The organism is Ectopseudomonas chengduensis, assembly GCF_900102635.1.
In the GTDB taxonomy this organism is placed as follows: Bacteria; Pseudomonadota; Gammaproteobacteria; order Pseudomonadales; family Pseudomonadaceae; genus Aquipseudomonas; species Aquipseudomonas chengduensis.
In genome coordinates, this window is record NZ_FMZQ01000006.1 from 53666 (window position 1) to 108929 (window position 55264).

The following is a 55264-nucleotide window of genomic DNA, read 5'->3' on the forward strand; positions in this document are numbered from 1 at the left end:
AGGCGCGCTTCATGAAACTGCAGGTGCCAATCGGACGAGCCGCTGGCCGCCAGGAAAGAGTCGCGGTCGTAGGTTTTGCTGCTGAACAGGCAGATACGCATGGCAGGTCCTCAGGCACTTTGTGCCGCTGCTTCGGTCAGGCGCTCGATCGCTGCGTCCAGTTCGTCCAGGGCGCGCTGGGCCTCGGGGTCGTCCTGTTTGAGCAGCGTCTCGCTGCGTTGGCAGGCCATACGCAGTTGCGGCACTCCGCAGTAGCGCGTGGCACCGTGCAGGCGATGCACCCGCTCGATCAGCGCTGTGCGTTCGCCAGCATCGCGAGCCTGGCGGATGGCCTGGCGGTCACCGGGCAGACCGGCCAGCAGCATGCTCAGCATATCCGCCGCCAGATCGGCTTTGCCCGCGGCCAGGCGCAGTCCTTCTTCGGCGTCGAGTACCTTGGGCTGCGACTGCGGCGCAGCAGCCGGGACCACCCTGTTGTTCGGCTGGTTGCGCAGATTCAGCCCCGTCCACTTCAGCACCACCTGGGCCAGTTGGCGCTCGTTGATCGGCTTGGTCAGGTAGTCGTCCATGCCGCTCTGCAGCAGGGCGCGCTTCTCGTTGGCCAGGGCGTGGGCGGTGAGGGCGATGATCGGCGTGGCGCTGCGGCCCTGTTCGCTTTCCCACTGGCGAATCGCTTCGGTGGCTTCGCGGCCATCCATGCCGGGCATCTGCACGTCCATGAACACCAGGTCGAAGCTACCGTGCTGTACCGCTTCTATAGCCGCGTAGCCGCTGTCCACGGCGGTGACCTGAGCGCCGAGGTCATCGAGCAGGGTTTGCACCAGCAGCAGGTTGGCCGGGTTGTCGTCCGTGCAGAGGATTTGCGGCCGGCGCGTGTTGCCGATGGTGACCGACTCGCTGGCCGGGCGTTGCGGGCTGACCATCTCCACCAGCGCCTTGTACAGTTTGCGTGTGCAGGCTGGTTTGGCCTGCAGTTGGGCGTAGGCATCGGGCAGCGATTCGTGAAACAGCCCCAGTTCGGTGGTCGGGCACAGCACCAGGGCCTTGCAGCCGAGCCGGTCGAGATCCTCGATACGTTGGCCGAGGGTGTCGGGCGGTAGCTGGCTGGCGGTGATGCCAAGAACAGCCAGGCTCAGCGGGTGTTCGCGATTCTGCTGCTGGCTCACGGCATCGAAGAGTTGGCCGGGGTCGGCGAAGCTTTCCACCTCCAGACCGCAGTCTTCGAGCTGGTGGGCCAGCGCCTGGCGCGCCAGCTCGTGGCTTTCCAGTACGGCCACGCGGCGGCCTTGGAGGGCGGCACGCGGCAGGTCTTCGGCGTCGTCGCGGGCCTTGGGCAGGGTCAGGGTGATCCAGAACTCGGAGCCTTCGCCCGGGGTGCTGTCGACGCCGATCTCGCCGCCCATCCGTTCGATCAGGCGCTTGGAAATCACCAGGCCGAGGCCGGTGCCACCGGCCTGGCGGCTGAGCGAGTTGTCGGCCTGGCTGAAGGCCTGGAACAGCGCACGCAGGTCTTCATCCGACAGGCCGATGCCGGTGTCCATCACGCTGATGCGCAGTTGTGCGCTGTCGGCACTTTCATCCTCGACCATGGCGCGCATGACGATGGTGCCTTCGCGGGTGAACTTGATCGCATTGCTGACCAGGTTGGTCAGCACCTGCTTCAGGCGCAGTGGGTCGCCGCGCAGAGCCAGCGGTGTGTCGCGGTAGATCAGGCTGACCAGCTCCAGCTGCTTTTCGTGGGCCGCGGGGGCGAGGATGGTCAGGGTGTCCTGCAGCAGATCGCGCAGGTTGAAGGGGATGGATTCGAGCATCAGCTTGCCCGCTTCGATCTTGGAGAAGTCGAGCACCTCATTGATGATGCCGAGCAGGCTGTCGGCGGATTTCTCGATGGTCGACAGGTAGTCCTGCTGGCGCGGGCTGAGCTCGCTCTTTTGCAGCAGGTTGGTGAAGCCAAGGATGCCGTTGAGCGGGGTGCGGATCTCGTGGCTCATGTTGGCCAGGAACTCGGACTTGATGCGGCTGGCTTCCAGGGCCTCCTTACGCGCGAAGTCCAGCTCGATGTTCTGGATCTCGATGGTTTCCAGGTTCTGCCGTACGTCCTCGGTGGCCTGTTCGATGCTGTGCTGCAGTTCTTCCTGCGCGTTCTGCAGGGCTTCGGCCATGCGGTTGATACCGGCGGCCAGCTCATCCATCTCATGGCTGCCCAGCGGTGGCAGGCGGGTTTCCAGGTGGCCGTCCTTGAGTTGGGCGACACCGGCCTTGATCTCGCGCAATGGCTCGTTGATGCTGCGGCCCATGCGCAGGGCAAGCAGGGCGGTGACGGCAAGGCCGCCGGCGATCAGCAGCAGGCTGGCGAACAGGCTGCGGTAGCCGCTGAGCAAGGTGCCCTGATGCGAAAGCTCCAGTTCGACCCAACCGAGCAGCTCCAGTTGGCGATCCTCAGTGAAGTCGTCGCTGAGCACCAGGTGCTGGTCGTAGACCGGGAGCAGAAAGCGCGTGGCGTCCTGGCCGCTGAGCAAGCTGATGCCCGGCTGACCGCCGGGTGACGGGTTGAGCATGCTGGGCCCGGCGTGTGCCAGTGAGGCGCGCTCAGGGGTGAGAAAACCCACCGCACGCACATCCGGGTGCTCCAGTGCCTGTTGAGCGATGCGCTCGAGTTTTTTCAGGGCTTTCTGTTCCAGCGCGGGGGCCGCCAGGGGCGCCAGGTGTTCGACCAGCATCTCACCGCGCTGCAGCAACTGCGTCTGCAAACCGGACAACTGCACCCAGGTGAAATAGCCACCCAGTACCAGAGCCAGCAGGCTGGTGGGGAACAGGGTGAGCAGCAGCACGCGGCCTTTGATGCCTAGATCCTTGAACACGACGTTCCTCCTTAATGACATCTGGGCAGTGTAGCGATTCAGCGCGGCGGAATCTGTAGATGAGCGATTGTCGTTTAATAGGTAGAATTGTTCTCATTCTGCCTGTTCGGTTTCTCTTCATGAATGCCAGCTCTGCTTCTCCAGCCCGGATCCTCGCCGTCGAGGACGACCCTCTGCTTGCCAGTCACCTGCAGTCTCACCTGATGGCCCGTGGCTTCGACGTGACCCTCAGTCATGACGGTAGCGATGGGTTGCGCTTGGCTGAGAACGAGGATTTCGATCTGATCCTGATGGATATCCTGCTGCCCGGCACCAACGGCCTGGTGGCGCTGCAGCAATTGCGCCAGCGCTGCAGCGTGCCGGTTCTGCTGATGTCCGCGTTGGGCGATGAGCAGAATCGCATCGCCGGTTTCAGTCAGGGCGCCGACGATTATCTGCCCAAGCCCTTCAGTCTCGGCGAACTGAGCGTTCGAGTGGATGCGATTCTGCGGCGTGTCGCCTATGAGCGTCGCGAGCCGCAGTCGGGTGCAGAGGGCAACGGCTTGCAGTTCGACGAGGGGCGTTGCGATGTGGTTTTTCGTGGCACCTGGGTCGGCCTGACGCCCAGCGAATACCGGGTGCTGGAGCTGCTCTGGCGGCACCGGGACGAGGCGTTGAGCAAGCCCTTCCTTTATCAGCAGGCGCTGCGCCGCGCCTACGCCCAGCACGACCGCAGCCTGGACATGCACGTCAGCCACATTCGGCGCAAGTTGCAGGGCGTCGGCTATGAGGCGACGCGTGTCGATACCGTTTGGGGCAAGGGCTATATCCTGACGCAGGCCGGGGCATGAACCTGCCGGGGCGGCACTCACTGCTGTGGCGGCTGGCCGGCGCATTGGCGCTGTTCTGCCTGCTGCTGGTCAGCTTGCATGTGGATGTGGGCCGCGAGCTGATCGATGCGACCTCCTATTTGTCCGAATCCACCAGGCAGACGCTCAAAGGCTATGCCCGGGAGGCGGAAACGACATGGCGCGAGGAGGGCGCACCAGGCGTCGATGCCTTCCTGCAGCGGCTGCAGGAACGTGAGCAGATCTGGGCTGTGGTGGTCGATGAGCACAAGGATTCGTTGTCCTCGCAAGCCTTGACGGCCGAGCAGGCGCAGCGCCTTGATTTCGTGCGCAGGTTGGAGTTCCCGGTTGGGCGACCAGGTGGCACACCGACTTTTTACATTCCTTTCAGCGACGGCAATGCCCGGTTGGTCATGGAGTTGCCGCAGCGTTTGAACCCGCGCAAGTACAACGAGCTGTGGGAGTTGCTGCTGCAGCGCGTGCTGCCGGCCATTCTGGCGGTCGTCGTGGCCGTTCTGCTCTACCGCCTGCTGATCGCGCCGCTGGCGATCCTCAGGCGTCAGGCCGCTGCGCTCAGCGCTGGCGACCTGTCTGCCCGGCTCGGGCCGCAGGTGACGCGGCGCAAAGACGAGTTGGGCGAGCTGGCGCGATCCTTCGATCATATGGCCGAACGCCTGCAGGGCACCGTGACGTTCCAGCGCCAGCTGCTGCGCGACCTGTCCCATGAACTGCGCACGCCGTTGGCCCGCTTGCGCGTGGCGGGGGAGAGCGAGCAGGACGTCGAGGCCCTGCGTCAGCGCCTGGCGCGTGAAGTCGAGGAAATGGAAAAGCTGGTCGGCGATGCGCTGGAGCTGGTCTGGCTGGATACGGAAAGACCCAGCTTGCCGCTGGAAGAAGTGGATATCGTCAGGCTCTGGGATGTGCTGCGGGAGAACGCCGGCTTCGAGACGGGCTGGCCGATCGAGCGCATGCCCTGCGAGCTGCCGGCCGACTGCCGGGTGCTGGGCAACCTCAACGGTCTGGCGCAGGCGCTGGAAAACATCCTGCGCAATGCCATTCGCCACTCGCCGGAAGGGGCAGTGGTACGCCTGGCCGGACAGCGCGAAGGGGACCAATGGCTGTTATGGATCGAGGACCAGGGGCCGGGTGTCGCCGAGAGCGAGCTTGAGACCATCTTCCGTCCTTTCACCCGGCTCAGCGCTGCCCGTCCGGGTGGTGATGGCTTCGGCCTGGGGCTGGCCATTGCGCGCAGCATGATCGCTACTCAGGGCGGTTATCTGTGGGCAGAGAATGCCGCGCCTGGGCTGCGGCTTAAGCTCCGCCTGCAAAGTGTATAGTTCGTAAATTAGATTTACTCTCAAATGTAAATTCTTACTATTTGCGTCTGACCCAACAGGGCCGGCAAATAGTGGCGCTTCTTTTTTCCTGGTGCTCGCTCTCGATGGCGTGTTGTCCATCCGAGGCTTTGCCACGGCCCTTTCGATTGGTTTTGACCATTGCATGCCGGCTGCTTCCGCTGACCACGGCGGAGCATGCCGCCGATGTTGCGAAATTGGTCAGCCGGCGAAGCCTATGTCCGGGGAGTGCAGGGTTCGAGTTCCTGTGCAAGACGGTCGCTGGAAACAAGCCGACAACTCGACTCACCTCGATCACTGGGAGCAATCCACATGTCACTGAACCCGCGACGTCTCGCTGTATCGTCTCGGCCTCGATTCAAGCAAACCCTATTGGCAGTCGCGCTGGCTTCGCTGGCCTGCTCGGTTGCTGCCGACGAGAAGTCCAGGCAACTGGAACTCGGAGCGGTGGTCGTCACCGCCACGGGCTTCGAGCAAAGCGTCAAGGACGCTCCCGCCGCCATTACGGTCATCTCCGCAGAAGAGCTGAAGAAGCGCTCCTATACCGATGTGACCGACGCGCTGAAGAATGTGGCAGGTGTGCAGATTGCCGGTGGCGGGGTGGAGCGCTCGATCCAGATCCGTGGCATGACCTCGGGCTATACGCTGTTTCTGATCGATGGTCGGCCGATGCAGGGCAACGACGCCTTCGGCCTTAACGGTACCCAGAACGGTACGCCGATCAACTTCCTGCCACCCATCGAGGCGATCGAGCGCATCGAGGTCATTCGTGGCCCGGCGTCGTCCCTGTATGGCTCCGATGCCATGGGCGGGGTGATCAACATCATCACCAAGAAAATCCGCAACGAGTTCGCCGGCAGCATCACCACCGAGTACAGCCTGGCCGACAGCGCCAACAAGGTGAACGAGGACGGTTACCAGACCAGCGCCTATCTCAACGCGCCGCTGATCGAGGATGTGCTGGCCTTGCAGGTCAACGGTTCATTCCTGCACCAGGACGAAAGCCATTTCCTCGGCGGTGACGACAGCGCTGCCTCCGACCCCAGGTACAGAAGAAGCAACCTGGGCGGCAAGCTGGGCTGGAACATCGACGAGCAGAACCTGGTCACCTTCAACTACAACGAGGCGCTGCAACGGCGTTGGGCCAATCCGGGCAAGAGCATCGACGTGGCCGATGAGCCGAGCTACAACGAGTCGATCCTCAAGACCTACGCCATCACCCACGAAGGGCGTTACGACAACCTGCTGCTGGATACCTACGTCAACTTCGACACCTCGGAGAACCCGACCCGGGTCAACGCCAATACCGGCAATGGCATCGAGTACAACGTGCTGACGGCCAACGCCCAGGCGACCTATTTCCTCGGCTCCCATGCGCTGACCGGTGGCCTGACCCACAAGTACGAGGAGCTCAAGGACGGTGCCAGCAGCGGCCTGCGTCCGCCGGTCGTTCCAGTTGCCGATGCCGTGGTGGAGATGGATCGCTACCAGAACTCGATCTTCCTGGAAGACAACTGGAGCCTGACCGACGACCTGTCGCTGACCCTCAGTGCCCGCTATGACGACAACGAGGCGTTCGGCAGCGAAGTCAGTCCCAAGGTCTATGCCGTCTATCACCTGACCGAGAACTTCACCCTCAAGGGCGGTGTGACCTCCGGTTACAAGGCACCTAGCCTGCGTCAGGCCGCAACCGATTTTGGCTCCACCTCGAGGGGCGGCGTCATCATCGGCAACCCCGAGTTGACGCCGGAGACCAGCCTCAACCGCGAGGTCGGCATCGGCTACGAGAACGTCGATCTGGGCCTCAACACGACCTTGACCGTCTACCAGACCGACTACAAGGACAAGATCAACCGCACTGGTCGCGTCTGCGAGCCGAACGTGCCCTGCGTGTACAACGGCGCCACCTACCCGGCGCACCAGTTCGGCTACACCGCCTACGAAAACGTGGACGAGGTAGAGCTGAGGGGCGTGGAGTTCACCCTCGATTACCAGCTACTCGACAACCTGATGTATCGCCACAGCTACACCTATACCCGTACGGAGCAGAAGACCGGCCAGTACAAGGGCGAGCCGCTCAACGACATGGCCAAGCACATGTTCAACGTCTCGCTGGACTTGCAGGCAACGGAGAAGCTGAACCTCTGGACCCAGCTCAATTACCGGGGCGAGACATCCGGGCGCTGGCAGACCGGCACCAGTGGTGCTTCCACCAATGGCGTGACCTACCCGTCCTATACCTTTGCCGACGTCGGTCTGGTGTACAGGCCGACCAAGGACCTCAGCCTGAAGTTCGGCGTGTACAACGTCACCAACAAGGAAGTCACCACCGACGATGACTATGCCTACAACCTCGATGGCAGGCGGTACGTGTTCGGCCTGACTCAGAACTTCTGATCCGCAGCACAGCTTCCAGGCTGCCCTGGAGCCCTTCCGGGTGGCCTTTGCCGCCAGCTCCTGGCGCGCTGCTGCGGCATTCCCGAACACTCAAAAAGTGAGGAAAGCGATATGACGCTGTTCAAGCGTACCCTGATCAACCTGTTGCACCTTGGCGCGCTGATGTGCGCCGTATCGGCCCAGGCCGCCTACCCGCTGGTGATCGAACATGGCCAGGGCAAGCTGACGTTGGACCAGGCGCCCACGCGCGTCGCCGTTTTCGATCTGGGCGTGCTCGACACGCTCGATGCCCTTGGCATCGCCGCTGCTGGCGTGCCGCAGATGGCCGGGCCGGCCTACCTGAAAGCACACTACGCAGGGCGCGAGATCGTCAATGTCGGCACCTTGTTCGAGCCGGATCAGGCGGCCCTGGAACGGCTCAAACCTGACCTGATCATCATCGCCGGCCGCTCCAGCAATCAGTTCGAGACGCTCTCGGCGCTGGCGCCGACCATCGACCTGAGCATCGCGCCAGACCACTTTCTGGCGGGCGTGCAGGGCAATCTGCAACTGCTGGGCGAGATCTTCGACAAGCAGGATCAGGCTACGCAGCTGCAAGCGCAACTGAACAAGGCGCTGGCTGCCGTTCATGCCAAGTCCGCCGGCCTGAGTTCGCTGACGCTGTTCACCGTCAATGACGCGCTGATGCTGCATGCGCCGGGCGAGCGTTTCGGCATGCTCAACGAAGTGCTGGGCACTCGCTCGGTGGTCGAGCCGGTGGACCCGGCGAGCGTTGCGCAGGGGCGCCCGGCGCCGGATTCACCCGAGGCCAGGCAACTGCGCGAGCGGCAGCAGGTACGCCTGGAGGCGGCGTTGAAAGAACAGCCGCAATGGTTGGTGATCCTCGATCGTGGCGCGGCAACCGGCGGCGAAGGCAAGGCCGACGAGACGCTGGGCAAGCATGCCGGTATAGCAGCCAGCAAGGCCTGGGCCGATGGCAAGGTGTTCTACCTCGATCCGGCGACCTGGTATATCGCCACTGGCGGCTACCAGGGGCTGATGAGCACCCTGAAGGATTTCGCCGCCGCGCAATAAAGAAATGGCATGGCCCGGATGCTGTCCGGGCCACCATCAGACGATCCCGGACAGCATTCGGGTCGAGGCTCGATCACGCCCTGCAACCGATCATGGCGTGATGAAGCGACGGGTTCGGCGTATCATGATGCCCCTTCGCGTCAGTCTGGATTCGAGCGACCCATGACCCTGCAATTCCCCACCATTGCCGACTGCATCGGCAATACCCCCCTGGTACGCCTGCAACGCCTGGGCGGCGAAACCAGCAATACCCTGCTGGTCAAGCTGGAAGGCAACAACCCGGCCGGCTCGGTCAAGGACCGCCCGGCGTTGTCGATGATCAATCGCGCCGAGCTGCGTGGCGATATCCAGCCTGGCGACACCCTGATCGAAGCCACCAGCGGCAATACTGGCATCGCCCTGGCAATGGCGGCGGCGATCAAGGGCTACAAGATGATCCTGATCATGCCGGACAACTCCACCGCCGAGCGCAAGTGGGCAATGACCGCTTACGGTGCCGAGCTGATCCTGGTCAGCAAGGAGGAGGGCATGGAGGGCGCGCGTGACCTGGCCGAGCGGCTGCAGGCCGAAGGGCGCGGCAAGGTGCTCGACCAGTTCGCCAACGGCGATAATCCCGAGGCGCACTACAGCGGTACCGGCCCGGAAATCTGGCGCCAGACCGGCGGAACCATCACTCACTTCATCAGCTCCATGGGCACCACCGGCACCATCATGGGCACCTCGCGTTACCTCAAGGAGCAGAACCCGGCGATCCAGATCGTTGGTCTGCAGCCGCAGGAAGGCTCGGCCATTCCCGGCATCCGCCGCTGGCCCGAGGAATATCTGCCGAAGATCTATCAGGCCGAACGTGTCGATCAGGTGATGGACATGGGCCAGACCGAGGCCGAGCACGTCATGCGCCGTCTGGCGCGGGAAGAGGGCATCTTCTGCGGTGTGTCTTCCGGCGGTTCTGTGGCCGGCATGCTGCGCTTGTCGCAGCAAGTGGAAAACGCGGTGCTGGTGGCGATCATCTGCGATCGCGGCGACCGTTACCTGTCCACCGGCGTTTACGAAGAACCGGCGCGCTGATGGCCAGACGCAGCTCCAACCTGCGCTTTCAGCCCAGCGGCGGCAGTCGTGCGGCGCAGGTTCCGGTCGGCAAGAAGCAGAAGCTTGCCATCGAACGCCTGGCCGGTGACGGTCGTGGCATCGCCTTCGAAGGCGGGCGCACCTGGTTCGTCAGTGGCGCCCTGGCCGGCGAGCAGGTCGAAGCGCGGGTGCTCAGCGCCCGCAGCCAGACCGTCGAGGCGCGCGCCGAGCGCATCATCACCGCCAGCAGTGAGCGCCGTGAGGCGCCCTGCATGCACGCCGACCGCTGTGGCGGTTGCAACCTGCAGCACATGCCCCATGCCGATCAGTTGGCCCTGAAACAGCGCACGCTGGCCGAGCAGCTGTCACGTCTGGGCGGTGTGCAGCCGGATGAGTGGGCCGCGCCGCTGGCCGGTCCTGAATTCGGCTACCGCCGCCGCGCGCGTATCGCCGTGCGCTGGGACGCCAAGGCGCGTCAGCTGCAGGTCGGCTTTCGCGCAGAGGCCAGCCAGGACATCGTCGCCATCGATGAATGCCTGGTGCTGGTACAGCCCTTGCAACCCATTTTCAGCGCGTTACCGGCGTTGCTGCGCAGTCTGGAAAAACCGCAGGCTGTCGGGCACGTGGAGCTGTTCAGCGGTACTGCCGAAGCGCTGCTGCTGCGGCACACGGCAGTGCTGGCGGAGGCTGATCTGAGCCGCTTGCGCGCATTCTGCAGCGAGCATCGCGCGCAGCTGTGGCTGCAGGGCGAAGGACAACCGCAGCCTGACGAGCAGAGCGCCGAGCTGGGTTTTGAGTTGCAACGCTGGCAACTGCAGCTGGCTTATCGGCCGGGCGATTTCGTGCAGGTCAATGGTCTGGTCAACGAGGCGATGGTCGCTCAGGCGCTAGACTGGTTGGCAGTGCAGCCTGGCGAGCGGGTGCTGGATCTGTTCTGCGGCCTGGGCAATTTCGCCCTGCCGCTGGCGCAGCAGGCCGCTGAAGTGGTGGCGGTGGAGGGTGTCGAGGCGATGGTGCAGCGGGCCGCTGGCAACGCGCAGAACAATGGCTTGGACAATGCGCACTTTTTCCGTGCCGATCTGTCCAACCCGCTGGCCTCCGAGGCCTGGGCGCGTGGCGGTTTTACCGCGGTGCTGCTCGACCCGCCACGCGATGGCGCGTTGCAGGCGGTGCGTGGGATGAGTGAGTTGGGCGCGCGGCGCCTGGTCTACGTCTCCTGCAACCCGACTACCCTGGCGCGCGATGCGGCCGAGCTGGTGCAGCAGGGCTATCGCCTGCGCCGCGCCGGGATTCTCGACATGTTCGCGCAGACGGCGCATGTCGAGGCGATGGCTCTATTCGAGAAACCCGAGATTTAGGTCTTGGGCCAAAGCGGTACGTTCGGTACCGCAGGGATGTGCAGGATGCGCATTCTTTCAGTTAATCCGACCGGCTCAGAGAAGGCCGGCGACTGCTCGGTGCGACCTATGCGCGCCGTAGGGAAGGTAAGACGATGGTTCAGGTGAGAGCGCATCAGCCAGTCAACGATGACGGCAGCATCAATCTCGAGGCCTGGTTGGAGCATGTCACGCGCGTCGATCCGGCGCTGGATCGTCAGGCGTTGCAAGAAGCCTGCGAATTCGCCCGTGATCTGGAGCAGCAGGCCAACACCACACCGCATCACTGGAGTGAGGACGCATCGACATTCCGCGCCGGTCTCGATATCGCGGAAATCCTCGCTGATCTCAAGCTCGATCAGGATTCGCTGGTCGCGGCGATCATTTATCGCGGCGTGCGTGAAGGCAAGATCACCCTGGCCGCGGTGCATCAGCGCTTCGGTCCTGTGGTGGCCAAGCTGATCGAAGGCGTGCTGCGCATGGCGGCGATCAGTGCCAGTATCAATCCGCGTGAATCGGTGGTGCTCGGCTCGCAGACGCAGGTCGAGAATCTGCGCAAGATGCTGGTGGCCATGGTCGATGACGTGCGCGTGGCGCTGATCAAACTGGCCGAGCGTACCTGCGCCATTCGCGCGGTCAAGGAAGCCGACGAAGAGAAGCGTCAGCGCGTGGCGCGCGAGGTGTTCGACATCTACGCACCGCTGGCTCACCGCCTGGGCATCGGCCATATCAAGTGGGAGCTGGAAGATCTGTCCTTCCGCTACCTGGAGCCGGAGCAGTACAAGCAGATCGCCAAGCTGCTGCACGAGCGCCGTCTCGACCGCGAGCAGTACATCAACGACGCCATGGCGAATTTGCGTCAGGAGCTGGAGGCCACCGGCATCAAGGCCGACATCAGTGGTCGGGCGAAACACATCTATTCGATCTGGCGCAAGATGCAGCGCAAGGGCCTGCAGTTCAGCCAGATCTATGACGTACGCGCGGTGCGCGTGCTGGTGCCGGAGGTGCGCGACTGCTACACCACCCTGGGCATCGTGCACACCCTGTGGCGACACATTCCCAAGGAATTCGACGACTACATCGCCAACCCCAAGGAAAACGGCTACCGCTCGCTGCACACCGCCGTGCTCGGGCCGGAGGGCAAGGTGCTGGAGGTGCAGATCCGCACCCATGCCATGCACGAAGAAGCCGAGCTGGGGGTTTGCGCGCATTGGCGCTACAAGGGCACCGACGTCAAATCCGGCTCCAACCACTACGAAGAGAAGATCTCCTGGCTGCGCCAGGTCATCGAGTGGCACGAGGAACTGGGCGATATCGGCGGTCTGGCCGAACAGCTGCGCGTCGATATCGAGCCGGATCGGGTTTACGTGTTCACCCCCGACGGCCACGCCATCGATCTGCCCAAGGGCGCCACGCCGCTGGACTTCGCCTACCGCGTGCACACCGAGATCGGCCACAACTGCCGGGGCGCCAAGATCAACGGCCGCATCGTGCCGCTGACCTACAGTCTGCAAACCGGTGAGCAGGTGGAAATCATCACCAGCAAGCAGGGTACGCCCAGCCGCGACTGGCTCAACCCCAACCTGGGTTATGTCACCACCAGCCGCGCACGGGCGAAGATCGTCCACTGGTTCAAGCTGCAGGATCGCGACCAGAACGTCGCCGCCGGCAAGCAGTTGCTCGAGCGCGAGCTGGCGCGCCTGGCCCTGGTCGGTGCGGACTTCGACAAGCTGGCCGAGAAGGCCAACCTGAAAACCGCCGAGGATCTGTTCGCTGCCTTGGGCGCCGGCGACGTGCGCCTGGCCCATGCGGCCAACCTGGCTCAGCAACTGCTCGAGCCGGAACGCAGCAACGAGCAACTGGAGCTGATCCCGCGCAAGGCGCAGGGCTTCAAGCCGGGCAAGCGTGGCGATATCCAGATCCAGGGGGTCGGCAACCTGCTGACGCAGATGGCCGGCTGTTGCCAGCCGCTGCCGGGCGATCCGATCGTCGGTTACATCACCCTCGGTCGTGGCGTCACCATTCACCGTCAGGACTGTCCTACGGCGTTGCAGCAGACTGCGCGCGAGCCGGAGCGGATGATTCAGGTGAACTGGGGACCGGTGCCGGTGCAGACCTATCCGGTGGAAATCGTCATCAAGGCCTACGACCGTTCCGGTCTGCTGCGTGACGTGACCCAGGTGCTGCTCAACGAGAAGCTCAACGTGCTGGCAGTCAACACTCGCTCGAACAAGGAGGACAACACCGCCTCCATGTCGATCACCGTGGAGATTCCCGGGCTCGATGCACTTGGCCGTCTGCTGGCGCGTATCGGTCAGTTGCCCAATATCATCGAGGCGCGTCGCCACCGCGTGTCCTAGGCTTCGTACGGAAAGTGCCTACGCTCGGTGATGCTGCGTTGAAATCGCTCTGGTACGCCAGCCCGGTCAGAATGCTCATTTACAACACGTAAACTCGAATGCGAGCCCAGTCCGTTCTTCGAGCGATTTCGCGGGGCCGCCATCGGTATTGCCTGACCTTCGCTCGACGACTTTTCGTACAAACCCTAGCGAGAGCTTTCATGTATCAACTCGACGACCTGCTGCACCTGATGGCGCGTCTGCGTGACCCGCAACACGGCTGCCCGTGGGATCTGAAGCAAAGCTACGCGACCATCGTGCCCTACACCCTGGAGGAGGCTTACGAGGTCGCCGACGCCATCGAGCGTGGCGACTTCGAGCATCTGCCGGGTGAGCTCGGTGATCTGCTGTTTCAGGTGGTCTATTACAGCCAGCTGGCGCAGGAGGAGGGGCGTTTCGACTTTGCCCGGGTGGTCGATGGCATCACCAGCAAGCTGATTCGTCGCCACCCGCACGTGTTTCCCGATGGTGACCTGTACGGTGCGCCGGATGCGGCGAAGCTGGAGGAGGCTGCGGTCAAGCAACGCTGGGAAGAACTCAAGGCGCAGGAGCGCGCGGAGAAGGCTGCTGCCCCCGAGCAGCTTTCTTTGCTCGATGACGTGCCGGCTGCGCTGCCGGCACTCTCGCGTGCGGCCAAGCTGCAGAAGCGTGCGGCGCAGGTCGGTTTCGACTGGCCCGAGGCACTGCCGGTGGTGGACAAGGTGCGCGAAGAGCTGGATGAAGTGCTCGAAGCCATGAGCGAGAACGACGCCGAGGCGGTTGCCGAGGAGATCGGCGACCTGCTGTTCGTCGTCACCAACCTGGCGCGCCACTTGAAGGTCGACCCGGAAGCGGCATTGCGCGCGGCCAACGGCAAGTTCGAGCAGCGCTTTCGCTTTATCGAACAAAGCGTGCGTGAAGCCGGACGCAGCATGGACGGTTGCTCGCTGGAGGAACTGGATGCCCTGTGGGGCGAGGCCAAGAAGCTGGAGAGGCAGGCGCCTGGCTGTTGAACCCTATAGGCACGGCGGCGTTCCGATTTATCCGCGCAGCCTTTGCTGTCCGCCTTTCGCGACTGAAGCGGTTCGCCGCCCGGTCGCTCCTAAAGGCTGGAGCCGCCGCTGCTTAGCCCTTATGCTGGGCGCCTTGGACTGGCAGCGTGAATCTGTGTCGCTGCCGCAACTGAATCATGTTCGGGATCTTTAGTCATGGGTCTTTCCCTGCGCGACCAGCTGCTCAAAGCCGGCCTGGTCAATGAAAAACAGGCCAAGCAGGCTGGCAAGCAACAGCAAAAGCAGAAGCGTCTGGTGCAAAAAGGCCAGGCCGAACTGGATGACAGCACACGTCAGGCCGCACTGCAGGCGCAAGCCGAAAAGGCCGCACGTGATCAGGAGCTGAATCGTCAGCAGCAGGAAAAAGCCGAGCAGAAAGCCCGCGCGGCGCAGGTCAAGCAACTGATCGAGCGTTCACGCCTGCCCAAGCTCGACGGCGAGGACTACTACAACTTCGTCGACGACAAGAAGGTCAAGCGCCTGCCGGTCAACACCATGGTGCGCAACAAGCTGTCCAACGGCTGGCTGGCCATCGTCCGTCATGGTGGTGGTTACGAGATCATTCCGCGCGAGGCTGCGCTGAAGATTCAGGAACGTGATGCCTCGCGCATCGTCCTGCTCAACACCCACGTCGAAGAGCCGGATGCCGATGATCCCTACGCGGCCTATCAGATTCCCGATGATCTGATGTGGTAACGCCGCGTTACTGCATGCTCGCGTAGGGCGTCGCGTTCAGCAGCGATTGCCGCTCAACAGCACCCGACCAAAGCTGGCGCCTGCATCCTGTGGGGTGATCGCCAGCAGGCGATCCATGCGCAGGCGCTGCTCGCCATCGGTGGTGCGTACCAGCAGAAACTCTTCCTTGCTCGCCGTGGTTTCCGTGGTCAGGGCCTGGCCCCGCAGGTGAGAGCCGTCGATCAGTTCGATATCCAGCTGATAGCGGTGCATGCAGGCGATCTCCAGGTAGTCGTAGAGGTCGCAGGCCAAGGGTTGGTAGTCGTCCATCGAGTTATCCTCCGAGATCGCTGGAGCCTAGTCGAGAAATGGCTCCGACTGTTTTCCAGGCAGATAAAAAACGCCGCAACCCGGTACAGGCGTTGCGGCGTTTTCGTGTTACTGGAGTGTTTACATCAGGGGGATGGTGTAGCTGACGATCAGGCGGTTTTCGTCCAGATCACCGATGCTCGCATTGGAGCGCACCATCGCGTTACGCCAGCGCACGCCGAGGTTCTTCAGTGGGCCTTGCTGGATGATGTAGCTGATATCCACGTCGCGTTCCCATTCCTTGCCGCTTGCGCCACCCACGCCGTCGAAGCCGTCGCCGGTCACGTAGCGGACGAACGCCGTCAGGCCCGGAATGCCATAGCTGGCGAAGTTGACGTCATAACGTGCCTGCCAGGATTTCTCGTCCTTGCGGGTGAAGTCGAGAATCTGGATGTAGTTGACGATGTAGGGATCGGTCTCGGTCAGGAAGGGGAAGGCGTTGTCGCCGCCGACCTTCTGATAACCCACGCGGAAGGTGTGTGCACCAATGCCGGCCCAGAGGTTGACCGAGGTCAGGTCGTTATCCAGCTTGCCGCCGAGTTTGCGGCCGTTGTCCTGGGAGTCGAAGTAGGCCAGGTTGGCGCCCAGCTTCCAGTCGCCGATCGGCTGCACGTGGATCAGGTTGTACAGCTTCTGGTCATAGATATCTTCCAGTTCGCCGTACCACACGCCAACGGTGGTGTTGCCGCCATTGAACTTGTAGTCGCCGCCGGCGAAGTTGTAGCGGTCGCTTTCGCCGCCGACGTTGGTGGCGGTGATATCCACCCTGTCGGTGGATGCGCGTTGGTTGACTTCACGCAGTTGGCCGCCATTGAGCGTCAGGCCGTCGATTTCCTGCGAGGTGATCATGCCGCCGGTGAACACCTGTGGCAGCAGGCGCGAGTCGCCGGAGGTGACGATGGGCAGCTTGGGCATCAGCCCGCCGACCTTGCCGACGGTCTTGGAAATGCGTGCCTTGACCGCGCCGCTGAGCTCGGAATATTCGTCCGGCCCCTCGTTGCCGAAAGCGTTGGGCAGCAGGCCGGTGCCGGCGCGTTCGTCAGACGAGTCGAGGTTCAGGCCCAGGCCCGCATAGGCGTCCAGGCCAAAACCAACGGTGCCCTCGGTGAAGCCGGACTCGGCCTTGAGGATGAAGCCCTGCGCCCATTCCTCGCGTTTGGACTGCTGGGCAGCCGTCGTGTCGCGCAGGTCGCGATTCATATAGAAATTGCGGAGTTCCAGCGTCGCTTTGCTGTCGCCGATGAAGTCAGCCTGTGCCAGGCTCGGCAGGGTCAGGCTGGCGCCCAGCGTGGCGAGGGCCACGGCGCGGGCGAGGGGAGTCTTACTCATTATTGTTGTCTCCTCGTTGTTATTAGCAGGTCGGCCACGATGTGACCGGCCAGTTACGGCGCGATGAAATAAAGCATCTCGATAGCGAGTCGACTGTAAGACTTTAGTCTCGCGGGGCTTTGAGCGTGGCTGGAGCGTAGGTGAGGGCGGCCTCTAGATCGCGGTTATCAGGGATTTTCTGGGTTTGGCCATCGAGCGGGAAAATCTCGTTCGAGCGCAAGCGAGCTGAGAAAAATCGACAACCGTTGGTCGATAAAGGTTAAAGCTTGCCTTTCAATGGCCGTTAAGTTCGGCAGATAACCTGTTTGGGTACCCCGTCATGAATCCTCTGAGCTCACTGAATTCCGCCGCTTCCCGCACTGCGCAAGCCAGCCAGGCTTTGGCGGCGCGCAGTAATGCCGCCGATGCCCAGGCCACCTTGGCCAATCGCCTCGCCGAGAAGCTCGGTGTGCCGTCGGGCTCGCTGTCTGGGTCGCGTGATGAATACACCCCGGAGAAAGTGGCGGGGCGGATTCTGGGCTTCATCGAGCAGCGTCTGCAGAGCGAGGCCGCTGCTGGCGCTGATCCGGCCAAATTGGACAAGCTGCTGTCCCAGGCGCGCGATGGTGTCGAGAAGGGCTTTGCCGAGGCGCGCAAGATCCTTGATGGCATGGGCGTGCTCAAGGGGCAGGTGGCCAGCGATATAGACGATACCTACAAGCGTATTCAGGATGGCTTCGGCGATCTCGACAAACGCTTCGGCAGCGCTGCCCCGGGCGCCTCGGACAAGGTTGCGGTTGCCGGTTACAGCGAGCGTTTCAGTGCGCTGGCGGAGACCTTCGACCTGTCCGTCACGACCCGCGATGGCGATCGCCTGCGCATTTCCGTGGCACAGGCTTCGGCCAGCTGGTCGCAGAGCAGTTTCGCCGCTTCCAGCGACGGTAAGTCCACCACTGTGGTGGGTACTAGTCAGTCTGGCAGCATGCGCATCGGTGGCTGGCAGGTGGATGTCGAGGGTGAGCTGGACGACGACGAGATCAAGGCGTTGGAGAAGCTTTTCAGTCAGGTGCAGGATCTCTCCGACAAGTTCTACGCTGGTGATCTGGCAGGTGCCTTCGACCGTGCCATGGCGCTGGATATGGACGGTGAGCAACTGGCCTCGATGTCGCTGCGCCTGACGCAGACCAGCGTGCGTCAGGCCACCGATGCCTATGGCGCCGTGGCTGGGCAGGGCGCCAGTGCGGTCAATGCCGGGCTGCAGGAATATGCCCAGGGCCTGCTCGATGCGCTGCGCAGTGCCGGCGACCTGGCGCAGGACGCCGGCGGCATGCTCAAGGAGTTGCTCAAGGGCGGCTTCTCGCTCGATGAGCGCTTCGACCTGCCGCGCCTGGAAAAGGCCGACAGCCTCAACCGCAGTCTGCTCGACGGTTTGCAGTCGCTGCTCGCTGGCCAAGCGGGCAAGGGCGTTGACGCGAGCTGATCGACAGCCGGTGCTAAACTGCGCACCTTGCTGATAGTGAGGTGCGCTCATGACGCCTGAATGCCAACTTTTCGGAACCCTGGGCTGCCATCTTTGCGAGGTGGCCGAGGCGCTGCTCATGCCATTCGTCGAGAATGGTCTGCTGGTCGAGTTGATCGACATCGCCGAGCACGAAGGGATGGTCGAGCAGTACGGTTTGCGCATTCCGGTGCTGCGCCGCTGCGACAGTGGAAGCGAGCTGAACTGGCCATTCGATGCCGAGCAGGTGGTGGCTTTTCTGAGCTGAAAGGCGCTACCGACAAGTCGAAGGCAATAAAAAACCCGCCGATTAAGGCGGGTTTTTGATTTGGTCGGAGAGACAGGATTCGAACCTGCGACCTTCTCGTCCCGAACGAGACGCGCTACCAAGCTGCGCTACACTCCGAATGAGCCGTATTCTACCGAAAAACTTTTACTGCACAAGGGGTTAGCCTGAAAAAATCAGCAGGCCGATATCCCTTTCTGCAGCCGGGGCGAGCCCCGTTGTCCTTCAGCGGTGCCTCGGGCTCTCGCCTCAGAGTTCCTTGACGGTCTGCACCTGATCCTTGTTGATCGTGGCGCGCTTGCCGTCGAGTTGCTCGAATTCGTAGAAGCCGGATTCTTCATCGAACTGGGGTTTGTCTACCGTCTGTATTTCACGCCCGTCATTCAGGGTGATCACCGACGGCGTGGAACAGCCGGCCAGCACAGTGAAGCCGATTGCCATCAGCAGGGCGGGGATTATCCGTTTGGTCATGGTGTGTCTCCTTGGGTGCTAAAGAGGTGCTATACCCTCGCTCAGACGTGAAACTGTCGTATGAGTTCCGCGCAGGGCTTCTCGCTTCAGCAAGGCGATATGCCGTTCGCGAGCGTTTCCGGTGTGTTCAGGTTGGCCAGGCGGGCATCTTCCAGCGTGCAGTCGACGGCGATGGGGGCTAGGTTGTCGAACCAGCGTTGCGGGCTGCGTTCACCGGATTGCCAGGCGTGTTCCAGATCGTCTCTGAGCCCCGTGGGCAACAGGCAGAACAGTGGCTGCCAGTAGTTGCCCTGGCGGATCACCACCGGCCGGCTCCCCGCGTGGGCAAGCAGTGACTCGATCAGTGCACGGTCCACCAGGGGGGCGTCACAGGGCAGCACCAGCATGTGCTCGTGGCGTGCCGCGGCCATGCCTGCGCGGATACCCGCCAGTGGCCCCTGAAAGTCCTGATCATGATCTGCGACCAGTTGGTCGGCGTAGCGTGCATAGTGCTCCGTGTTGCGGTTGCAGGAGATGATCAGGTCGTCGCTCAACGGTCTGGTCAGATCATGCAACCACGCGATCAGTGGCCGACCCTGCCACTCCAGCAGGCCTTTGTCGCGGCCGCCCATGCGCAGGCCGCGGCCACCGGAAAGCAGTAGCACCGAGCAGGTGGGGCTGGCGTTGGATGCGGGCATGTGTGCAGTCTCCGAAGGCAGGCTGTGTGATATAACAGCGCCCATTCTCTCCCAATTGGATGCCTGCCATGAACCATAAGGCCGACGCGGTTTTCGTGCCGCTGAACATTGCCGTGCTGACCGTCAGCGACACGCGCACGCTGGAGACCGACACCTCGGGTCAATTGCTGGTCGACCGTCTGACCGCCGCCGGGCACCAACTGGCCGCTCGCGTTCTGCTCAAGGATGACCTCTACAAGATCCGCGCCCAGGTGGCGACCTGGATTGCCGAGGATCAGGTACAGGTCGTGGTGATCACCGGCGGTACCGGTTTCACTGGGCGTGACAGCACGCCGGAAGCGGTCACCTGCCTGCTGGACAAGCAGGTCGACGGTTTTGGCGAGCTGTTCCGGCAGATCTCCGTGGCCGATATCGGCACTTCCACCATCCAGTCGCGTGCGCTGGCCGGTCTGGCCAACGGCACCCTGGTGTGCTGTCTGCCGGGTTCGACCAATGCCTGTCGTACCGCCTGGGACGGCATCCTCGGCGAACAACTGGATGCACGGCATCGTCCCTGCAACTTCGTGCCGCATCTGAAACAGGTGGGCGCCTGCGAGACACGCGGATGAGTGGTTGCGACCACCCCGGTCTGCTGCCCATGGAGGCGGCGCTGGAGCGCCTGCTGGCTCTGGCGGATGCGGCGCCAATCGAGCAGGTCGAGCAGGTCGTGCTGGCCGAGGCTGATGGTCGTGTGCTGGCCGAGCCGCTGATCGCGGCGCTGGATCTGCCGCCCTGGGCCAACAGCGCCATGGACGGTTATGCCCTGCGCCTGGCCGATTGCAATGGCCAGGCGTTGCCGATTAGCCAGCGCATTCAGGCGGGTACCGCGCCCACACCGCTGGAGTCCGGAACCTGCGCGCGCATCTTCACTGGTGCGCCGCTACCGGAAGGTGCCGACACTGTCGAGATGCAGGAAAACGTTGAGCTGGATGAGGCGGGGCGGGTGCATTTCCGCGAGCCGCTGAAAGTCGGGCAGAACGTACGGGCTCAAGGTCAGGAAACCCGCAGCGGCGAATGCGTGCTGCCGGCCGGTACCCGCCTGGGGCCAATCGAGCTGGGGCTGGCAGCCTCTCTTGGCGCTGCTCGGCTGTCGGTGCGGCGGCGCCTGCGCGTTGCCGTGCTGTCCACCGGCGATGAGCTGGTCGAGCCGGGGCAGGCACTTGGGCCGGGGCAGATCTACAACAGCAATCGCCGTCTGCTGATCGCCTGGTTGCAGCGGCTGGGCTGCAGCGTGGTGGATGCGGGCATATTGCCTGATGACCTGCAGCGTACCCGCGAAGCGCTGCGCGCCCTGGGCGAGGTCGATCTGATCCTCTCTACGGGTGGCGTTTCGGTGGGGGAGGCGGATTTTCTCGGCATAGCCCTGCGCGAGGCGGGCGAACTGGCGCTGTGGAAATTGGCGATCAAGCCAGGTAAACCGCTGACCTTCGGCCATTACCAGGGCGTTCCGGTAATAGGTTTGCCGGGCAACCCGGCCTCGACACTGGTCACCTTCGGACTGCTGGCGCGTCCTTACATGTTGCGTCGTCTTGGTGTGCAGCGGGTCGAACCACTGAGCTTCGCGGTACCGGCAGGTTTTACCTGGGGTAAGCCCGGCATGCGCCGTGAGTACCTGCGCGCGCGTCTGGAGCATGGGCGCGTGGTGCCCTATGCCAACCAGAGTTCCGGCGTTTTGCGCAGCGCCGCCTGGGCCGAAGGGTTGGCCGAGGTGATGGAGGGCAGCACGCTGGCCGAAGGGGATATGCTGCGTTTCATTCCTTTGAGCGAGATTCTCGGCTAGCAGGCTGTTGAAAAACTACCTGCGTTGCCATTGCTGCGTTAAAAACAGGCTCAAAATGCTCATTTACAACTCGTAAACTGCGCTTTTTCGCCTGTTTTTGCCTTGCACTGGCTGCCTCGGCTACGTTTTTCAACGGCCTGCTAGCGCCTGAAACGCCCGGCTGCAGGCATGGTCGGGCGCTTTAGATGGCGCGGCGAAACTACTGGGTCACATTTCTAACGATAGAATTTGCAAATGGGCCTTGTAGAAGGCATAGTCGCCGACTTGTAAATTCAACCGACACGGTCGTGCCCATGCTAAAACGCTTCGCACCCCTCGTGCCTCTTGCACTCACAGTCTTGCTCGCTGCCTGCGCCGGCCACTCGCCGCAACCGCAGACAGACGACGCTACGGCCGAGCCAGTTGCTCGCCCGCTCTCTCAGCAGGTTGAGCCTGCCGACGATGAAATCACCGCGCTGATCGACGACAAACCCTATGAAATGCCGCAGCTGGCAGACAGCCTGCTCGATCTCGGGCGTTCGCTGATCGGCACGCGCTATCGCTACGGTGGCACCTCGGTGCAATCCGGTTTCGATTGCAGCGGTTTTGTCGGCTACTTGTTCCGCGAGGAAGTCGGCCTGGAACTACCACGTTCCACGCGTGAGCTGATCAACCTCGATGCGCCGAAGGTGGCGCGCGCCGATCTGGAGCCGGGTGATCTGATCCTGTTCAATGATCGTGGTCGTGGTCGCGTCAGTCATGCCGGCATCTATCTGGGTGATGACCAGTTCATCCACTCCAGCAGCAGCCGCAGCGGTGGTGTGCGTATCGACAGCCTCGACGACAGCTACTGGAACCGTAGTTATCTGCAGGCCAAGCGCGTCCTCGCGCTGGCTCCGGTGGAAGAGCAGGTCGCCGCCAAGCGCAACAACTGATGTATCACGGCGTAACCCCAGGGTTGCGCCGTTCGTCTTGTCTCGGGCAGAGTAGAGCGCATTCAGGCTCAGGATCGCCTCGCTTATGCCCGTCACGACCCGTGTTGCCCTCATCGCTCTCGTTCTGCTGCTGAGTGCCTGCAGCAGTCGCGCTCCCTCTCCCCAGCCCAGTTACACCCCTCCAGTCTCTTCGTCGTCTTATCAGGGCGGCGCTGAAGACGTGCTGTTCCGTGCCCTCGGTCTGGTCGGTACGCCGTATCGCTATGGTGGCAATACCCCGGAAGGTGGTTTCGACTGCAGTGGCCTGATCGGCTACGTTTATCGTGATGCTGCCGGTATCAGTCTGCCGCGTTCGACGCGTGAGCTGAGTGCCATGCGCACCCCTGATGTCCGCCGCGACGCCTTGAAAAGTGGTGACTTGGTGTTCTTTGCCACCAATGGTGGTCGCGCCGTCAGTCATGCCGGGATCTATGTCGGTGACGGCCGCTTCGTTCATGCCCCCTCCACCGGCGGTACCGTGCGCCTGGACAGCCTCACCAGCGGTTACTGGCAGGGCGTCTATCTCGATGCCAAGCGGGTCATCACCCCAGAGCTCGCGCGTAATCCCTGAATTACTGTCCATGGTCGATCCCATTCGCCTGCCGCCTCAGCCTGAGGTCTGCGAACTGTGCGCGCGCCCCGTCGCATTGACCCGTCATCACCTGATTCCCAAGGCGCTGCACGACAAGGCTTATGTGCAGAAGCGCTACCCCCGTCATGAACGTATCACCGCCACGCTGTGGGTCTGCCGCGCCTGCCATAACCAGATTCATCGGCTTTTCAGTGAAAAGGAGCTGGCGCTGACCTACAACAGCCGCGAGGCACTGCTGAGCGACGAGCGTTTGCGAACGTTCGTCGACTGGTTGGCGAGCAAGCCGCCCGGGTTCATGCCCAGGCACTGAGTGGCGTTGACGGGCAGGGCTGCCAGCCTCTACCCTGCGCGCCTTGCTTCAGGTGCCCCGCGTTGCCGTGAATGGCGGCCAAGGGGTGAAACAGGGAAGCCGGTTCCAATGCCGGCGCTGCCCCCGCAACGGTAGGTGAGTCAAACGCTGCTTAAGCAGACCGTGTGAAAACGTAGCGAGCGAAGGTCAGGCAAGGCAAAAACAGGCGAAAAAGCGGAGTTTACGAGCTGTAAATGAGCATTTTGAGACTGTTTTTAACGCCGCATGGCCGAGCGCAGTAGTTTTCACGCAGTCTGCAAAGCCACTGTGCTATGCACGGGAAGGCGCGGCGCAGAACCCATGGTTCGCTCACAAGCCCGGAGACCGGCCTGTCGCAGTTTCACGGCATCGCGGAGGGCGCTGTCCGGCCAACGCTCCGGTTCTACCGGGTGCGTTCGTGTTGTTTCGTCTTCCGCTCGCCTGACCAGCCATTGGTGCCTGGATGAGTGCGTGCGGATCATCGCGATCTTCTTCCTCATTGCCGTTCGTACTGTTCGAGGAACAGGCGGCGCGGGTGCCTGACGTGCAGGAGCACAGCATGAGTGAGACCGCCGAACGCGACGCCCGCCACAAGGCGCGCATGCAACGCAAGAAAGCCCTGATCGACGAAAAGATCGCCCAGGCCCAGGACGAATACGGCCTGCTACTGGTGCACAGCGGCAATGGCAAGGGCAAGAGCAGCAGCGCCTTCGGCATGGTCGCGCGCGCCCTTGGCCATGGCATCAAGGTCGGCGTGGTGCAGTTCATCAAGGGGGCGGCCAGCACCGGTGAAGAAACCTTCTTCCGCCGTTTCCCCGAGGAAGTCAGCTATCACGTGATGGGCGAAGGCTTCACCTGGGAAACCCAGGATCGCCAGCGCGATATCGCCAAGGCGCAGCAAGCCTGGGCCGTGGCCCGGCATCTGCTCAGCGATGAGTCGGTCGGCCTGGTGGTGCTGGATGAGTTGAACATCGCCCTCAAGCATGGCTACCTCGAACTGGACACGGTGCTGGCTGATATCGAAGCGCGCCCGCTGTTGCAGCACGTGGTGGTGACCGGCCGTGGCGCGTTGCCAGGCATGCTCGAGGCGGCTGACACCGTCACCGAAATGAGCCTGGTCAAGCATGCGTTCAAGTCTGGAGTAAAAGCACAGAAGGGCATCGAATTCTGATGGGCGCACGTCACTGTCCGGCGCTGCTGATCGCTGCGCCGGCGTCCGGCCAGGGCAAGACCACTGTCACTGCCGCGCTGGCGCGCCTGCATACACGTCAGGGGCGGCGGGTGCGGGTGTTCAAGTGCGGCCCGGACTTCCTCGACCCGATGATCCATGCCCGCGCCAGTGGCGCGCCGGTGTACCAGCTCGATCTGGCCATGGTCGGCGAAGCAGAGAGCCTTCGCCTGCTATGGCAGGCCGCCGGCGAGGCGGACCTGATCCTGATCGAAGGGGTGATGGGCCTGTTCGACGGCAAGCCGTCGGCGGCCGACCTGGCGCGCCACTTTGGCGTGCCGGTGCTGGGTGTGATCGACGGTGCGGCCATGGCGCAGACCTTCGGCGCCCTGGCCCACGGGCTTGCCACTTTCCAGCCGGACTTGCCCTTTGCCGGGGTGCTCGGTAACCGAGTTGCCAGCACGCGCCACGGCGATATCCTGCGTGATGCGCTGCCAGCGAGCATTCGCTGGTTTGGCGCCTTGCCGCGCAGTGCCGCAGTGGAGCTGCCCAGCCGCCATCTGGGGCTGGTGCAGGCGGGCGAGTTGGCCGATCTGGACGCACGTCTGGACGCCGCGGCCGATGCCCTGGCGGCCAGTGCCAACGTCGATCTGCCGCCTGCGGTGAGCTTCGCCGCGCCGCAGTTCGATGAACTGGCGCCTCTGTTGGCTGGCGTACGCATCGGCATTGCGCGCGATGCGGCGTTCGCCTTTCTCTATCAGGCCAACCTCGACCTGTTGCAGGCGCTCGGCGCTGAGCTGCATTACTTCTCACCTTTGGCCGATCACGAGCTGCCGCAGGTGGACAGCCTTTATCTGCCGGGCGGGTATCCGGAGCTGTACCTGGCCGAGCTGGAAGGCAATCAGGCCATGGCCGCGGCGATCCGCGCCCATCACCAGGCCGGCAAGCCGCTGCTCGCCGAATGTGGCGGCATGCTCTATTTGCTCGATGAGCTGCGCGACAAACAAGGCGCCAGCGGGCGCATGCTCGGCCTGCTGGCGGGCAGCGCCGCCTTGCAGCCACGGCTGACCGCCCTGGCGTTGCAGCAGGTGACGCTGCCCGAAGGCGAGCTACGTGGCCACAGTTACCATCACTCGCGGCTGGAAAGTCCCTTGCAGCCTCTGGCACTCGGTCGCTGCCCGAACGGCAAGCCGGTGGCTGAGGCGGTTTATCGCCTGGGGCGACTCACCGCCAGCTATATCCACTTCTACCTGCCGTCCAACCCGGAGGCGGCCGCCGCGCTGTTACGCCCATGAGCGAGCATGCCTTCAGCCATGAGGAGCGTGCGGCGGTGTATCGCGCCATCGCCGAGCGCCGCGATATGCGTCATTTCAGCGGCGGCGAGGTGCCAGCGGAGATCCTGGCGCGGCTGCTCGAAGCGGCGCACCACGCGCCGAGCGTTGGCCTGATGCAGCCTTGGCGCTTTGTGCGCGTCAGTGACCCGCAACTGCGTGAGTCCATTCATGAGCTGGTAGAGGCCGAGCGGGTGCGCACTGCCGAGGCCCTCGGCGAGCGCAGTGACGAGTTCATGCGGCTGAAGGTCGAAGGTATTCGCGACTGCGCCGAGCTACTGGCGGTGGCGCTGATGGAGGGACGCGACGCACATGTCTTTGGACGACGCACCCTGCCGGAAATGGATATGGCCTCGGTGGCCTGCGCCATTCAGAATCTGTGGCTGGCTGCGCGTGCCGAAGGGCTCGGGCTCGGTTGGGTATCGTTGTTCGACCCCGAGGCGCTGGCTGCGTTGTTGGGCATGCCGGCGGGTAGCAAGCCGGTAGCGCTGCTGTGCCTGGGGCCGGTTCAGGCCTTTTACGAAAAGCCGATGCTGGTGGAGGAGGGTTGGGCCACGCCCCGACCGTTATCGGAATTGTTGTTCGAGAATCGATGGGGATCCTCTGGTGAGTGAACGATGAGCCTGGCGCTGATTACCTGTGCCGGCGTGGCGTTGGATGCCGTGCTGGGCGAGCCCAGGCGCGCGCATCCGCTGGTGGCCTTCGGCCGCCTGGCGGGGCGCCTGGAGCAGCGCTTCAACCCGGCCGGTGGCGGCTGGCGCAGCCATGGCGTAACGGCCTGGTGCCTGGCGGTGCTGCCGTTGACCCTGCTTACCTGGCTGTTGGTGCACCTGACCTCGCTTGGCTGGGCGGTGGAGATCTTCGCCCTGTACTTCGCCCTCGGCCTGCGCAGCCTGTACGAGCACGCGCAGCCGGTGGCCCGCGCGCTGCGTCTGGGTGACCTGGCCCTGGCGCGCGAGCGCGTCGGCTGGATGGTCAGCCGCAATACCGCCGAGCTGGACGCAACCGGGGTGGCCCGTGCCGGCACCGAATCGGTGCTGGAGAACGGCTCCGACGCCGTGTTCGCCGCCTTGTTCTGGTTCATCGTCGCTGGCGCGCCGGGCGTCGTCCTGTACCGCCTGAGCAACACGCTCGATGCCATGTGGGGCTATCGCAACGAACGCTTCGAGCGTTTTGGCTGGGCCGCGGCGAAGATCGATGACGTGCTCAATTACATCCCGGCGCGCCTGGTGGCGCTGACCTATGCGCTGCTTGGGCGTACTGCCCTGGCCCTGCGCTGCTGGCGCCGGCAGGCGCCCTTGTGGGACAGTCCCAATGCTGGCCCAGTGATGGCTGCTGGTGCCGGAAGCCTGGCCGTTAGTCTGGGCGGTGCGGCCGAGTATCACGGCGAGGTGCATGAACGCCCACAACTGGGCGAAGGTCCACCGCCGCGGGCGCGGGATATCGAACGGGCGATGAACAGGGTTATCGCCGGGGTTGGCTTGTGGCTGTTATGCCTGATCGTCTGGGAGGTGCTGGGTGCTTGAACATGGAGGTCGTCTGCGCGCAGCGGCGCAGCGCTATGGCATCCCGCTGGAGGACTGGCTGGATCTGTCCACCGGGGTCGCACCCTACGGTTGGGACCTACCGGCGGTACCGGGCTCTGCCTGGGCGCGCCTGCCTGAAGCGGACGACGGCCTGGAGCAGGCGGCGCGCGATTATTACGGCGCCGTCAGCCTGCTGCCGGTAGCCGGCTCGCAGGCGGCGATCCAGGCCCTGCCACGTCTGCGCGCGAACAGCAGCGTGGGTATCCTCGCACCGACCTATGCCGAGCACGCCGCCGCCTGGCGACGCGAGGGGCATCGGGTGATCAAGCTGAGCGAGGGCTCGGTGCATCGCGCGCTGCCGCAAGTGGATGTACTGCTGGTGGTCAACCCCAACAATCCGACCGGCCGCCTGATCGAGCCGGCGCGCCTGCTCGACTGGCACGATGAACTGGCCGAGCGCGGCGGCTGGCTGGTGGTCGACGAAGCCTTCATCGATTGCACGCCGGAGCACAGCCTGGCCGCCTACAGCGACATGCCGGGGCTGATCGTGCTGCGCTCGTTCGGCAAGTTCTTCGGTCTGGCCGGTTTGCGTCTGGGCTTCGTCCTGGCCGCCCAGACGCTGCTGGATGAGCTGGAAACGCTGCTCGGGCCCTGGGCCGTCAGTGGCCCGGCGCGCAGCGTGGCGCGCAGCCTGCTGGTCGATGGCGAGGGGCAGCGCCGCCAGCGTGAGCGCCTGCTGGCTGACGGCGAGCGCCTCAAGGCGCTGCTGCGTGACTGTGGCTTGCCGTCGACCGGTGGCTCGTCGCTGTTCCAGTTCTGCTGCACCCGTCGCGCCGTGCCCTGCGTCGAGCTGCTGGCGCGGCGGGGCATCCTGGTGCGCCTGTTCGCCGAGCTGGACAGCCTGCGCTTCGGCCTGCCGGCGGACGAGGCAGGCTGGCTGCGGCTGGAGCAGGGTCTGTTGGAATGCGCGCCGATATTGGCCAGTCTCGAGGAAACGCCCTGATGGCCACCCTGATGGTGCAGGGCACCACTTCCGATGCCGGCAAGAGCACACTGGTGACGGCGCTGTGTCGCTGGGTACGGCGCCAGGGCGTGTCCGTGGCGCCTTTCAAGCCGCAGAACATGGCGCTCAATTCCGCCGTGACCTCTGACGGCGGTGAGATCGGCCGGGCGCAGGCGGTACAGGCGCAAGCGGCCGGCCTGGCGCCGCATACCGACATGAACCCGGTGCTGCTCAAGCCCAACAGCGACATGGGCGCCCAGGTGATCATTCACGGCCGTGCCATCGGCAACATGCAGGCGCTGACCTATCACGGCTACAAGCCGGTGGCCATGGCGGCTGTGCTGGAGTCACACGCCCGCTTGCTCGCGCGTCATCAACTGGTGCTGGTCGAGGGCGCAGGCTCGCCGGCCGAGATCAACCTGCGCGCCGGCGACATCGCCAACATGGGCTTTGCCGAGGCGGTGGATTGCCCGGTAATTCTGATTGCCGACATCGACAAGGGCGGCGTGTTCGCCCATCTGGTCGGTACCCTGGAGCTGCTCAGCCCGAGCGAACAGGCGCGCATCCGCGGTTTCGTGATCAATCGCTTTCGCGGTGATATCGCGTTGCTCAAGCCGGGGCTGGACTGGTTGCAGCAGCGCACCGGCAAGCCCGTGCTCGGCGTACTGCCGTATCTGATGGATTTCCACCTGGAAGCCGAGGACGCCGTCGATACCCGTCAGCAGGCCAAGGACGCGCAGGCGCTGCGCGTGGTGGTGCCGGTGTTGCCGCGTATCAGCAACCACACCGATTTCGACCCGCTAAGGCTGCACCCGCAGGTGCAATTGACCTTCGTCGGGCCGGGCCAGGCGATACCGCCGAGCGACCTGATCATCCTGCCTGGCTCCAAGAGTGTGCGCGCCGATCTCGCACGGCTGCGCGAGCAGGGCTGGGACGCCGCCATCGCCCGCCACCTGCGCTACGGCGGCAAGGTTCTGGGCATTTGTGGTGGCCTGCAGATGCTCGGCCGGCAGATTCACGACCCGCACGGCCTGGAAAGCGCTGCCGGCAGCAGCGAGGGCCTCGGCCTGCTGGATTTCGAGACGCTGCTTGAGCCAGAGAAGCAGCTGCGCAACGTCCGCGGCCGGCTGTGCCTGGAACAGGCTGATGTCAGCGGCTACGAGATTCATGCCGGCGTCAGTCGTGGTCCGGGCCTCAACGGCGCCGTGCACCTTGACGACGGTCGCAGCGATGGCGGTCTCAGCGCCGATGGTCAGGTGCTCGGCACCTACCTGCACGGCCTGTTCGAGCAACCCTCGGCGCTTGCCGCACTGTTGCGCTGGGCCGGGCTGCAGGAGGTGCAGACGGTGGACTACCAGGCGTTGCGCGAGCGCGATATCGAACGCCTGGCGGACCAGGTGGAACTGCATCTGGATACCGAAAAACTCAGAGCGCTTTGCGGCCTGTAGGAGCGAGCTCTGCTCGCGAGGTTTTTATGTACCGCACGGTTCGCGAGCAGAGCTCGCTTCCGCAGGGCTGAATGAATGTGGATGGAAGCATGCTTGAATTGATCCTCGGCGGTGCCCGTTCCGGCAAGAGCCGGCTGGCGGAGAAGCTGGCCGACGAGTCCGGGTTGGAAGTTGTTTACATCGCCACCAGCCAGCCGCTCGATGGCGAGATGAATGCGCGCGTCGCTCAGCATCGCGCGCGTCGCCCGGCGCACTGGGCACTGGTCGAGGAGCCGCTGGCGCTGGCCCATGTGCTGCGCGAACAGGCCGCGCCCGGCCGTTGCCTGCTGGTGGACTGCCTGACCCTGTGGCTGACCAACCTGCTGATGCAGGACGATCCGGCTCGGCTGGCAGCCGAACGCGATGCGCTGCTCGGCTGCGTGGATGGGCTGCCCGGGCGAACCCTGCTGGTCAGTAACGAAACCGGGCTGGGTGTGGTGCCGCTGGGCGAGCTCACCCGCCGTTATGTCGATGAGGCCGGCTGGCTGCACCAGGCGCTGGCCGAGCGCAGTCAGCGCGTGCTGTTCACCGTCGCCGGTTTGCCCATGGTGTTGAAGGGGGAGGCGTTATGAGTCTGCAATGGTGGCAAGGGCCTTGTCAGCCGCTTGATCATGTTGCGCGGGTCAAGGCCGAGACGCGTCAGCAGCAATTGACCAAGCCGGCGGGTTCGCTGGGGCGGCTGGAGAGTCTCGCGATCCATCTGGCCGCATTGCAGGGGCGCGAGCGGCCGAGCCTGGACAAACTGTCGATCGCCATCTTTGCCGGTGATCATGGCGTGGTGGCCGAAGGGATTTCCGCCTACCCGCAGGCGGTGACGGGGCAGATGCTGGCCAACTTCGTCACTGGCGGTGCGGCGATCAGTGTGCTTGCGCGTCAGTTGGATGCGGTGCTCGAGGTGATCGACCTGGGTACTGCTGAACCCTTGCCGCCGCTGCCTGGCGTGCGCCATCTGCAGGTCGGTGCTGGTACGCAGAATTTCGCCCGTGATCCGGCCATGACCTTGGCCCAGGCGATGATTTGCCTGGAGGCCGGCCGCGACAGCATCCAACGCGCGCGTGCTAGCGGTTGCGACCTGTTCGTCGGTGGCGAGATGGGCATCGGCAACACCACCGCGGCGGCAGCGCTGGCCTGCTGGCTGCTGAGTTGCCCGGCGAGCGAGCTGGCAGGTCCCGGCACCGGGCTGGATGGCGCGGGTGTGGCGCACAAGGCGCGGGTGATCGATGCCGCGTTGGCCCTGCACCGGGCGCAGATCGACGGGCCATTGCAGGCGCTGATCCACCTGGGCGGGTTCGAGATCGCCGCGCTCACCGGCGCCTACCTGGCCGCCGCGCAGCGGGGTATCGCGGTATTGGTCGATGGCTTTATCTGCAGCGTTGCGGCATTGCTCGCCGTGCGCCTGAACCCTGGCTGCCGCGACTGGCTGCTGTTCGCCCATCACGGTGCCGAGCCCGGTCATGTGCGCGTGCTGCAGGCGCTGGCGGCCGAGCCGCTATTGGAGCTGGGTTTGCGTCTGGGTGAGGGCAGCGGCGCCGCGTTGGCGGTACCGCTGCTGCGCCTGGCCTGTGCCTTGCACGGACAGATGGCGACCTTCGCCGAAGCGGCTGTCGCCGAAAGGCCGAGCTGATGCTGCATCTGGAATTGCTGCGTCACGGTGAAACCGAGCTGGGCGGTGGGCTGCGTGGCAGCCTGGATGATGCGCTGACCGAGCAGGGTTGGGCGCAACTGCGCGCAGCGGTGCAGGACGCCGGCCCCTGGGATCGCCTGATCAGCTCGCCACTGCAGCGTTGCGCGCGGTTTGCCGAGGAAGTCGCGCTGGCCAATGCCTTGCCGCTGCACTACGAGGCGGATCTGCAAGAGCTGCATTTCGGTGATTGGGAAGGGCGCACTGCTGCACAGCTGATGGACAGCGATGCTGAGGCGCTGGGTCGCTTCTGGGCCGATCCCTATGCGTTCACACCGCCTAATGGCGAGCCGTTGCTGCAGTTCGAAGCGCGTGTGCTGGCTGCCTTGCGGCGCTTGCAGCAGCGCCATGCGGGAGAGCGGCTGCTGCTGATCACCCACGGCGGCGTGATGCGCCTGCTGCTGGCGCGCGCGCGTGGCCTGCCACGCCAGGATCTGCTGCAGGTCAACGTCGGCTATGCCCAGCGTTTTCGTCTGCGCCTGGATGCCGATGAGCAACTGGCGGAGTTGCCATGATCGCGTTGCTGATCGCCCTGCAGTTCCTCACTCGTCTACCGGTCAGTCTGCCGGGCATGCCCCCCCCCGAGCAGGTGGGGCGCTCGCTGCTTTGGTACCCGCTAGTGGGGCTGCTGCTCGGCCTGCTGCTGTGGGGCGCTCATCTGCTGTTGGGGCAGACACCGGCGTTATTGCAGGCGGCGATCATTCTGGCGTTGTGGGTGGGGTTGAGCGGCGGTCTGCATCTGGACGGCCTGGCCGATACCGCTGATGCCTGGGTCGGCGGTTTCGGTGATCGCGAGCGCACTCTGACGATCATGAAGGACCCGCGCAGCGGCCCCATTGCGGTGGTGGTGCTGGTGCTGCTGTTACTGCTCAAGTTCGCTGGGTTGTTCACGCTCCTGCAGGCCGGGCAGGGCATCTACCTGTTGCTGCTGCCCTGGCTGGGGCGCAGCCTGTTGCCGTTGCTGCTGGCAACCACGCCCTACGTGCGGGCCGGTGGGCTGGGTCAGGCCCTGGTCGATCATCTGCCGCGTGGGCAACTGCATTGGGTGCTGGGCGTGCATCTACTGGGCATGCTGCTGTTCGGCTGGGCGGGGCTGCTGGCGTTGGCCACGGCATTGCTGCTGTTCGTCTGGCTGCGTCGCGCGTTGCTGTTACGCCTGGGCGGCACCACCGGAGATACCGCCGGTGCCCTGGTCGAGCTGGCCGAGTGCGCCGTGCTCCTGACGCTGGCCCTGAGTCTCTGATCTCAACTGTTATGGCGAGGCGGTGGGCAACTGTATGAGTGCCAATCGCCGATGCGGGTATATACCTGTATCCATGTTGCCGACCTCTTGTCTCTGTACCCAACTGCGCCGCGCCAGCCGCGGTGTCACCCGCCGTTACGACGATGCCCTCGCGGCCGTCGGGCTCGGTGCTGCGCAGTTTTCCCTGTTGCGTCATGTGCAGCGGCTCGGTCAACCGAGCATTTCCCTGCTCGCCGACGCCATGGGGCTCGATCGCAGCACGCTCGGGCGCAACCTGCGGGTGCTGGAGGATCAGGGGCTGGTGCAACTGGGAGAAGGGCGCGATTTGCGCGCTCGCGAGGTACGGCTCACAGAAGCCGGCCTGCAACGCATCGAACAGGCGCTGCCGCTGTGGGAACAGGTGCAGCGTGAACTCAATGCCCGGTTAGGCGCAGATCGCCGTGCCGAGCTGATGAGGCTGCTCGAAGAACTGGCCTGATGGCCGCATCACTGCCTACACGGTCGCAGGCGACCGTCCGCTGGAGATACTGATGACAACTGCATGGCGTTCAACCACCTGGCTGCTGCTCGGCGCATCGCTGATCCTGGCGCTGTCGCTTGGCACGCGCCATGGCTTCGGCCTGTTCCTGCCGCCGATGAGTGCGGAATTTGGCTGGGGCCGTGAGGTATTCGCCTTCGCCATCGCCCTGCAGAACCTGATCTGGGGTCTGGCCCAGCCGATCACCGGTGCGCTGGCCGACCGTTTCGGCGCGCGCAAGGCCATCGTCATCGGCGGCGTGCTCTACGTGCTGGGTCTGGTGTGCATGGGGATGGCCGACTCGCCGCTGTCGTTGTCGCTGAGCGCTGGCCTGTTGATCGGCATCGGTCTGTCCGGCACGTCGTTCTCGGTGATTCTCGGCGTGGTCGGTCGCGCCGTGCCGGTGGAAAAACGCAGCATGGCCATGGGCATTGCTGCGGCGGCCGGCTCCTTCGGTCAATTCGCCATGCTGCCGGGCACGCTCGGCCTGATCAGCTGGCTCGGCTGGTCGGCAGCACTGCTGGCCCTGGGGCTGCTGGTGGCGTTGATGATTCCGCTGGCGGCGATGATCAAGGAGACGCCGCCACCAGTGACCAATGGTCCGCAGCAGACGCTGGTCGAAGCGCTGCGCGAGGCCACCAGCCACTCCGGTTTCTGGCTGCTGGCGCTGGGTTTCTTCGTCTGTGGCTTTCAGGTGGTATTCGTCGCCGTGCACCTGCCGGCCTATCTGGTTGATCACCACCTGCCGGCGTTGACCGGTACCACGGTGCTGGCGCTGGTCGGCCTGTTCAATATATTTGGCACCTACATCGCCGGCTGGCTCGGTGGACGCATGTCCAAGCCGCGCCTGCTCAGTGCGCTGTATCTGCTGCGCGGTGTGGTGATCACGCTGTTTTTGGTGGCACCGCTGACGCAGTGGAGTGCCTACCTGTTCGGTATCGCCATGGGCCTGCTGTGGCTGTCGACCGTGCCGCTGACCAACGGTACCGTGGCGACCCTGTTCGGCGTGCGCAACCTGTCGATGCTCGGCGGTATCGTCTTCCTGTTCCACCAGCTCGGTTCCTTCCTCGGTGGCTGGCTGGGCGGCTACCTCTACGACACCACTGGCAGCTACGACCTGGTCTGGCAGATCTCCATCGGCCTGAGTGTGATGGCTGCCGCGCTGAACTGGCCGGTGCGTGAGGTGCCGGTGGCGCGGCTGCAAGGTGCGCCGGCGTGAGCCACAGGGTACTGCTGTTCGCCGGCCTGACGCTGGGCTTTGGTCTACTGTTGGCGCTGGCCTGGTGGGGCTGGCGCCAGGGTGGGTTGGCTTTGCTGCAGTTGGGCATCGGTATCTGCTAGGTTCTGCACGATAAGTGCCTGCGCTCGTTGATGCTGCGTTAAAAACGGGCTGGAACGCCAGCCCGGTCGAATGCTCATTTACAACTCGTAAACTCGAATGCGAGCCCAGTCCGTTCCTCACCCGTTTTTGTGGGGCCGCCATCGGTATCGCCTGACCTTCGCTCGACGACTTTTCGTACAGACCCGAGTTGCTTGCGTCTGGGCCTGCGAGTAGCGTGGTGGAATCGCGTCATTGCCCGAGGTCACTGCCATGTCTATTCGTCGTCTTGCCTGTTCACTTTTGCTCTCCAGCCTGGCGTTGCCGGTGCTTGCCGCAGAGTGTCCGGCCATGCTCCAGGGCGAACTGCCCAAGCTGCGCGCCAAAGGTGAAAACATCGAGCTCTGTCAGTACGCGGGCAAGCCGCTGGTGGTGGTCAATACCGCCAGCTTTTGCGGCTTCACCCCGCAATTCAAAGGGCTTGAAGCGCTTTACCAGCGGTACAAGGATCAGGAACTGGAGGTATTGGGCGTGCCGTCCGACGACTTCCGCCAGGAATCCGCCGATAGCAAGGAAACGGCCACCGTCTGCTACGTCAACTACGGCGTGACCTTCGCCATGACCGAACCGCAGCCGGTTTCGGGTGCCAATGCCATCCCGTTGTTCAAGGGCCTGGCCGAGCAGAGCCGGCAGCCGCGCTGGAACTTCTTCAAGTACGTGGTCGACCGTCAGGGCAAGGTGGTGGCGAGTTTCTCCAGCCTGACCAAGCCTGACGATCCCGAGCTGATTGCCGCCGTAGAGAAGGCGATCGCCTCGCAACCCTGATTCCGTCCCGCTTCACGGCCCTTCACCCATCTGGGCGATGGGCCTTGTCCGTCTGCCTGCCTAGACTGGCCAGGCGCCGGACGCAGTTCACCCGGCGTGCCCTACAAGAACAATAAGGAGGCACCCATGCGTCGCGTCTATACCGCTGCCCTGGCAACACTCGCTCTGCTTGGCGCCGTCGAGGCCCAGGCCAACTACACCAAGACCAAGTATCCGATCGTGCTGGTACACGGCGTGACCGGGTTCAATACCATCGGCGGGCTGGTCAATTACTTCCATACCATTCCCTGGAACCTAGAGCGCGATGGCGCCCTGGTGCACGTCGCCAGTGTCGCTGCCTTCAATGACAGCGAGCAGCGCGGCGCCGAGCTGGCCCGGCAGATCGTGCCCTGGGCCGCAGGCGGAGGCGGCAAGGTCAACCTGATCGGCCACAGTCAGGGCTCGCCGACCTCGCGCGTTGCGGCTTCGTTGCGGCCGGATCTGGTGGCCTCGGTGACCTCGATCAACGGCGTCAACAAGGGCTCCAAGGTCGCCGATGTGGTGCGCGGCGTGCTGCCACCGGGTAGCGGTATCGAAGGCGGCGCCAATGCCATCGCCAACGCCCTCGGTGCGGTGATCAATCTGCTGTCTGGCTCAAGCAACCCGCAAAACGGTATCAACGCGCTAGGCACCCTGACCACCGCGGGCACCAGTGCGCTGAACAGTCGCCACCCGTGGGGCGTCAACACCAGCAGCTACTGCGCCAAGTCCACCGAAGTGCACAACGTGCGCGGTCACAGCATCCGCTACTACTCCTGGACCGGTAATGCCGCCTATACCAACGTGCTCGATGCGGCTGATCCATTCCTGGCCTTCACCGGCCTGGTGTTTGGCAGCGAGAAGAACGACGGTCTGGTGGGCGTATGTTCCACTTATCTGGGGCAGGTGATCGACGACAGCTACAACATGAACCACGTCGATGCGATCAACCACCTGTTCGGCATTCGTGGCTGGACCGAGCCGGTGTCGCTGTATCGCCAGCACGCCAACCGCCTGAAGAACAAGGGCGTCTGATCCCGGTGAACGCGGCGGGGCAACTCGCCGCAGTGAGGTCGCATGTCCAAATTCTTCAGTCTTTCCCTGGTTGCCGTGGTGGTCGCTGGTGGCCTTACCCTGCACTGGCGCTGGCCGGCAGCAGTGCCTGAAGCTCAGCCTGCTGCCACTGTCGCCGTGCCGTCACGGCAGTCGTCGATCGAGCAGGCTTCGACTTCCCCCGCCAAGGCGCCCGCCGAGGCGCAACCGCCAATAGCCGCGACCTTGCCCAGCCTGGCTGGTACCGAGGTGGATGGCCAGCTGCGTACCGACGCGGCCGGCAATCTGCTGCTGGATCAGGCGGTTCGCGATTACTTCGATTACTTCCTCAGCGCGGTCGATCATTCCGGGCTCGATGCGGTGATCGAGGCGTTGCTGGCCGATGCCGGCCGGCGCCTGCCGGAGCCCGCACTCGGGCAGATGATCAGCCTGCTCGGTGATTACCTTGACTACAAGCGCGCCAGCATGGCGCTGATGCAGCAACCACTGGATGCAAGGCAGCAGGTCGAGCCGCAGGCGCAGCTACAGGCTCTGCAGTCGGCTTTCGCGCGCCTGGACGAGCTGCGCCGCGCACATTTCTCTGCAGCTGCGCAGGAAGCGCTGTTCGGCGCCGAACAGGCCTATGCCCGTTACACCCTCGATAGCCTGGCAGTGCAGCAGCGTGATGACCTCGGCGAGGCGCAGCGCACGCAACTGCTCGAACAGTTGCGTGAGCGTCTGCCCGATGCGCTGCGCGAAAGTGAGCAGCGCCAGCAACTGGCCCAGGAGCAACTGCAGCGCAGCGAGCAACTCTGGCGTGATGGTGCGGACGAGCAACAGGTGCGCGAGTTCCTGGCGATGACCTATGATCCGGACACCGTGCAGCGCCTGCTGGATGAGCAGCGTCGCGAGCGCGACTGGCAGCAGCACTACCAGGCCTATCGCAATGAGTTGGCCAGCCTGCAAGGTCGGGGGCTGAGCGAGGCGGATGGCGAGCAACTGCAGCGCCAGCTGCGCGAGCGGCTGTTCAGCAGTGAAGACCGACACCGTGTGGAAACCTATGACGCCATTGCCGCGAAGCAGCCGGAGCCGCTCGACCCCTGACGGATGTCGCCCATGAGCGAGCGCCTGCTGTTGGCCCAGCAGCGCCGAGGCTATCGCTTGCTGCGTTTCGTCGCCGAGCTGGAGGCGGGTTTTGCCGAGCATCGGGTGCAGCGTATTCGTCGGCGTCTGCCCCTGATCGCCCCCACGGCCGCCTTGTTCCAGCTGATCTATGCGCTGCTGGATTTTCTGCTTATGCCGCTGACGGTCAGTCTCTCGGTGCTACCGCTGCGCCTGCTCGCGCTGGCGGTGTTGGCGCTGTCCTTTTTCTACTGTCGTCGGATCGAGGCACCGTCTGCCAGGGTGCCATTGGTCTATGCCGGAGCCTACTGGGTCAACGGTGTCAGCGTCGCGTTGATCGTGCACCTGTGCTGGCAGCAGGGCGTAGCGATGCCCTACGACGGCCTGTTCCTCGTCCTGTTGTTCGGCTACGCCCTGCTTGGGCTATCGTTCCGCGCGATCAGTCTGTGCAGCTGGAGCTTCTGCCTGTTGTTCATCGGTGTAGGTGTGCTGTTCGGCGAAACCGGCGGTGAGCTGGCCTACCAGGGCCTGTTTCTGTTCTGTGCCAACCTGATCGGCAGCGTCGGTGCTTATATGCAGGAGCACGGTCAGCGCGGTGCCTGGCTGAACCTGCGCCTGCTCGACCTGGCGCGCCAGCGCGCCGAAGCCGATGACGCGCGCAAGTTGCGTCTGCTGGCGGCTGCCAGTCACGACCTGCGCCAGCCGCTCAACGCCATGGGGTTGTACGCCGAACACCTGGTGGAACAGGGCGGTGACCAGCAAACCCGGCGCATCAGCGCGCGTCTGGCCGCTTCGGTAGAGCAGCTGGGGCGTCTGCTGCAATCGTTGCTCGACTACACCCGCCTGACCTTGCCCGGTGGCGTGCAGGCCAGGCCACATGTGTTCGCCCTGCGCCCATTGCTTGAGCGGCTGATTGCCGAAGTGGCTCCAGAGGCGCAGCAACAAGGGCTGCAACTTGAGCTGCACTGTGACGACTACGGGGTGTACAGCGATCCGCTGTTGCTGGAGCGACTGCTGCGCAATCTGCTCAACAATGCGCTGCTGCACGCACAGGCGCAGCACCTGAAGCTGAGTGCGCGGCGTGACGGCGACGAGATCGTGTTGGAGGTGGCGGACGATGGCCGTGGTCTCAGCGAGGCGGAACAGGCGCTGGTGTTCGAGGAGTTCCGTCAGTTGGACAATCCTGGGCGCAATGCCGAGCGCGGTCTCGGTCTCGGCCTGGCCATCGTGCGGCAGCTGGCTGAGGTGCTGGAGCATCCCCTGCGGCTGCATTCCCGACCTGACGCCGGTGCGCGTTTCGTCCTGCGCCTGCCGTTGGCCGAGGTACCGGCGCCGGCGCCACGCGTTGATGCTGCGCTGGCATTGCGCGGGCGCATCCTGTTGCTCGAAGACGACGCCACTGGGCGCGAAGCCCTGGCCGGCTTGTTGCGTCGCTGGGGTTGCGAGGTGCAGGCCTGCGCCGATCTGGCCGGTGCGCTGCAGGCTCTGCGCCAGGAGGCGCCGCAGTTGCTGATCAGCGACTATCGGTTAGCCGAGCGGGGCGACGGGCTGCAGGCCATCGAGCGACTGCGTGAGGCGGCAGGGCAGATGTTGCCGGCGTTGCTGATCACTGCTGATCTGAGCCCGGAACTGCATGAACGCTGCCTGCCGGCGCACGTCATTCCCCTGGGCAAGCCCCTGTTGCCGGCGCGTTTGCGCCAGGTGCTGGCCACTCAGTTGCAGGCACGCCAGGCACTCACCTGATCACAGCCAGCCGCGCTGACGGGCGGCGCTGACGCAGGCGGTGCGGGTATGCACGGCGAAGGTTTCGAACAGCGCCTTGAGGTGCGTTTTCACCGTGTCTTCGGCCAGACCCAGCTCGCGGCTGATGGCTTTGTTCGGCAGGCCTTCTGCCAATAATTGGAGAATTTCCAACTGCCTGGGTGTCAGCGGTGATGAGCTGCTTGGCGCCGGCAGGGTTTCGCCCAGCAAGACGCGGGTCACCGCCTGGCGCAGGGCGTTACCATCGGAGCTCTTGGGGATGAAACCGAGTGCGCCGGCGGCCAGCGCCGCCTGAGCCTCTAGCGCGGAATCACTGGCGCTGAGAATCGCCACCGGCGTGCTCTCGCCGCGCGCCAGCCAGCGCTGCAACAGTTCGATGCCGGGCTCGTCAGGCAGGCGCAGGTCGAGCAGGATCAGGTCGTAGTCATGCTGACGCAAGCACTGCTCCGCTTCTGCAGCGCTGTGCGCGGTGTGGATCTGCAGGTTCTGGCTCAGTGGCGACAAGGCCAGGGAGAGGCCGTCGAGAAAGATGCGGTGGTCGTCGACCAGCAGCAGGCGAAGATTGTCGGGCAGGGTGGTGCAGAGGGCAGTCATGATGTTCTCACGCGGCTTTTATTGTTGTTCTGCCGCGTAAGTTTAGCCAAAGCCGCGCCTCGATTAGAAGCGATAGCTGAGTGAAGCCCCCAGGCCATGAGCGCTGTTCTTGTAGCGCGCACTGTAGGTGCCACGGGTAGCGCTGACGTGGTTCACGTCCACCGACTCTTCCTGCAGGTAGGAGTAGGCCACGTCGATGGTCATGTCCTGATTGGGGCTCCAGCCGGCGCCGACGCTCAAGATGGTGCGGTCACCGGAGGGCACGCGCGGCGAGCGGTCGACGTTGTTGGTCGGCGATTGGTCGATGGCGATACCGGTGCGCAGCGTCCACTGCGGGCTGACCTTGTACGACAGACCGACCGCATGGGCCCAGGTGTCGTGCCAGTTCTGCTCTTCGACGATGGTGGAAAGGTTGGCCGGCAGCGTCGCGGAATCGTTCTCCACGCGGATTTCCTTGAAGCGGCTCCAGCGCGTCCAGGTGCTGCCGACATACAGCGTCAGCGCATCGCTCAGGTCGTGAGTGATGGACATGTCCACCGACTCGGGCGTGGTCAGGTCCAGATTGGCGTCGTACTTGCCGGCGATGCCGGCCAGCGCGCCGCTACCGGAAACACGAGTATCGCCTTCCAGTTCGTACTTCACGCGCGAATGGTAGGTCACGCCTGCGCGGGTGTTCGGGGTGAACTCGTAGAGCACACCGACGTTGAAGCCGACAGCGGTGTCGTCACCCTTGACCTTCACCTTGCCGTCATTGCTACCGGGGCTCAGCGGGTTGAGCACGGAGGAAGTGAGTTCGCCTTCGATGTGGTTGAAGGTCGGGCCGAAACCCACCGACAGCTTGTCATTGAAGCGATAGCTCAAGGTCGGCTGCACGGTGATCACCCGCACGTAGCTCTTGTCGGCGTAGTAGCGGCCCTGGAAGCTGCTCTCGTAATCGGTCATCAGGCCAAAGGGCACGTATACGCCCAGACCGAAGGCGACCTTGTCGTCCAGCGGTTTGACGTAATAACCCATGGGTACGCCAGTGGTCGGCACCATATCACCGTCGTTGCTACCCGACAGCGCCAGGGGGCCTGCGTTGGCGCTGGCGTGGCTGATATCGCTCTTGGCGTGAATCGCCGCCGCCCCTACATACACTTCGTCGCGCTTGAGGCGCGCCATGCCGGCCGGGTTGCCGAACACGGTGCTGGCGTCATCGGCGGATGATGAGCGGCCGGCGAAGGAGGTACCCATGCCGGAAATGCTTTGTTCGTTGAGGGCGAAGCCGCTGGCGAAACCATGGCTCGAGGTGGCGGTGATGGCGACGGCAAGACCGGTCTTGAGAAGACGTTTGCTCACGGGGAAGCTCCTGTGGTGAGGCGGGGGGCGCACGCTACAGTTTTTCCTGACCCCTGCCAAGACGCTGAAGTTCCCTAAATAGAGCGCATTGTCGGACAATTGGTTTGAAAATGTACGGATTTTCTGAATTAGACTTTCTGACTATTCGGTCAGGCCACCTGGCTGACGGGCTCGATGCAGCGTTGCCAGGCATCGAGAAAGTCATGTTGACGAGCCTGGGGCTGAAAAACCTTGCACCAGATTCGGCCCAAGGCCGGCAGATCATCGGCGGCTGGCATCTCGAGTTTCTCGCTTTCGACCAGCAGCCAGGCAATGGCCGTGGCGTAACGCAGATTGACCGTCAGCTCCACGTGTGGAGCTTCAAGAAAGGCGTGCTGGCTGGCGAGGCCACGTACACGGCTGGCAAGCTCCGGGTCGAAGGCCAGATGCTGGTCCCAGAGTATCTGGTGGCGCTGTTCACTGATGCGATACAGGCCGTGACCTTGCGGGGTGTCCAGCGCACTGCCCAGTGCTGACTGACAGGCCGCAGCTCCCAGCAGCAGCGCTTCGGCCGTGGCGCTATGGCGTTCGAGATAGAGAAGGGTAGGGCGGATCACATGCTGGCTGAGATCGCAGGCGGCAATTCCCATGGCATCCTCGCGGAGGGTGCCGGTGGGGCCGGGCGCGTGGCAGCTTTTCTAGTGGCTCTTCGATAAAGGCCCCACCGGGAGCGGGGTTAGCCGCTCATTCTCAAGTCTAGTGCGATATTTAAGCTGTAAAGGTCTGTTTTTAAATTGATTTCGGATCTGAGTTATTGGGCATATTTCGATTGGTGCTTAAAACCTTCGATCAATCGCCCGTGACTATCGGGCGTGTCGGATCGGTGATCCATTCGCTCCAGGACCCCGCATAGAGTGGTGCCAGTGGGTAACCAGCGAGGCTCATGGCGAACAGGTTGTGGCAGGCAGTGACGCCGGAGCCGCAATAGGCCACCAGGTTTTCCAAGGTACGTTCTCCGCGCAGCTTGTCGAAGCGCTCGCGCAAGGCGGTCGGCGCAAGGAAGCGGCCATCGTTACCCAGGTTGTCGGTGAACACGGCACATTGCGCGCCGGGAATGTGTCCGGCGACCGGGTCGAGCGGCTCGACCTCGCCTCGAAAGCGCGGTAGTGCCCGCGCATCGAGCAGGGTCAGGTCCGGGTTGCCCAAACGCTGGGCCAGTTGATCGGCCGTCAGCAGCAGGCTGTTGTCCGGTTGCGCGGAAAAATCACCGGGAACGTTGCTCGGTGCCGCTGTGGTCAGTTCCTGGCCGGCTTCACGCCAGGCTTTCAGGCCGCCATCGAGCAGGTACAGGCCATCACGTTTGCCCAGCCACAGCAGCAACCACCAGGCGTGCGCGGCGAAGGCGCCGGGGCCATCGTCATACAGCACTACCTGGCTGTCCGCCCGCAGGCCGCAGCTGCGCAGGCGCTCGACCAGTGCGCTCGGGTCGGGGAGTGGGTGACGGCCGGTGACGCCCTTGACCACCGGAGCGGACAGATCCTGTTCGAGGTCGAGGAAGTGGGCGCCCGGAATATGCCCATCAAGGTAGCTGCGGCGGCCGTAGGCCGGGTCTTCGAGGGCGAAGCGGCAGTCCAGGATCAGCAGGTTTTGCTGTCCCAGACGTTGTTGAAGGTGTTCCGTGCTGATCAGTTGAGCGAGTGGCATGGTGTCTCCTGTGTCATAGCAGGGTTTGCGGCATCATACCGCCTAGCCTGCTATCCGATCCCCACGAAGAACGAGCCTGTTCAGCTTCATTCGGCAAAGCTGTGACGCCAGTGGTGCAAGCTGTGGTCGATATTTGTGCGCTTTTTGCGCTTATTCGGTGCGTAATTAAATTGGGAAAACTTTGCTTTAGAGGCTTTTCAATCTTGGCGCACTGGATGGCGCACTAAAAAGTTTCATCAAGGCGACATTTTGATCTGTTTTGGTGCCTTGCTGCCTGCTAGAGTGCCGGCCACTTTGTCTTTGTGGTGTCGAGGTGCCGCATGTCGTTGTCCGTCGATTCTTTCCTGGCGCGCCTGAAACAGCGCGATCCCGATCAACCGGAATTCCACCAGGCGGTGGAAGAGGTGGTGCGCAGCCTGTGGCCCTTCCTCGAAGCCAATCCGCGCTATCGCGAGGCCGGCATTCTCGAGCGTATGGTCGAGCCGGAACGGGCCATCCTGTTTCGCGTGCCCTGGGTCGACGACCGTGGCCAGGTGCAGGTCAACCGCGGCTACCGTATCCAGATGAGCAGCGCCATCGGTCCGTACAAGGGCGGTCTGCGCTTCCACCCCTCGGTGAACCTGGGCGTACTCAAGTTCCTCGCCTTCGAGCAGGTGTTCAAGAATTCGCTGACCTCGCTGCCCATGGGCGGCGGCAAGGGCGGTGCGGACTTCGACCCCAAGGGCAAGAGCGAAGGCGAGGTGATGCGCTTCTGCCAGTCGTTCATGGCCGAGTTGTACCGCCATATCGGTGCCGACCTGGACGTGCCGGCCGGTGATATCGGTGTCGGTGGCCGCGAGATCGGTTATCTATTCGGCCAGTACAAACGTCTGTCCAACCAGTTCACCTCGGTGCTGACCGGCAAGGGCCTGAGCTACGGTGGCAGCCTGATCCGTCCGGAAGCCACCGGCTATGGCTGCGTGTACTTCGCCCAGGAGATGCTCAAGCGTATCGACCAGGGTTTCGAGGACAAGCGTGTGGCCATTTCCGGCTCCGGCAACGTCGCCCAGTACGCGGCGCAGAAGGTCATGGAGCTGGGCGGACGGGTGATCTCGCTGTCCGACTCCGAAGGCACGCTGTACGCCGAGGGCGGCCTCAGCGACGAACAGTGGCAGTACCTGATGGAGCTGAAGAACGTGCGTCGTGGTCGCCTGCGCGAGATGGCTGAGCATTACGGTTTGCAGTTTCTCACCAGTCAGCGTCCCTGGGGCCTGGCCTGCGATATCGCCTTGCCCTGCGCGACGCAGAACGAGCTGGACGGAGAGGATGCCTGCGCGCTGCTGAACAACGGCTGCATCTGCGTGGCCGAAGGCGCCAACATGCCCTCGACCCTGGGGGCAGTGGATCTGTTCGTCGAGGCCGGCATCTGCTACGCGCCGGGCAAGGCGTCCAACGCCGGTGGTGTGGCCACCAGTGGCCTGGAAATGAGCCAGAACGCCATGCGCCTGCACTGGAGTGCTGGCGAGGTGGACGAGCGTCTGCACGGCATCATGCAGAACATCCACCATGCCTGCGTCCATCACGGTGAAGAGAACGGTCGCATCAACTACGTCAAGGGCGCCAATATCGCCGGCTTCGTCAAAGTGGCCGATGCGATGCTGGCGCAAGGCGTGGTCTGAGCTCATCGCAGTAGACTCGGGGCCCCGCGTGAGAACGCGGGGCCTCGTCGTTTCTGGCGGGGCTGTGCTGCTCGGCCGATTCAGGCATGCTGCCTGCCCTCACGCTCGCTACACAGGTCTTGGTTCTGCATGAAACGTTTTGTCTTGCTCGACACCGCTCCGATCCCGGGTACGAATGGTGCGCTGAACCTGTTTGAGTACGGGGAAGACTTCGTCATCAAGATCGCCGGTGGTGATGGCGGGCAGCTGATGAATACACGCATGCACGGCTCGGAAGATGCCCTGGCCGCGATTCCCTGCAAGCAGATCGCCAGTCGTCCACAGGTGCGGGTGCTGATCGGAGGTCTGGGCATGGGCTTTACCCTGGCCTCGGCGCTACAACACCTGGGCGCGGATGCCGAGGTGGCGGTGGCCGAGCTGGTGCCTGGTGTGGTCGAGTGGAACCGTGGCCCGCTCGGGGCGAAGTCCGGTTATCCGTTGAATGACCCGCGTGCAGTGATCATTCAGGAGGACGTCGCCAAGGTGCTGCAGGCCGCCGAGCAGTGCTACGACGCGATCATGCTGGACGTCGACAACGGCCCCGAAGGGTTGACCCAGAAGGGTAATGACTGGCTGTACAGCATGGATGGCCTGCGTCAGTGCGCCAAGGCGCTGAGGCCCAAGGGCATGCTGGCGGTGTGGTCGTCCAGCGCCGACCGGGCATTTTCGGAGAAGGTGCGCAAGGCGGGCTTCAAGGGCGAGGCGGTGCAGGTGTATGCCCATGGCAACAGGGGCACGCGACATACCATCTGGATTGCCCAGAAGGTCTGAGCCTGCAGTCTTTCGATTTGGTGGGCTGAAGCCCACCCTACCGTAGGGTGGGCCGGGCGGCGATCCGCTTCAGCCCACCAACTTGGCGCACCACCGCGAATGACCGCCTCGCCTTTTTACCGTTATTCGCAGGTGGAATCTCATCGAAAGATCGTGGGCAGACTCTCAGTGAATCTGCAGTTTGCCGATGCGATCGTTATCCAGGCTGCCGAAGTACAGGTAGTCGCCCACCGGCTTCACCGAGGTGACCATGCGCAGGTGCGTACCGCTGGTGTCATGCAGGCTACGGACGATCTCGCCGTTCTCGTTGAGGGCGATGGCGAAGCCGTACGGGATCGCTTTCGGCCACAGCGCGCGCGGCAGTTTGGCCAGTTGCGCCTTGAGCCAGGGGTGGCGATGGAGGAAGTCGGCGTCGGCCTTGCGTGGGGTCGGCAGTGCTACCCAGAAGGTGCCGTTGCGGTCGCCCTGCAGGTTATCCGGCAGGCCCGGCAGGTTGTCGATGAAGATGTCGTGCTGGCCGGCCTTGTCGCCCTTGAGCCAGTAACGGGTGATGCGGTAGCGATAGGTCTCGTTGACCAGCACGAAGTCCTCGTTCGCCGACAGCGCCACGCCGTTGGCGAAGTACAGGTCTTTCAGCAATACGCGGGTTTCGCCACTGGCCGGGTCATAGCTGAGCAGGCGGCCGTGAGGACGGGCCTCGAGCAGGTCGAGCAGGTAGTCCGGCTGTTCGAAGCGCGATGAGGCGTCGCTGAAGTAGATGGTGCCGTCGCTGGCGATGTCCAGGTCGTCGGTGAAGGCGAAACGCAGGCCTTCAGCCTCGGTGGTCAGCACCTTGATCGCGCCCTGCGGGTCGATGCTCAACAGGCCCTTGTAGGCATCGGCGACGATCAGGTTGCCACTGGCGTCGAAGTTCATGCCCAGTGGGCGGCCGCCGGTGTCAGCGAAGGTTTCCAGGCTGTCGTCTGCCAGCACGCGAACGATGCGGCCGTCATGCAGGCCGGCGTATACCCGGCCTTGGCTGTCGACGGCAGTGTCTTCCGGACCATGCACCTGGCCGCGCGCCAATAGCTCGGCTTTCATCAGGGTGTCGTTGGGCTCCAGTGCGCCCGTCATCGCCGGGGCGGGCGCTGCGTCCCAGGGCAGTGGATCGATCGGGCTGGGGGTCAGGGCCAGGTAACTGGCCGCTGCGGCCAGCAGCATGACGATCAGGGCAAGCAGTTTCTTCAGCATTGTTGTTCTTCCGTGTCGGAGGTGGTGCGCGCCACAGATTACACAGTTCCGGTGATCGGCGGCAGGCTGTCGCCCCGTGCGCTGGCCTGGGCATATATACTGCGCGGCATTCTAGACGGGAGAGCCGCGTGGCTAACGACATTCACTGGATTCTCGACGACGCCAGCCTGGCCGAGCATTGCGCTGCCTGGCAGGCGCTGCCCTTCGTCGCGTTGGACACCGAGTTCATGCGCGTCGACACCTTCTATCCCATCGCCGGGTTGCTGCAGGTCAGCGGTGGCGACGGCGCCTACCTGATCGACCCGCTGCGCATCAGCGACTGGCGGCCGTTCGCCGCGCTGCTCGAAGCGCCGGGTGTGGTCAAGGTGCTGCATTCGTGCAGTGAGGACCTGGAGGTCTTTCTACGCCTGACCGGCAGCCTGCCGGCGCCGCTGTTCGACACGCAATTAGCGGCTGGTTACCTCAATCTCGGTTTCTCCATGGGCTACTCGCGCCTGGTGCAGGCGCTGCTCGATATCGAGCTGCCCAAGGGCGAAACCCGCTCCGATTGGCTGCAGCGGCCACTGTCCGAACTGCAGGTGCGTTACGCCGCCGAGGACGTCTCGCATCTCGTCGAGGTGTATCGCGCCCTGATGGCCCGCCTGGCGCCGCAGAAGGTCGAGTGGATTCTGGAGGACGGTGCCGAGCTGGTCGCCAATCTTGGTCGTGAAGTCGTTCCGGAAGATGCCTGGCGCGATGCCAAGCTGGCCTGGAAACTCTCGCGCCAGCAGCAGGCCGTGTTGCGCGCGCTGTGCGCCTGGCGCGAGCGCGAGGCGCGCGCGCGCAACCAGCCACGCAATCGCATCCTGCGCGAGCATTCGTTGTGGCCGCTGGCCCGTACCCAGCCAGATAACCTGGTGGCGCTGGCGCGCATCGAGGACATGCACCCGAAAACCGTGCGTCAGGACGGGGAGACGCTGCTGCAGCTGATTCGCGAGGCTGCGGCGCTGCCGCCCGAACAATGGCCCGAAGCTTTGCCCGAACCGCTGCCAATCGAAGCCTCTGCGCTGTTGAAGAAGCTGCGCGCCGTCGGCCAGCGTGAGGGCGAGCGCCTGGATATCGTGCCCGAGCTGATGCTGCGTAAGAAAACCCTGGAAGCCTTGCTGAAAAGCGGCTATCCCAATGGTCCTTATCAATTGCCCGACTCCCTGCGCGGCTGGCGCCGGGAGTTGATGGGGCAGGCGCTGCTTGACTGCCTGGCCGCTGAAGGAGAGTCCGCGTGAAACGCATCTGTTCCATCTACAAGAGTCCGCGCAAGAACGAGATGTACCTCTACGTACTCAAGGCCGATGCCCTGAAGCGTGTGCCCGAAGGGCTGCTCGCCGTGTTCGGCCCGCCTGCGCATGCCTTCGACCTGGTGCTCAGCCCGGAGCGGAAGTTGTCTCGGGAAGACATCGCCACCGTGCTGGAGAATCTCGACAAGCAGGGCTATCACCTGCAGATGCCGCCCCCCGAGGAGGAATACATTCAGCATCTGCCCGATGAACTGCTGCGCCGTAACGATCCGGTGTAACAGGCCCTTGAAAAACGTAGGCGAGGCAGGCAAGACAAGGCAAAAAAAGCCGAAAAAGCGCAGTTTACATGCTGTAAATGAGCATTTTGAGGCTTTTTTTAACGCAGTATTGCCAACGCAGGTAGTTTTTCAACGGCCTGGTAAGTCATGCGCCTGCTGATCGCCGAAGAGGATCATGCGTTCTACGCCGAGCGTATTCGCAGCGCCTGCCCCGAGTTGCAATTGGTCGCCGGCGTACAGCTCGAACAACTGCGTGTGGTCGCCGGCGACTGCGACCTCTGGCTGGGACAGCCCGACCTGCTCGCGCTCTTGTTGCGCGACGGTGTGCGCCCGCAGTGGCTGCAATCGACCTGGGCCGGCATCACGCCGCTGCTGGCGGAGGGATTACCGCGCGATTACCGTCTGACCCGCGCTGTCGGCATCTTCGGTCAGGTGATGGCTGAATACGTGCTCGGTCATCTGCTGGCCCATGAACGGCGTCTGTTCGCCCGCCTGGCGGCGCAGGTCGAGCAGCGTTGGGATCACCGCCTGCCACGCAGCCTGCGCGGACGCCGCGTGTTGGTGGTAGGTTGCGGTGATATCGGTCAGGCCGTCGCCGAGTTTCTCCAGCCTTTCGGCGTGGAATTGCGCGGCGTCGCCAGTCAGGCGCGTGAGCAGGCGCCGTTTCTCGAGGTCGCGGCGATGGATGAGCTGCCTCATCTGGTCACCTGGGCCGATTACGTGGTCAACCTGCTGCCGGACACGCCGGCCACGCGCGATCTGTACGATGCCCGGCTGCTCGCCCATTTCCGCCCAGAAGCGGTGCTGATCAATGCCGGGCGCGGTGTCGCCGTGGTCGATGCCGATCTGGTCGCCGCGCTTGAGCGCAACCAGTTGGCCGGCGCGGTGATCGACGTCTGTCGCGAAGAGCCGCTGCCGTCCGGTCATGCGTTCTGGAATGCACCGCGCCTGCTGCTCACCGGCCACAGTTCGGCGCCTACCGACCCGGCGCTGATGAGTGAGCTTTTCATCGACAACCTGGTGCGCTGGCAAACGGGAGAGCCGTTACGGGGTGAAGTGGATTTCGCCCGCGGTTATTGAGGCACTTGGCGGGTTACACCCGCCCTACGGGTGCAGATCTGTAGGGCGGGTGCAGCCCGCCAGCGGCGATGACCGGCTCGTATAATCAATCCCTGATGGCGCCATTCGGCATGCGCCGCTTGGCCAGGGCTGGGGCTCAAGCTAGACTGCCGCGCTTTTTTCTCCTGAGTCCATACCGCTGCCATGGCCGCCGACCTCGAACCCTTTTGGAAACGCAAGACCCTCGCCCAGCTCGATCAGGGGGAGTGGGAGTCGCTGTGCGACGGCTGTGGCCTGTGCTGCTTGCAGAAGCTCGAGGATGAGGATGATGGCGCCGTCTACTACACGCGCATCGCCTGCAAGTTGCTGGACTTGCAGACGTGCCGCTGCAGCGATTATCCCAACCGGGTCAAACATGTGCCTGACTGCATTCAGCTCACCCCGGCGCAGGCCGATCAGTTCCAGTGGCTGCCGCCGACCTGTGCTTATCGCCTGGTCAGCGAAGGCAAGGACCTGCCACATTGGCACCATCTGGTCTCAGGCGACCCGGACGCCGTGCACGCCGAGCGCATTTCCCAATCAGGACGCATGCTCAGTGAGAACAGCGTGGCCGAAGACGACTGGGAAGATCATCTGATTTTCCGCGCGGGTTGATTGCCGCGCGGCTTCGTGGCAAATCTGTCCCCCGTTAATGGAATTTGCCCTGTGGCGCAGCTGTCATAAGCTGCCACGTCCCGCATCAGGAGTTTTGCTCGATGTCCCTTCGCTTGCCGTTGTACGCGTCTCTGCTGCTTCTGAGTCTGCCGGCCTTCGCTGCCACGCAGAAGGTCGATCTGGATTACCGGGTGCGCTTTCTGCCCGAGAGCAATCAGGCTGAAGTCAGCATCACGCTGGAGAAGGGCGAGTACGTGCGCAGCCTCGACTTCAATCTTGGCGAAGACGGGCGTTTCAGCGATTTCCAGGCCGATGGCCAGTGGTCGCAGGAGGTTGCCGGGCGCGGCAAGTGGCAGCCAGGCGAGGGCAAGAGCGTACTGAGCTACCGTGTGCTGATCGACAGCGAACGCAAGCCGGGGCGCTACGACGCCAGGATGACTGACGACTGGGCATTGTTCAGGGGTGACGACCTGATTCCGGCGGCCAAGCTCGACCAGCAGAACAAGACCGAGCTGGTGGCGCGCCTGCAGTTCGAGCTGCCCAAGGGCTGGAAGAGCGTGGAAACCGGCTGGCCGCGCATCGGCAAGAACCGCTTTCGTATCGACAACCCGCAGCGCAAGTTCGACCGCCCGACCGGCTGGATGCTGGCCGGCAAGCTGGGTACCCGGCGCACCCGCCTGGGTGATACCGAAATCGCCATCTCCGCGCCGGTCGGCGAGGGCATGCGGCGCATGGATATCATGACCTTCCTCACCTTCGTCTGGCCGCATATGCAGCAGGTGTTTCCGCGCGACCCGGACAAGCTGCTGATCGTCGGCGCTGGCGATCCGATGTGGCGCGGCGGCCTGTCGGCGGCCAACTCCTACTTCATGCACGCTGACCGGCCCCTGGTCAGCGAGAACGGCACCAGCTCTCTGGTGCACGAACTGGTGCACGTATTCGGCCGCATCTATGGCCGCGAGCGCAGTGACTGGATCGCCGAAGGTCTGTCCGAGTACTACGCCATCGAATTGATGCGCCGCGCCGGGGGTATCAGCGAAGACCGTTATCAGAAGATCCGCGAGCAGCTGATTCGCTGGAGCAAGCCGGTCAACAGTCTGCGCACCGACAATGCCAGCGGCGCTGTCACCGCGCGTGCGGTGCTGCTGCTGCAGGAGTTGGACCGGGAAATCCGCCAGAAGACCAAGGACAAGGGCAACCTGTCGCTGGATGACGTGACCCGTGGTCTGATGCGTCTGGACAAGGTCAGCACCAAGGACTTCATCGACATCACCGAGAACGTCATCGGAGGTCCGTCGAAGACGCTGGATACGCGGTTGCTGCGTTGAGTGTTACCGCTTCGCTCCCTGTCTGCTGGTTCTAGTCAGAACAAGGGGCCGGAGCGGGTATTGTTACCTTTGGCCAGGCGGTCGTAGAGCACCACGTTGACCGTCGCGGCCAGGTTCATGCAGCCTTGAGTAGGGATGTACACCACTTCAGCGCCACACCAGTCGAGAATCTCCTGCTGCAGTGAGCCGTCCTCTGGGCCGAAGATGTACAGCGCCCGGTCGGGATGGGTATAGGCGGGCAGGGCGCGTGCATCATCGACCAGTTCCACCGCCACCGGGGTGCAACCCAGCGGCAGGATCTTGCGCAAATCGTCGATGTTGATCAGCGGGATATCCTGATGAACCTTCTTGGTGTCGGTGATGAAATCCTTGGCACGGTCGTAGCGGGTGCCGGTGTAGAACACCGAGCTGACGTCATAGCAGCCCGCCGCACGCATGATGGAGCCGACGTTTTCCGGTGATTTCGGGTTGAACAGGCCGATGCAGGCGTATCGTTTGTTGGCCACGGTGGCACTCGCAAAAGCGCCTATTATACGGTGCTAACCACCGGCCCCTAGCAGGCTGTTGAAAAACTACCTACGTTGGCAATACTGCGTCAAAAACGGCCTCGCGTGCGAGCCCAGTCAAAATGCTCATTTACAACTCGTAAAGTCGATCGCGACTCCGAGCGTTTTTCGGCCGTGTTTTCCTTGTCTTGCCTGCCTCGCCTACGTTCTTCAACGGCCTGCTAGTCCTTTTTCAACAGGCTGGCCAGATCGCCAAAGGCCTTATAGGTCGATTTGGCAGCCTGAGGGCTGGCGGTGGAGCCTTCGGCGAAATACTGCTGGTCGGTGTAGCGCGAGTGTTCGTTGTCATGACAGAACAGGCACAGCAGCTCCCAGTTGGAACCATCGGCCGGGTTGTTGTGGTGGTTGTGATCGCGGTGATGCACGGTCAGTTCGCTCAGGCGCTTGCCAGAGAACTCGCGGGCGCAGCGGCCGCAGACATGTGGGTACATTTTCAGCGCTTTCTGCCGGTAGCCTTCTTCGGCCTGGGCGGACAGGTAGTAGCGGTTGTTATTGGTGCTCATGACAGAACCTGTTATCGGGAGGTGAACGCTTGACTGGATATGTTGCCAGAATAGAACGAAAGCCAGCTGTACAGGAGATATGTCATGCGCTTGCCTATGTTCGCCGTGATGATTCTGGCCTCCAGCCTTGCCGGCTTGGCCTGGGCTCAGGAACCGATGCGCATGCCGTCCGCGCCTGGGGCAGGTGCGCCGGGCACTGCGACGCCACAGCCTTACGGCCAGCCTTCCACGCCCACTACGATCAAGCGCCAGGGATCGGCGCCCCTCTTACCGCCGCCCCAGGGACAAACACCCCCAGGGACTGCGCCGAAATCCACTGGCGATCAATCGATTCCGCAGCTCGATGAGCAACTGCGCCGCAATAGCCAGGGGCTGGACGGGCAGCGCAAGGCGGAGTGATCGGCATAGGAGCGGCTTCAGCCGCGATGCTTGGGGAATCGTGGCTGAAGCGGAATGCCGCCCAATCGCTCCTACGGCTGTGCTATCCCGAGTACACGGAACAGAAAGGCGTACTCCAGCGCCACATCCTTGATGCCTTGGTAACGCCCACTCATGCCGCCATGGCCAGCGCCTAGGTCGGTCTTGAGCAATAGCAGGTTGGCGTCGGTCTTGTCGCGGCGCAGCTTGGCCACCCACTTGGCCGCTTCCCAGTATTGCACGCGACTGTCGTTGTAGCCTGCGACGGCGAGGATGGGCGGGTAGGCCTGGGTGCGTACGTTCTCGTAGGGCGCGTAGGCCTTGATGCGTGCGTATACCTCGGGCTGATTCGGGTCGCCCCATTCGTCGTATTCGGTGACGGTCAGCGGCAGGTCCGGGTTGAGCATGGTGTTGAGCACGTCGACGAAAGGCACTTCGGCAATGGCGGCGGCGAACAGCTCGGGACGCTGGTTGAGCACGGCGCCGATCAGCAGGCCTCCGGCGCTACCACCACTGATCGCCAGTTGCGCGCTGGTGGTCAGACCTTCGGCGATCAGGCGCTGGGCGCTGGCGATGAAGTCGTCGAAGCTGTTCTGTTTGTGCTCGAGCTTGCCGGCACGGTACCAGGCTTCGCCCATCTCGCCGCCACCGCGTATGTGCGCGATGGCGAAGACGAAACCGCGCTCCAGCAGGCTCAGGCGGGCGTGGGAGAACCAGGGGTCGAGGCTCGCGCCATAGGCGCCGTAACCATAGAGATAGAGCGGTGCAGGCTTCCCTGCGGCGAATACCTCGCGGCGCGCCACCAGGCTGATCGGTATCTGCGTGCCGTCGGCCGCGGTGGCCCAGAGACGCCGACTTTCGTAGGCGTCGGCATCGAACGGGCCTTCCACCGGTGTCTGCTTGAGGACCTGCTGAGCGCCCGTGGCCAGTTCCAGTTGGCGCACTTGCGCGGGGCGGTTCAGCGCTTCGTAGCGCAGGCGGATCACCGGGCTGTGAAACTCCAGGCTGTCCTGCACGTAGAGGCTGTAGGCCGCATCCGGCAGTTGCACGCGATAGGGCGCCTGGCCCTGCGGCTGCACCTCCAGAATCGGCAGGCCGCCCTCACGCAGGGCAAGGGTGAGCGCGCGCTGGTTCAGCGTGGCGCCTTCGAGCATCACCTGCGGGTCGTGGGCGCGAATCTGTTGCCAGTGCGGGCGCTGCGGCTGCGACTCACTGGCGCGGTAGAGCGCGAAGTTGATGCCGCTCTGATTGCTGCGGATCAGCCAGCACCACTGGCCGTCCAGCATACCGTGATCGACATCGTATTCGTGGCCTTCCTCGCGCGGTGCCAGGCAGCTGAAATCGCCTTGCGGCTGTTGCGCGTCGAGCACCCAGACCTCGCTGGTGGTCTTGCTGCCCAGTTGCAGGATCAACTGGCGCTCGGAGCTGGAGCGGTAGCAGTGCAGGAAGAAGCGGCCATCTGCTTCCTCGAATACGGCTTGCGCAGCGACGTCGCCGAGGCGGTGACGGTAGAGCTTGTAGGGGCGGTGGGTGTCGTCCAGTTCGGTGAAGAACAGCGTCTGGCTGTCGCCCGCCCAAGTCATGCTGCCGTCGCAGTCGTCGAAGGGCAGTTCGCTGATCTGGCCGCTGTCCAGTTCCTTGACGAACAGGCGATAGATTTCGTCGCCGCTGCTGTCGAGGCTGTAGGCCAGGCGCTGCTGGTCAGGGCTGATGCTGAACGCACCGACGGAAAGAAAGCCGCCGCCGGCCAGTTCGTTGGGGTCGAGCAGCAAGGCTTCACTGGCCGTGTCGACATCCAGCGAACCATCGGCAGGGCGACGGCAACGATAGTGCCGCGGATATTCGTCTCCGGCAGTGGTGCGCTGGTAGTAGAGGTAGTCGCCCCAGGGCGTCGGCAGCGACAGGTCGGTCTCGCGAATGCGCCCCTTGATCTCTTCGAACAGCTGCTCGCGCAGGGCCTGCTGCGGTTCCAGCACGGCGTCCAAATAGGCGTTTTCTGCCTGCAGGTGCGCCAGCACCTCGTCACTGTCGCGGTTTTCCAGCCAGTGATAAGGGTCGTTGCCGGCTTCCTGGCGGGCGATGGGGGCAGAGGACATGGCGTGGCTCCAGAGAACGAGAGGGCGACGGCAGGGGCGCCGCGCTGGGCAAAAGCCGCTATCATAAGCGCCCCTTTGCCAGACCTGCCACGCCGGCGCCTGCTTATGATGAATGAAAACGACTACCTCCTGGCCTGGGCGGCCTACGGGATTGCCGCCCTGGGTTGCCTGTTGGTATGGATGCGCCTGACCAGCTGGATGTGGCGCTACGTGCGCGAGCCGCTGCGGGTGCTGATGGCCGTGCTGCTGTTCAGCCCGACCATCGTCGACCCGGCGCGTGAACTGTTCGCGCCCGCCCTCGCGGTGACCGCCATGGATATATTGCTCAAGGTTGGCAACAACGCCTGGCGCGCGGTCGCTGATCTGGCGCTCTATAGCCT

General features: G+C 63.7%; 55 protein-coding genes, 1 tRNA gene, 2 pseudogenes and 1 riboswitch (2 of these 59 cut by a window edge). Of the genes and pseudogenes, 42 read left to right on the plus strand and 16 right to left on the minus strand.

What is annotated here, in order from left to right; translation table 11 throughout:
* From BLS08_RS11360 to BLS08_RS11365, 3 genes and pseudogenes are all read right to left on the minus strand, one after another.
* Positions 1–101 carry the 5' end (the start) of a 2-hydroxyacid dehydrogenase gene (locus BLS08_RS11360; RefSeq protein ID WP_055987195.1) on the minus strand. The gene continues 895 nt to the left of window position 1, outside the view, so the window shows 101 of its 996 coding nt (coding positions 1–101); the start codon lies at positions 99–101; the stop codon falls past the left edge of the window.
* Positions 102–110: 9 nt separating this feature from the next.
* Positions 111–866 (minus strand): annotated as a pseudogene (locus BLS08_RS26805) (response regulator); the annotation flags it as partial.
* Between the two features lie 62 nt (positions 867–928).
* Positions 929–2861: pseudogene (locus tag BLS08_RS11365) on the minus strand (ATP-binding protein); the annotation flags it as partial.
* A gap of 119 nt (positions 2862–2980) precedes the next feature.
* Here BLS08_RS11365 and BLS08_RS11370 point away from each other — a divergent pair.
* From BLS08_RS11370 to BLS08_RS11410, 9 genes are all read left to right on the plus strand, one after another.
* A complete protein-coding gene (locus tag BLS08_RS11370; RefSeq protein WP_055987192.1) occupies positions 2981–3691 on the plus strand; it encodes a response regulator transcription factor in 711 nt (236 codons plus the stop codon).
* Positions 3688–5025, plus strand: coding sequence for a sensor histidine kinase (locus BLS08_RS11375; RefSeq protein ID WP_090336710.1), 1338 nt, complete (start codon positions 3688–3690; stop codon positions 5023–5025). The genes BLS08_RS11370 and BLS08_RS11375 overlap by 4 nt, the downstream gene beginning before the upstream one ends.
* Before the next feature lie 390 nt (positions 5026–5415).
* Positions 5416–7440: a TonB-dependent receptor domain-containing protein gene (locus tag BLS08_RS11380; protein ID WP_236699109.1), complete on the plus strand. Its 2025-nt coding sequence runs from the start codon at positions 5416–5418 to the stop codon at positions 7438–7440.
* A gap of 111 nt (positions 7441–7551) precedes the next feature.
* A complete protein-coding gene (locus BLS08_RS11385) occupies positions 7552–8514 on the plus strand; it encodes a siderophore ABC transporter substrate-binding protein (RefSeq protein ID WP_055987185.1) in 963 nt (320 codons plus the stop codon).
* 162 nt (positions 8515–8676) lie between these two features.
* Positions 8677–9582, plus strand: coding sequence for a cysteine synthase CysM (gene cysM, locus BLS08_RS11390; protein ID WP_055987183.1), 906 nt, complete (start codon positions 8677–8679; stop codon positions 9580–9582).
* Positions 9582–10940 carry a 23S rRNA (uracil(1939)-C(5))-methyltransferase RlmD gene (rlmD, locus tag BLS08_RS11395; RefSeq protein WP_055987181.1) on the plus strand — a complete coding sequence of 453 codons (1359 nt, stop codon included), beginning with the start codon at positions 9582–9584 and terminating at the stop codon, positions 10938–10940. Before cysM ends, rlmD begins: the two co-directional genes overlap by 1 nt.
* Positions 10941–11074: 134 nt before the next feature.
* Entirely contained in the window at positions 11075–13318 is a 2244-nt protein-coding gene (gene relA, locus BLS08_RS11400; RefSeq protein WP_055987179.1) for a GTP diphosphokinase, read from the plus strand.
* A gap of 200 nt (positions 13319–13518) precedes the next feature.
* Positions 13519–14349, plus strand: coding sequence for a nucleoside triphosphate pyrophosphohydrolase (gene mazG / locus BLS08_RS11405; protein WP_055987177.1), 831 nt, complete (start codon positions 13519–13521; stop codon positions 14347–14349).
* A 195-nt stretch (positions 14350–14544) separates the two neighbouring features.
* On the plus strand, positions 14545–15084 hold the full coding sequence (locus BLS08_RS11410; protein WP_017677480.1) for a DUF2058 domain-containing protein: 540 nt from the start codon (positions 14545–14547) through the stop codon (positions 15082–15084).
* A gap of 36 nt (positions 15085–15120) precedes the next feature.
* Here BLS08_RS11410 and BLS08_RS11415 read toward each other — a convergent pair whose 3' ends face one another.
* Both BLS08_RS11415 and BLS08_RS11420 read right to left on the minus strand, forming a co-directional pair.
* Positions 15121–15393 carry a Rho-binding antiterminator gene (locus BLS08_RS11415; protein ID WP_055987176.1) on the minus strand — a complete coding sequence of 91 codons (273 nt, stop codon included), beginning with the start codon at positions 15391–15393 and terminating at the stop codon, positions 15121–15123.
* Between the two features lie 120 nt (positions 15394–15513).
* Positions 15514–16761 carry an OprD family porin gene (locus BLS08_RS11420; RefSeq protein WP_055987173.1) on the minus strand — a complete coding sequence of 416 codons (1248 nt, stop codon included), beginning with the start codon at positions 16759–16761 and terminating at the stop codon, positions 15514–15516.
* A gap of 319 nt (positions 16762–17080) precedes the next feature.
* Between BLS08_RS11420 and BLS08_RS11425 the strand changes: the two genes are divergently transcribed.
* Both BLS08_RS11425 and BLS08_RS11430 read left to right on the plus strand, forming a co-directional pair.
* Positions 17081–18220, plus strand: a complete 1140-nt coding sequence (locus BLS08_RS11425) for a DUF5610 domain-containing protein (protein WP_055987171.1) — start codon at positions 17081–17083, stop codon at positions 18218–18220.
* 49 nt (positions 18221–18269) lie between these two features.
* Positions 18270–18506, plus strand: a complete 237-nt coding sequence (locus tag BLS08_RS11430) for a glutaredoxin family protein (RefSeq protein ID WP_003461739.1) — start codon at positions 18270–18272, stop codon at positions 18504–18506.
* Positions 18507–18567: 61 nt separating this feature from the next.
* Here the strand turns inward: BLS08_RS11430 and BLS08_RS11435 are convergent.
* From BLS08_RS11435 to mobA, 3 genes are all read right to left on the minus strand, one after another.
* Positions 18568–18644, minus strand: a tRNA-Pro gene (locus BLS08_RS11435).
* A gap of 129 nt (positions 18645–18773) precedes the next feature.
* Positions 18774–18995, minus strand: a complete 222-nt coding sequence (locus BLS08_RS11440; protein ID WP_003461730.1) for a YgdI/YgdR family lipoprotein — start codon at positions 18993–18995, stop codon at positions 18774–18776.
* Positions 18996–19081: 86 nt separating this feature from the next.
* Positions 19082–19672 (minus strand): molybdenum cofactor guanylyltransferase MobA, encoded by a 591-nt coding sequence (gene mobA, locus BLS08_RS11445; protein ID WP_003461729.1) that lies wholly within the window; start codon positions 19670–19672, stop codon positions 19082–19084.
* 68 nt (positions 19673–19740) lie between these two features.
* On the opposite strand from mobA, the gene moaB reads away from it, so the two are divergent.
* The 22 genes from moaB to BLS08_RS11550 all read left to right on the plus strand — a co-directional run bounded on the left by moaB (position 19741) and on the right by BLS08_RS11550 (position 39378).
* On the plus strand, positions 19741–20280 hold the full coding sequence (gene moaB / locus BLS08_RS11450) for a molybdenum cofactor biosynthesis protein B (RefSeq protein ID WP_017677474.1): 540 nt from the start codon (positions 19741–19743) through the stop codon (positions 20278–20280).
* On the plus strand, positions 20277–21491 hold the full coding sequence (locus tag BLS08_RS11455; protein WP_017677473.1) for a molybdopterin molybdotransferase MoeA: 1215 nt from the start codon (positions 20277–20279) through the stop codon (positions 21489–21491). The genes moaB and BLS08_RS11455 overlap by 4 nt, the downstream gene beginning before the upstream one ends.
* Before the next feature lie 293 nt (positions 21492–21784).
* Entirely contained in the window at positions 21785–22405 is a 621-nt protein-coding gene (locus BLS08_RS11460) for a C40 family peptidase (RefSeq protein WP_026088616.1), read from the plus strand.
* Positions 22406–22490: 85 nt separating this feature from the next.
* Positions 22491–23015 carry a C40 family peptidase gene (locus BLS08_RS11465; protein WP_026088615.1) on the plus strand — a complete coding sequence of 175 codons (525 nt, stop codon included), beginning with the start codon at positions 22491–22493 and terminating at the stop codon, positions 23013–23015.
* A gap of 10 nt (positions 23016–23025) precedes the next feature.
* Positions 23026–23346 (plus strand): hypothetical protein, encoded by a 321-nt coding sequence (locus BLS08_RS11470; protein ID WP_017677470.1) that lies wholly within the window; start codon positions 23026–23028, stop codon positions 23344–23346.
* 33 nt (positions 23347–23379) lie between these two features.
* A riboswitch (cobalamin riboswitch) is annotated at positions 23380–23732 on the plus strand.
* A gap of 191 nt (positions 23733–23923) precedes the next feature.
* Entirely contained in the window at positions 23924–24535 is a 612-nt protein-coding gene (gene cobO / locus BLS08_RS11475; protein WP_026088614.1) for a cob(I)yrinic acid a,c-diamide adenosyltransferase, read from the plus strand.
* Positions 24535–25827 carry a cobyrinic acid a,c-diamide synthase CobB gene (locus BLS08_RS11480; RefSeq protein ID WP_017677468.1) on the plus strand — a complete coding sequence of 431 codons (1293 nt, stop codon included), beginning with the start codon at positions 24535–24537 and terminating at the stop codon, positions 25825–25827. Before cobO ends, BLS08_RS11480 begins: the two co-directional genes overlap by 1 nt.
* Complete coding sequence (gene bluB / locus BLS08_RS11485) at positions 25824–26477, plus strand: 5,6-dimethylbenzimidazole synthase (RefSeq protein WP_017677467.1); 654 nt, start codon at positions 25824–25826, stop codon at positions 26475–26477. The genes BLS08_RS11480 and bluB overlap by 4 nt, the downstream gene beginning before the upstream one ends.
* Before the next feature lie 3 nt (positions 26478–26480).
* On the plus strand, positions 26481–27389 hold the full coding sequence (gene cbiB / locus BLS08_RS11490) for an adenosylcobinamide-phosphate synthase CbiB (RefSeq protein ID WP_017677466.1): 909 nt from the start codon (positions 26481–26483) through the stop codon (positions 27387–27389).
* The gene (gene cobD, locus BLS08_RS11495) at positions 27382–28392 is read left to right on the plus strand and encodes a threonine-phosphate decarboxylase CobD (RefSeq protein WP_017677465.1); all 1011 of its coding nucleotides are present in this window, start codon (positions 27382–27384) and stop codon (positions 28390–28392) included. Before cbiB ends, cobD begins: the two co-directional genes overlap by 8 nt.
* Entirely contained in the window at positions 28392–29840 is a 1449-nt protein-coding gene (locus BLS08_RS11500) for a cobyric acid synthase (protein WP_017677464.1), read from the plus strand. Before cobD ends, BLS08_RS11500 begins: the two co-directional genes overlap by 1 nt.
* Positions 29841–29929: 89 nt before the next feature.
* Positions 29930–30451, plus strand: coding sequence for a bifunctional adenosylcobinamide kinase/adenosylcobinamide-phosphate guanylyltransferase (gene cobU, locus BLS08_RS11505; RefSeq protein ID WP_017677463.1), 522 nt, complete (start codon positions 29930–29932; stop codon positions 30449–30451).
* Positions 30448–31503 (plus strand): nicotinate-nucleotide--dimethylbenzimidazole phosphoribosyltransferase, encoded by a 1056-nt coding sequence (cobT, locus tag BLS08_RS11510; RefSeq protein WP_021490058.1) that lies wholly within the window; start codon positions 30448–30450, stop codon positions 31501–31503. The genes cobU and cobT overlap by 4 nt, the downstream gene beginning before the upstream one ends.
* Entirely contained in the window at positions 31503–32075 is a 573-nt protein-coding gene (cobC, locus tag BLS08_RS11515) for an alpha-ribazole phosphatase family protein (RefSeq protein ID WP_017677461.1), read from the plus strand. The genes cobT and cobC overlap by 1 nt, the downstream gene beginning before the upstream one ends.
* Positions 32072–32803: an adenosylcobinamide-GDP ribazoletransferase gene (locus BLS08_RS11520; RefSeq protein WP_017677460.1), complete on the plus strand. Its 732-nt coding sequence runs from the start codon at positions 32072–32074 to the stop codon at positions 32801–32803. The genes cobC and BLS08_RS11520 overlap by 4 nt, the downstream gene beginning before the upstream one ends.
* A 73-nt stretch (positions 32804–32876) precedes the next feature.
* The gene (locus BLS08_RS11525) at positions 32877–33281 is read left to right on the plus strand and encodes a MarR family winged helix-turn-helix transcriptional regulator (RefSeq protein ID WP_017677459.1); all 405 of its coding nucleotides are present in this window, start codon (positions 32877–32879) and stop codon (positions 33279–33281) included.
* A gap of 52 nt (positions 33282–33333) precedes the next feature.
* A complete protein-coding gene (locus tag BLS08_RS11530) occupies positions 33334–34539 on the plus strand; it encodes an MFS transporter (RefSeq protein WP_017677458.1) in 1206 nt (401 codons plus the stop codon).
* Positions 34536–34661, plus strand: a complete 126-nt coding sequence (locus tag BLS08_RS26710; RefSeq protein WP_017677457.1) for a hypothetical protein — start codon at positions 34536–34538, stop codon at positions 34659–34661. The genes BLS08_RS11530 and BLS08_RS26710 overlap by 4 nt, the downstream gene beginning before the upstream one ends.
* Positions 34662–34911: 250 nt before the next feature.
* On the plus strand, positions 34912–35463 hold the full coding sequence (locus BLS08_RS11535; protein WP_026088612.1) for a glutathione peroxidase: 552 nt from the start codon (positions 34912–34914) through the stop codon (positions 35461–35463).
* Positions 35464–35589: 126 nt separating this feature from the next.
* Positions 35590–36516 carry an esterase/lipase family protein gene (locus tag BLS08_RS11540; RefSeq protein WP_017677455.1) on the plus strand — a complete coding sequence of 309 codons (927 nt, stop codon included), beginning with the start codon at positions 35590–35592 and terminating at the stop codon, positions 36514–36516.
* 42 nt (positions 36517–36558) lie between these two features.
* Positions 36559–37617, plus strand: coding sequence for a lipase secretion chaperone (locus BLS08_RS11545; RefSeq protein WP_017677454.1), 1059 nt, complete (start codon positions 36559–36561; stop codon positions 37615–37617).
* 12 nt (positions 37618–37629) lie between these two features.
* The gene (locus BLS08_RS11550; protein WP_026088611.1) at positions 37630–39378 is read left to right on the plus strand and encodes a hybrid sensor histidine kinase/response regulator; all 1749 of its coding nucleotides are present in this window, start codon (positions 37630–37632) and stop codon (positions 39376–39378) included.
* On the opposite strand, the gene BLS08_RS11555 is transcribed toward BLS08_RS11550, so the two are convergent.
* The 4 genes from BLS08_RS11555 to BLS08_RS11570 form a co-directional block, all read right to left on the minus strand.
* Positions 39379–39990 carry a response regulator transcription factor gene (locus BLS08_RS11555; protein ID WP_017677453.1) on the minus strand — a complete coding sequence of 204 codons (612 nt, stop codon included), beginning with the start codon at positions 39988–39990 and terminating at the stop codon, positions 39379–39381.
* 63 nt (positions 39991–40053) lie between these two features.
* Positions 40054–41328 (minus strand): OmpP1/FadL family transporter, encoded by a 1275-nt coding sequence (locus BLS08_RS11560; protein WP_017677452.1) that lies wholly within the window; start codon positions 41326–41328, stop codon positions 40054–40056.
* A 149-nt stretch (positions 41329–41477) separates the two neighbouring features.
* The gene (locus BLS08_RS11565) at positions 41478–41957 is read right to left on the minus strand and encodes a hypothetical protein (RefSeq protein ID WP_017677451.1); all 480 of its coding nucleotides are present in this window, start codon (positions 41955–41957) and stop codon (positions 41478–41480) included.
* Between the two features lie 199 nt (positions 41958–42156).
* Positions 42157–43011 (minus strand): sulfurtransferase, encoded by an 855-nt coding sequence (locus BLS08_RS11570; RefSeq protein WP_017677450.1) that lies wholly within the window; start codon positions 43009–43011, stop codon positions 42157–42159.
* A gap of 320 nt (positions 43012–43331) precedes the next feature.
* On the opposite strand from BLS08_RS11570, the gene gdhA reads away from it, so the two are divergent.
* Together gdhA and BLS08_RS11580 are read left to right on the plus strand one after the other, a co-directional pair.
* Positions 43332–44669, plus strand: coding sequence for an NADP-specific glutamate dehydrogenase (gdhA, locus tag BLS08_RS11575; protein WP_090336712.1), 1338 nt, complete (start codon positions 43332–43334; stop codon positions 44667–44669).
* 129 nt (positions 44670–44798) lie between these two features.
* A complete protein-coding gene (locus BLS08_RS11580) occupies positions 44799–45479 on the plus strand; it encodes a spermidine synthase (protein ID WP_026088610.1) in 681 nt (226 codons plus the stop codon).
* Positions 45480–45644: 165 nt separating this feature from the next.
* Here BLS08_RS11580 and BLS08_RS11585 read toward each other — a convergent pair whose 3' ends face one another.
* Positions 45645–46706, minus strand: coding sequence for an SMP-30/gluconolactonase/LRE family protein (locus BLS08_RS11585; protein ID WP_026088609.1), 1062 nt, complete (start codon positions 46704–46706; stop codon positions 45645–45647).
* Between the two features lie 131 nt (positions 46707–46837).
* Here BLS08_RS11585 and rnd point away from each other — a divergent pair, with 131 nt between their 5' ends.
* From rnd to BLS08_RS11615, 5 genes are all read left to right on the plus strand, one after another.
* The gene (rnd, locus tag BLS08_RS11590; protein WP_017677446.1) at positions 46838–47971 is read left to right on the plus strand and encodes a ribonuclease D; all 1134 of its coding nucleotides are present in this window, start codon (positions 46838–46840) and stop codon (positions 47969–47971) included.
* On the plus strand, positions 47968–48261 hold the full coding sequence (locus tag BLS08_RS11595) for a YcgL domain-containing protein (RefSeq protein WP_003461676.1): 294 nt from the start codon (positions 47968–47970) through the stop codon (positions 48259–48261). Before rnd ends, BLS08_RS11595 begins: the two co-directional genes overlap by 4 nt.
* 147 nt (positions 48262–48408) lie before the next feature.
* Positions 48409–49341 (plus strand): D-2-hydroxyacid dehydrogenase, encoded by a 933-nt coding sequence (locus tag BLS08_RS11605; protein ID WP_017677445.1) that lies wholly within the window; start codon positions 48409–48411, stop codon positions 49339–49341.
* Positions 49342–49524: 183 nt separating this feature from the next.
* The gene (locus BLS08_RS11610; protein WP_017677444.1) at positions 49525–49974 is read left to right on the plus strand and encodes a YcgN family cysteine cluster protein; all 450 of its coding nucleotides are present in this window, start codon (positions 49525–49527) and stop codon (positions 49972–49974) included.
* Positions 49975–50075: 101 nt separating this feature from the next.
* Positions 50076–51302, plus strand: a complete 1227-nt coding sequence (locus BLS08_RS11615) for a gluzincin family metallopeptidase (protein ID WP_017677443.1) — start codon at positions 50076–50078, stop codon at positions 51300–51302.
* A gap of 35 nt (positions 51303–51337) precedes the next feature.
* Here BLS08_RS11615 and BLS08_RS11620 read toward each other — a convergent pair whose 3' ends face one another.
* Both BLS08_RS11620 and BLS08_RS11625 read right to left on the minus strand, forming a co-directional pair.
* A complete protein-coding gene (locus BLS08_RS11620) occupies positions 51338–51808 on the minus strand; it encodes an RNA methyltransferase (protein WP_003461669.1) in 471 nt (156 codons plus the stop codon).
* A gap of 221 nt (positions 51809–52029) precedes the next feature.
* Positions 52030–52371, minus strand: a complete 342-nt coding sequence (locus BLS08_RS11625) for a YajD family HNH nuclease (protein WP_003461667.1) — start codon at positions 52369–52371, stop codon at positions 52030–52032.
* A gap of 84 nt (positions 52372–52455) precedes the next feature.
* On the opposite strand from BLS08_RS11625, the gene BLS08_RS11630 reads away from it, so the two are divergent.
* Entirely contained in the window at positions 52456–52770 is a 315-nt protein-coding gene (locus tag BLS08_RS11630) for a hypothetical protein (RefSeq protein ID WP_017677442.1), read from the plus strand.
* Positions 52771–52841: 71 nt separating this feature from the next.
* On the opposite strand, the gene BLS08_RS11635 is transcribed toward BLS08_RS11630, so the two are convergent.
* Entirely contained in the window at positions 52842–54884 is a 2043-nt protein-coding gene (locus BLS08_RS11635; protein ID WP_017677441.1) for a S9 family peptidase, read from the minus strand.
* A 105-nt stretch (positions 54885–54989) separates the two neighbouring features.
* Between BLS08_RS11635 and BLS08_RS11640 the strand changes: the two genes are divergently transcribed.
* Positions 54990–55264: the 5' portion of a hypothetical protein gene (locus BLS08_RS11640; protein WP_017677440.1), read on the plus strand. The gene runs 199 nt beyond the window's last position; the window shows 275 of its 474 coding nt (coding positions 1–275); its start codon is at positions 54990–54992; the stop codon falls past the right edge of the window.

Bases quoted from the DNA above. Each gene is read 5' to 3' on its own strand.
- BLS08_RS11370 (WP_055987192.1), top strand. From the start codon at position 2,981: ATGAATGCCAGCTCTGCTTCTCCAGCCCGGATCCTCGCCGTCGAGGAC.
- BLS08_RS11375 (WP_090336710.1), top strand. From the start codon at position 3,688: ATGAACCTGCCGGGGCGGCACTCACTGCTGTGGCGGCTGGCCGGCGCA.
- BLS08_RS11385 (WP_055987185.1), top strand. From the start codon at position 7,552: ATGACGCTGTTCAAGCGTACCCTGATCAACCTGTTGCACCTTGGCGCG.
- cysM (WP_055987183.1), top strand. From the start codon at position 8,677: ATGACCCTGCAATTCCCCACCATTGCCGACTGCATCGGCAATACCCCC.
- rlmD (WP_055987181.1), top strand. From the start codon at position 9,582: ATGGCCAGACGCAGCTCCAACCTGCGCTTTCAGCCCAGCGGCGGCAGT.
- relA (WP_055987179.1), top strand. From the start codon at position 11,075: ATGGTTCAGGTGAGAGCGCATCAGCCAGTCAACGATGACGGCAGCATC.
- mazG (WP_055987177.1), top strand. From the start codon at position 13,519: ATGTATCAACTCGACGACCTGCTGCACCTGATGGCGCGTCTGCGTGAC.
- BLS08_RS11410 (WP_017677480.1), top strand. From the start codon at position 14,545: ATGGGTCTTTCCCTGCGCGACCAGCTGCTCAAAGCCGGCCTGGTCAAT.
- BLS08_RS11415 (WP_055987176.1), bottom strand. From the start codon at position 15,393: ATGGACGACTACCAACCCTTGGCCTGCGACCTCTACGACTACCTGGAG.
- BLS08_RS11420 (WP_055987173.1), bottom strand. From the start codon at position 16,761: ATGAGTAAGACTCCCCTCGCCCGCGCCGTGGCCCTCGCCACGCTGGGC.
- BLS08_RS11425 (WP_055987171.1), top strand. From the start codon at position 17,081: ATGAATCCTCTGAGCTCACTGAATTCCGCCGCTTCCCGCACTGCGCAA.
- BLS08_RS11430 (WP_003461739.1), top strand. From the start codon at position 18,270: ATGACGCCTGAATGCCAACTTTTCGGAACCCTGGGCTGCCATCTTTGC.
- BLS08_RS11440 (WP_003461730.1), bottom strand. From the start codon at position 18,995: ATGACCAAACGGATAATCCCCGCCCTGCTGATGGCAATCGGCTTCACT.
- mobA (WP_003461729.1), bottom strand. From the start codon at position 19,672: ATGCCCGCATCCAACGCCAGCCCCACCTGCTCGGTGCTACTGCTTTCC.
- moaB (WP_017677474.1), top strand. From the start codon at position 19,741: ATGAACCATAAGGCCGACGCGGTTTTCGTGCCGCTGAACATTGCCGTG.
- BLS08_RS11455 (WP_017677473.1), top strand. From the start codon at position 20,277: ATGAGTGGTTGCGACCACCCCGGTCTGCTGCCCATGGAGGCGGCGCTG.
- BLS08_RS11460 (WP_026088616.1), top strand. From the start codon at position 21,785: ATGCTAAAACGCTTCGCACCCCTCGTGCCTCTTGCACTCACAGTCTTG.
- BLS08_RS11465 (WP_026088615.1), top strand. From the start codon at position 22,491: ATGCCCGTCACGACCCGTGTTGCCCTCATCGCTCTCGTTCTGCTGCTG.
- BLS08_RS11470 (WP_017677470.1), top strand. From the start codon at position 23,026: ATGGTCGATCCCATTCGCCTGCCGCCTCAGCCTGAGGTCTGCGAACTG.
- cobO (WP_026088614.1), top strand. From the start codon at position 23,924: ATGAGTGAGACCGCCGAACGCGACGCCCGCCACAAGGCGCGCATGCAA.
- BLS08_RS11480 (WP_017677468.1), top strand. From the start codon at position 24,535: ATGGGCGCACGTCACTGTCCGGCGCTGCTGATCGCTGCGCCGGCGTCC.
- bluB (WP_017677467.1), top strand. From the start codon at position 25,824: ATGAGCGAGCATGCCTTCAGCCATGAGGAGCGTGCGGCGGTGTATCGC.
- cbiB (WP_017677466.1), top strand. From the start codon at position 26,481: ATGAGCCTGGCGCTGATTACCTGTGCCGGCGTGGCGTTGGATGCCGTG.
- BLS08_RS11500 (WP_017677464.1), top strand. From the start codon at position 28,392: ATGGCCACCCTGATGGTGCAGGGCACCACTTCCGATGCCGGCAAGAGC.
- cobU (WP_017677463.1), top strand. From the start codon at position 29,930: ATGCTTGAATTGATCCTCGGCGGTGCCCGTTCCGGCAAGAGCCGGCTG.
- cobT (WP_021490058.1), top strand. From the start codon at position 30,448: ATGAGTCTGCAATGGTGGCAAGGGCCTTGTCAGCCGCTTGATCATGTT.
- cobC (WP_017677461.1), top strand. From the start codon at position 31,503: ATGCTGCATCTGGAATTGCTGCGTCACGGTGAAACCGAGCTGGGCGGT.
- BLS08_RS11520 (WP_017677460.1), top strand. From the start codon at position 32,072: ATGATCGCGTTGCTGATCGCCCTGCAGTTCCTCACTCGTCTACCGGTC.
- BLS08_RS11525 (WP_017677459.1), top strand. From the start codon at position 32,877: ATGTTGCCGACCTCTTGTCTCTGTACCCAACTGCGCCGCGCCAGCCGC.
- BLS08_RS11530 (WP_017677458.1), top strand. From the start codon at position 33,334: ATGACAACTGCATGGCGTTCAACCACCTGGCTGCTGCTCGGCGCATCG.
- BLS08_RS11535 (WP_026088612.1), top strand. From the start codon at position 34,912: ATGTCTATTCGTCGTCTTGCCTGTTCACTTTTGCTCTCCAGCCTGGCG.
- BLS08_RS11540 (WP_017677455.1), top strand. From the start codon at position 35,590: ATGCGTCGCGTCTATACCGCTGCCCTGGCAACACTCGCTCTGCTTGGC.
- BLS08_RS11545 (WP_017677454.1), top strand. From the start codon at position 36,559: ATGTCCAAATTCTTCAGTCTTTCCCTGGTTGCCGTGGTGGTCGCTGGT.
- BLS08_RS11550 (WP_026088611.1), top strand. From the start codon at position 37,630: ATGAGCGAGCGCCTGCTGTTGGCCCAGCAGCGCCGAGGCTATCGCTTG.
- BLS08_RS11555 (WP_017677453.1), bottom strand. From the start codon at position 39,990: ATGACTGCCCTCTGCACCACCCTGCCCGACAATCTTCGCCTGCTGCTG.
- BLS08_RS11565 (WP_017677451.1), bottom strand. From the start codon at position 41,957: ATGGGAATTGCCGCCTGCGATCTCAGCCAGCATGTGATCCGCCCTACC.
- BLS08_RS11570 (WP_017677450.1), bottom strand. From the start codon at position 43,011: ATGCCACTCGCTCAACTGATCAGCACGGAACACCTTCAACAACGTCTG.
- gdhA (WP_090336712.1), top strand. From the start codon at position 43,332: ATGTCGTTGTCCGTCGATTCTTTCCTGGCGCGCCTGAAACAGCGCGAT.
- BLS08_RS11580 (WP_026088610.1), top strand. From the start codon at position 44,799: ATGAAACGTTTTGTCTTGCTCGACACCGCTCCGATCCCGGGTACGAAT.
- BLS08_RS11605 (WP_017677445.1), top strand. From the start codon at position 48,409: ATGCGCCTGCTGATCGCCGAAGAGGATCATGCGTTCTACGCCGAGCGT.
- BLS08_RS11610 (WP_017677444.1), top strand. From the start codon at position 49,525: ATGGCCGCCGACCTCGAACCCTTTTGGAAACGCAAGACCCTCGCCCAG.
- BLS08_RS11615 (WP_017677443.1), top strand. From the start codon at position 50,076: ATGTCCCTTCGCTTGCCGTTGTACGCGTCTCTGCTGCTTCTGAGTCTG.
- BLS08_RS11625 (WP_003461667.1), bottom strand. From the start codon at position 52,371: ATGAGCACCAATAACAACCGCTACTACCTGTCCGCCCAGGCCGAAGAA.
- BLS08_RS11630 (WP_017677442.1), top strand. From the start codon at position 52,456: ATGCGCTTGCCTATGTTCGCCGTGATGATTCTGGCCTCCAGCCTTGCC.
- BLS08_RS11635 (WP_017677441.1), bottom strand. From the start codon at position 54,884: ATGTCCTCTGCCCCCATCGCCCGCCAGGAAGCCGGCAACGACCCTTAT.